Consider the following 57,671-nt stretch of genomic DNA (forward strand, 5'->3'; position numbering starts at 1 on the left):
ATAAGTGGATGATACGCTCATCTACCCAAAAGTTACATTATTTTCCGCATGGACCACTAGGGCACCTCTGAATAATTCGGTGCCCGCTCTGGATCGCCAGAGGGCTTCAGCTCACGAAGCCGGTTTGCCGCTCTAGCCAGCTACAGCAAAAAACGGCGACACAGAGCTGGAGTTTTCTGGCGCCCCCCTTCGGGCGCGGGCGGCAGGCTTCCATAACGTCGTTGGCGACGTTGAAAAGGGCTGGCCATTTCCTGCCATCACCGCCTTGTTCTGAAAGCCTGCTGCACTCGCGCAGAGTTGTGCAGAATTATTCAGAGGTGCCCTAGATGAAATCACACCAGTGTTTGATTTGCGCATCAGTAATGAGTGGCGCGGCCATGGCATAGGAAAAAGAGTTCTCAGCTGGCTGACCCATTATGTCTTTACTGAAACAGCAAAACATCGACTAGAAGCTCATACCCGTGCCGATAATATCGCCATGCAAAAGGTGCTAGAGTCAGCGGGCTGGACAAAAGAAGCTCATTACCGCCAAGTATGGCCAACCGACGACGGTAGCTTTGTTGATGCTGTTACCTATGCCGTTTTAAAGCAGGATATCCAGCCATAAGCAAGAGCTAAGCAATTACGAATAATTCGCTGCCTGCTCTAGACTTAGAGCACTGCTGCATATTTCTGCACAGCTCTGCGCGGCGTGTCAGGCTTTCAGGCCAAGGCATTTATGGCAGGGAATGGCCAACGCTTTTCAGCAGCAGCAACGACGTTATGAAAGCCTGCCGCCCATGTCATACTGGAAGCGCCAAAGCGGCGCACCGAATTATTCAGAGGTGCCTTTGCACTCCAAAGCCGGTTTGCCGGCAGTATCTGTTAAACTTCCAACTCTATACTGCCATTCTTGTCACCATACACCCACGCTGGAAAGTCGACCATGAGCCAAGAGCAACCCAATAACCCATTGCACGGGTTAACGCTTGAAAAGATTTTACTGCGTTTGCAGGAGCACTACGGCTGGGATGGCCTGCACGCAGAAGTGCAAATCAATTGCTTTCGCAAAGACCCATCCATTAAGTCTTCGCTGAAGTTTTTGCGCCGCACTCAGTGGGCCAGAGACAAGGTGGAAGCCTTGTACATCAGCACTTTCTGCTCATAACTGCACGCCTTCCTCAGCGCAACGTCTCCAGTTTTAACGCCAATGGCTGCCCCAGCCACAAAGCACCATCGGTATGGGCGTGGTAGTCATCATCGGTCACAGGATGCACCAATACACTCAAGCCCTGGCGGTTTTGCTCTAGCCATTGCACCACCTGTTCGCGGTTTTCAGCCGCAAACACCACCTCGAACATAGGCTTAGTATGTGGCCCGACTTCGCGCTCACGCAGGGTTGAGATGCGCGCACAGGGCAGCTGATCCATCGCCTGCTGATTAACCTGACGTGCCGTATCGATGGCTTCGAGATCAAAATAAACGTGGGCGTGAAAGTCTTCGCGAATCATGTCATGGCCTGAGAACTAAGAAAGCGCCAAAGTGTAACGCCCTACAACCAAGCCTGCATCTAGGGCATCTCTGAATTATTCTGCACAGCCCTGCGCGAGTGCAGCAGACTTTCAGAGGTGCCTTTCATCTGCCTTGACCTGTCTATTGCTTCATAGTTTACGCTGGGTGAATACGTTTGGGGGCACTATGTATCGCATCTCACAGCTGGCCAGCCGGGTCGGTTTATCGCGTTCAGCCTTGTTGTATTACGAGCGCCTAGGGCTGATTCAGGGCCAGCGCGGTAACAATGGCTACCGTTATTACAGTGAGCGTGATGTTCAGCACGTGCTGCTGATCCGCCAGCTACAAGCCGGCGGTCTGACGTTGAGCGAGTGCCAGCATTACATGCACAGCCAGCTGGATAGGGCCTTATTGCAGCAGCGCCTGATGCAATTGGAACAGGAAACTGCGGCCAAGCAACAGGCCCATCAGTTGCTCAGTGCTTTATTAGGGCGCAGCAGCTTGGCCTATTGGCATCACGCACTGGATCAAGTTGCCCCTGATGCGCACTTAGACTGGCTGCAAACCCAAGGTTTCAGCCGCAAAGATGCAATTCAATTGAAATGGTTATCCAAAGATATGAACACACACGATCAATACATGCACGACTTTATGCAGATTTTCTCTGGCGTTAGCCAGTGGGGGCCGGGGTCTCGCGAGGATACGCTGGCAGCGTTGGCAAACGTACCGTTTTCGCCTCAGCAGGTGGTGGATATTGGTTGCGGCCAAGGCCACTCTACCTTGCTATTAGCACAGAATACCCAAGCACAGATTATCGCCAACGATAATGATGAGTCGGCGCTGCAGCGGCTGATGCAAACCGCTGAGCAAATGGGCTTAAACGAACGGATTAAACCCCACTGTGCCGATATGCAGCAGTTGGATCTGGCAAAAGGTCAGTTTGATCTGCTTTGGGCCGAGGGCTGTGCCTACATCGTAGGAGTCGCGCAGGCGCTGCGTTGCTGGTCACCGCTATTGCGGCCTGAGGGCGTATTAGTTTTCAGTGATTTAATTTGGTTAACCGAGCAACCCAGCGATGAAGCCGCCGTGTTCTGGCAGCAAGAATATCCGGCCATGACACATTTAGGTCAGCGTTTAGAGGACATTGCCAATAGCGGTTTCAAACTGCTGCATACCTTCACTATGACAGAGCAAGCCTGGTTTAACTACAGCCAGCCACTGCAGCAGCGTTTGCATGAACTGGAGTCGGAACTAGGTGAGTCGCAAGCCTGGCAAGATATTCAAACCGAGCTGTCGATTTATCAGCACTTTTTAGGCGAGTTTGGTTATCAAATGTTTGTGGTACAAAAGCCATAATGCTGCCACAAAAAAAAGCGGCCCGAAGGCCGCTGAAACTTTTTATCATTATTACTCGCTGCTTTTTCTGGCAGCGTTTATGGGGCTATTTATTTTGAAGCCGTAAACTCTGGGTAAGCTTCCATACCGCATTCAGACAAATCCACACCTTCGTATTCGTCTTCTTCGCTGACACGCAGGCCCATTACTGCCTTGATCACCATCCACACGATCAACGAGGTGACAAATACCCAGGCAAAGATGGTCACGGCACCAATTAACTGGCCAGAGAAGCTAGCACCATCGTTGGTCAGCGGCACCACCAGCAAACCAAACAGACCCACCACACCGTGAACAGAGATGGCACCAACAGGATCATCGATCTTGATTTTATCCAGCGTCAGAATCGACATCACCACAATCAGACCGCCAACAAAACCGATGATGGTCGCCGCCATCGGCGTAGGTGTAGAAGGCTCTGCGGTAATGGCGACCAGGCCCGCCAGGGCACCGTTTAATGCCATGGTTAAATCCGCTTTGCGGAACAACACATAAGCCAGTAACAAAGCGCCAATCAGGCCACCGGCAGCCGCTGCGTTGGTGTTCAAGAAGACCATTGCCACAGAGTTGGCGTTAGCGATATCGCCCAGTTTTAATACCGAGCCGCCGTTAAAGCCGAACCAGCCCATCCATAAAATAAAGGTACCCAAAGTGGCCAACGGCAGGTTAGCACCTGGAATCGCACGCACTTCGCCTTTAGGGCCATATTTGCCTTTACGTGCGCCCAACAAGATCACACCCGCCAGTGCCGCTGCAGCACCCGCCATGTGCACGATGCCAGAGCCAGCAAAGTCAGAGAAACCTAAATCGCCGAGGTTATACAGGCCAAATACATCGTTGCCACCCCAGGTCCAGCCGCCTTCCATTGGGTAAATAAAACCGGTCAAGACCACAGCGAATGCCAAAAAGGCCCACAACTTCATGCGCTCAGCGACGGCACCAGAAACGATCGACATGGCCGTTGCAACGAACACTACTTGGAAGAAGAAATCCGATGCACCCGAGTAAATAGAACCGCCCTGGAAGCCATCTTCACGCGCTGCATAGTCAGCCAATACAGCGGCGCTATCAACGTCACCGATGCCTTGGAGGAAGTAACCGCCGCCATACATGATTTCATAACCACACACCAAGTACATGGTGCAGGCAATGGCAAACAGCGCGACGTTTTTGGTTAAAATTTCGGTGGTATTTTTAGAGCGGACCAGACCCGCTTCCAGCATGGCGAAACCAGCCGCCATCCACATAACTAACGCGCCACACACCAAAAAGTAAAAGGTGTCCATGGCGTACTGAAGTTCATAAATATTGTTTTCCATATTAAGCCCCCCGCATCAGGCTTGATATTGATTGTGACCGAACTGGGTTTAGATTGCGTCTGCGCCGGTTTCACCGGTACGGATACGAATCACTTGATCCAGAGACGTTACAAAAATCTTGCCGTCGCCAATTTTGCCGGTGTTGGCCGCTTTGGTGATGGCTTCGATGACTTTTTCGGTCAGCTCTTCAGTGACCGCCACTTCAATTTTTACTTTGGGTAGAAAATCCACCACGTATTCCGCACCACGGTACAGTTCGGTATGACCCTTTTGGCGACCAAAGCCTTTTACTTCAGTCACTGTGATGCCTTGAACACCGATCTCAGACAACGACTCGCGCACGTCATCCAATTTAAACGGCTTAACCACAGCAGTAATGAGTTTCATAGGAAAACTCCCTTGTTAAATGCTCTGTTTGTTTCATCAGCCCGTGCGGGGGCACGGGCCATTGTATGCCTTTTACATCTCGATAGGCAGGCTGTAGCTAACGACGACTTTCATATCTTCATCGACGCCGGCTTCGCCTTTATCCAGGTCGGCACCCTGATCAATCACCTTACTCAGAGTGAACGCCAGGTTATCGTTATAGGCGTAACTCAAATCCAGGTGGGTGTATTCCGAGTTGTCGTCTTCACTGTGCATTTGAAAACCTAAGGTGACGGAAAAACTGCCCATTTCACCGCCCAAGGTGGCGTAGCTGGCATTTTCATCACCGGCCAACACGTAGTAATAAGAAGCGGATACCGGGCCATAACCTGCAGACACGATGAGGTCGGACGCTTCAAAGGTATTACCACGGCCATTCACGTCATCGGCCCCCGGATAAACATAGGTCCAGGCACTGATGTCGTAGGAAAAGTCCCCCGCTTCACCGCCGTAGCCCAGGTACAGGTCGTACTCTTGGCCCAGCTCACTGTCGCCACTCGAAGCCCACACGCCGCCATACAGGCCGCCCATGCTGGCTGTGATATCACCCGATACCGCCGGCGATCCCTGACCCAGATCCTGGCCGCGCCACAAATACATGTTGGCTACAGCAGCAGATGCAGACACATCGACCTCAGCGGATGCGCTGTGTGCAGGCAGCAAAGCCGCCGACATGGCCGTAGTGAGAGCGATGGCTTGAGACAGTTTTTTCATGGTTTTCCATCCTTCAGTCATTATGAACAGCGAAACTCGTCGTTCCCGGGTGCACCGGATTATTCTTTGTCGAACTGATTGCTGAACTCATTGCAGCGCTTGTGCCAGTTTTTAAAAAATACGAACAATCAATGACTTACGCGACGCAAATGGTCTAAGCCCCAGAAATGACGGCCCAAATAAGAGCAGAGTCACTATAAGAGCACTAAATAAGTGCAGCTAAATTTGCATAGCTGCACCAAAACAGGGAGCCGTCCTGCTCAGCGCCGCAACAGCGCGCATGTTAAGATGGCGCCTTTGAAATTATGCGGAGCTCCAATGATGAAGCCTGAGTTTGTTAGTCAACGCCTGCAGGAGTTATTGCAGCAAACGCCGTTCGCCGCCCTTGGCGAAGATATGCAACAGTTACTGCAAGCACGCTTGCAAGCCATGCTGGCCAATATGAATTTGGTCACGCGGGAGGAGTTTGATGCTCAATGCGATGTGTTGGCCCGCACTCAGGCCAAGTTGGTAGAGCTGGAGCAACGTTTGGATGCGTTGCAAGCAGAAGACAGCCCGAAACAGTAACAGGCTGAGTAGCCGCGGCCCAACCGCGGCTTGCCCCAATAGCAATTATTGCGTCACCGGCACCAGGGTGATTTCTACCCGACGGTTTTGCTCTTTACCGGCTGCGGTGGCATTGCTGGCGATGGGTGAACGCTCACCAAAGCCTACGGTTTCCAGGCGCACGGATTTAATGCCACGGCTCTTCAAATAAGCCGACACTGACTGCGCGCGCTGTTCCGACAAACGCTGGTTGGTGCTTTCAGAGCCGACGCTGTCGGTATGACCCGCCACCACCACTAGGGTACGGTCGTACTCTTTGATCACCAAGGCAACAGAATTCAGCACTTCATAAAAGCTTGAAGCCACGGCCGAGCTGCCGCTCGCAAAGGTGATGTTGCCCGGCATAATCAGGTTGACGTTGTCGCCATCACGCTCAACTTTTACCCCAGTGCCCCGCAGTTGCTTGCGTAATTTGGCTTCTTGCGCATCCATGTAATAGCCAATGCCGCCACCGATGGCCGCACCGCCCGCCGCCGAGGCCAGAATGCGCTGATTGCGCTTTTTCACGTCTTTTTCATCACGGTTATCCAGATAAGCCGCCAACACGCCAACGCCGGCACCAATGCCCGCGCCGATGGCGGTTTTGGAGGTTTCTTTCTCGCCCGTGTACGGGTCGTAGGTAGCACAGCCAGTAGCCAACGCTGCGACGGATAAAGCAACCATCAGTTTTTTCATAACATCTCCACAGGGTTACATCGTGCGGGCAAATCGCGCCCTTCAAACCCTGCAGAGTAAAACAGCGTTATATGACAATGCTACTAACCAGAGCACATCTGGACATTTATATGCAAAGTCGATATCAAATGGCCAGCAAGGTCCGTGCTTGCTCGGACTGTTTCAATTCATGACCCGGCCCGGCAGCCACCACGCGGCCGCGCTCAAGAATAATAAAGTCATCGGCCAGCTGGGCAGCAAAGTCTAAATACTGCTCGACCAACACAATCGCCATATCGCCTCGATCTCGCAGCAGCTCAATCACGGCTTGAATGTCTTTAATGATCGACGGTTGAATGCCCTCGGTTGGTTCGTCCAACAACAGCAAGCGCGGCTTTAATAACAGCGCCCGGGCAATGGCCAGTTGCTGCTGCTGACCGCCGGATAAATCCCCGCCTCGACGCTTAAGCATTTGCTGCAAGACCGGAAACAGCGCAAATACTTCCGGGTCGATGCGACGCTGGGAGCGTGGCAGTGCAGAGAAGGCAGTTTGCAGGTTTTCTTCCACCGTTAGCTGGGCAAAAATATCACGCCCTTGCGGCACATAGGCAATGCCATTGCGCGCGCGCTGGGCCGCGGACTGCCCCACCAATAGTTGATCGCCCCAGCGAATTTGGCCATTTAATGGCGCTAAGTGGCCCGCCAGGGTTTTCATCAAGGTGGTTTTACCGACACCATTGCGCCCCAGTACACAAGTGACTTTGCCCACACCGGCCTGCATGGAGACATCGTACAGCGCCTGGCTGGCACCGTAGGCCACGTTTAAATGATTGACTCGTAACATTTAGCGCCCCAAATACACATCAATGACCTTGTCGTTGGCTTTGACCGACGCCAGCGACCCTTCCGCCAACACACTGCCTTCATGCAACACCGTGACGCGACACTCCAGCGCGGCAATAAAATCCATATCGTGTTCGACCACCATTAATGAATGATGCTGCGCCAGAGTTTTAAACAGCTCGGCCGTTTTCATGGTTTCTTCATCCGTCATACCGGCGGCAGGCTCATCGATTAATAGCAGCTGTGGTTGCTGGCCTAATAACATGCCAATTTCTAACCATTGCTTTTGGCCATGAGATAAATTACCTGCGAAGGTATCCAGCCGTGCCGTCATATCAATGAGCGCCAGAATGTGATCAAGTTTGTCCTGTTGCTCAGCCGTTAAACGATGCCTCAATGCTTGCCAAACAGAGCGGCCACCGCGCAAAGACATTTCTAAATTTTCAAACACCGTCAAACTTTCGATCACACTGGGTTTTTGAAACTTACGGCCAATGCCCAAATTGGCAACGGCCGCTTCGTCGTAGCGCGTCAAATCATGCTGATCGTTAAATAATACAGTGCCACAGTCGGGCTGTGTTTTGCCGGTGATAACATCCATCATGGTGGTTTTACCGGCACCGTTGGGGCCAATAATGGCGCGCATTTCACCGGGCTCAATGCACATAGACAGTGAGTTTAATGCCTTAAAACCGTCAAAACTGACGCTGACACCGTCCATATACAAAACACTGGGCTGCTCAATATGTTTGGGGGCGATGCTCATAGGCAATCCTCCTGGTGCACTAGGTCACGCTGCTGGCGATACCTGTGCCAGCGCTGTTGCAGTGGCGGCCATAGACCGATAACACCGCGCGGCAGATACAAGGTGGTCAATACAAATAAGCCGCCCAGCAAAAACAGCCACAGCTCGGCAAAGGCACCGGTAAACCAGGTTTTGGCATAATTCACCAACACTGCACCGATCACCGCGCCATACAAACTGCCACGGCCACCGACGGCGACCCAGATAATAATTTCAATGGAAAATATCGGGGCAAACTCACTGGGGTTAATAATACCGACTTGCGGTACATACAAAGCACCCGCGACACCGGCCAGCATGGCCGAAACCACAAACACAAACAGCTTGTAATGTTCGACTCGATAGCCCAGAAAGCGGGCTCGCGATTCACTGTCGCGAATGGCCACCAATACCCGCCCCAGTTTGGAGGCTGTGATCACTCGGCTGATCACATAGCCCAGCATCAAAGCCAGCGCCGAGGCAATAAACAAGCCCGCACGTGTGCCATCAGACTGTAAATCAAAGCCTAAAATATCTTTAAAGTCTGTTAGGCCATTATTACCGCCAAAACCCATATCATTGCGGAAAAAGGCCAGCATTAAGGCATAGGTCATGGCCTGGGTAATGATCGACAAATACACACCGCTCACACGTGAGCGAAACGCCAATGCACCAAACACAAATGCCAAGGTGCCTGGCACCAATAAGACCATTAGCATAGAGAATGCAAATGAATCGAAACCCAGCCAATACCAAGGTAACTCTTGCCAGTTTAAAAACACCATAAAATCAGGCAGCTCTGGGTTGCCGTACACCCCACGATCACCGACTTGGCGCATGAGATACATGCCCATGGCGTAGCCACCCAGTGCAAAAAAAGCACCGTGACCAAGGCTTAAAATTCCGCAATAGCCCCAAATTAAATCAACCGCGATCGCCAGCAAGGCATAGCATAAGTATTTACCCAGCAAGGTCATGGTGTAGGTGGATATATGCAGCACTGATTCCGCTGGAAATAGCAAATTGCAAAATGGCACCACGATGGCCAGTACAGCAATGACCAATAATAACCGTCGACCATTTTTGTCTTGTGTCAGCAGCCTAGTAATAGGGCCCATGTGCGTCGCTTGAACCGGCATACGTTAGCCCTCCACCGCTCGGCCTTTTAAGGCAAAAAGCCCGCGTGGCCGTTTTTGAATAAACAGTATGATAAATACCAGCAGTAATATTTTGGCCAGTACCGCCCCTGCAAAGGGCTCGATGACCTTATTCGCCACCCCTAGCGACATGGCTGCAACTAAGGTGCCCCATAAGTTGCCCACACCTCCAAACACCACCACCATAAAGGAGTCGATAATGTAGGCTTGGCCCAAGTTAGGCCCCACATTAGTGAGCTGGCTGAGCGCAACGCCAGCAATACCGGCAATGCCCGACCCTAACCCAAAGGTCAGTGCATCCACCCAACCGCTGCGAATGCCCATCGAGCTGGCCATTGGCCGGTTCATGGTCACAGCACGCATTTGCAAGCCAAATAAGGTGCGCTTCATTACCCACGCCAGCAGCACCAATACCAACAAGCTGAAAATAATGATGTAGAGGCGATTCCAAGTCAGCTCTAAGCCAGGATTGAGCATAAAGGTGCCGGCCATCCACTCTGGCGTCGCCACTTCACGGTTTAATGGGCCAAAGATGCTGCGCACCGCTTGCTGCAAAATCAGGCTAATACCGAAGGTGGCTAACAAGGTTTCTAATGGCCGACCGTAAAGGTGGCGAATCACACTGCGCTCAATCACGACACCGACCAAGCCGCTCACTAAAAATGCCGCCGGAATAGCGACCAGCAGGGACACCTCACTGCCCGCAGGCATCAGCTGTTGGACCAAATAGGTGGTGTAGGCGCCCAGCATAATCATTTCGCCATGGGCCATATTGATCACGCCCATCACGCCAAACGTAATGGCCAAACCAATGGCCGCTAACAGCAATACGGCTCCAAGTGATAAGCCAAAGTACAAGTCTCTGGCATAGCCGTTGAGTTGTTGCAACTGATCGATCGATGCCAGTGTTTTTTGCACCAGCTGATATTCACCAGCTTGCAACGGATTGCTGGCATCAAGACGACCTTGATGTTGAACTAACGCCACTCGAACTTGAGGATACAAAGAGCGCTGTAACGTTTTAATGGCTGCTAAGCGTTGTGATGAATCGGCACTGGTTAGCTGCTGCAGCGCTGCGACCAAACCTAACACCTCGGCAACGGCTGGTGAAGATTCCTGCGCGATAAGCGCTTGCAAGCGGGATGCGTCAATGTCCTGTGGCGATTTTAATAATTGCTCCGCCGCTAAGCGACGTTGCTGATCACTGCCCGATGACACTTCCATCAACGCCAGTTCAGAGCTGAGTGTTCTGCGAATGGCATTATTAATGCCGATTTTATCAAAATCACGCTTTTGTCGCCGGCTTTCGATAAGCAAGCTTTCATCGTAAAAAAAGGCCTGAATACGCTCGCCCGGCTTAAAGCGTTCAATCACAAACAAGCGTTGATCAGACTCTCGGCTGTAGAGCGAGTTACTGGCCAATGCCTCTAATAAAGGCTTTTTACGCTCCGCAGGAAGTTGCGCCATCTGACTGATTAAGGCACTTTTTTCATCATAAGAAGCAACGGCCAGTTGCTGCGCTAAGCGCTGCAATGTCAGATCGGCTTCGGCCAGTTGAGCCTGAGCGCTCCAACTGCAGCATGCTAGGCAGAATAATACGAAAATACGCATGGCTGATATCCATTCATTAACCCGCCAGCCAGCAATTGCTGGCTGGCAAAATAGCGGCTTATTCCGCTGCTACTGCGCTACCACACGTTTTGCTAACGATGTTGTAGTTGCCGCAGTTGATGGGGGCAGTCCAATCGGCGACGATATTTTTTGACTCAGGTAGAAAGTCTGTCCAAGCATCGCCTTTTATTTCGCCATCCGTCTGCCACACGATATCAAACTGGCCGTCGGCCTGAATCTCACCGATCAACACCGGCTTCGATAAGTGATGGTTTGCGTTCATGGTCGCCATGCCGCCAGTCAGGTTGGGTACCGTCATGCCGTACATGGCCTGGCGAACTTTATCTACGTCAGCAGAGCCTGCTTTTTCCACGGCTTTGGCCCACATAGAAAAGCCGATGTAAGTGGCTTCCATTGGGTCATTGGTGACTCGGCTGTCGTCGCCCGTATAGGCATGCCATTGGTCGATAAAGTCGTAATTGATATCGGCATCGGCGCTTTGAAAGTAGTTCCAGGCTGCTAAGTGGCCCACCAAAGGTGAGGTATCAAAGCCGGATAATTCTTCTTCACCGACAGAAAACGCGACCACAGGAATATCCTCGGCACTGATGCCCTGGTTCGCTAGCTCTTTATAAAAAGGCACATTCGCATCGCCATTGACGGTAGAAACCACTGCAGTTTTTTTACCGGCGCTGCCAAAGCCTTTGATATCCGACACAATGGTCTGCCAGTCACTGTGACCAAAGGGGGTGTAGTTGACCATAATATCGGCGGCGTCTACGCCCTTGGATTTTAAATAACTTTCCAGAATTTTATTGGTGGTACGTGGGTATACATAGTCGGTTCCGGCCAATACCCAGCGCTTAACGCCCACTTCCTTCATTAAATAATCAACCGCCGGAATGGCCTGCTGATTAGGCGCCGCACCTGTGTAAAAGACATTGCGCGATGACTCCTCACCCTCATACTGCACCGGATAAAACAGTAAACCGTTCAGCTCTTCGATTACCGGCAATACGGATTTACGCGATACGGATGTCCAGCAGCCAAAAATGACGTCCACACCCTCTTTAGCCAACAGCTCACGCGTTTTTTCGGCGAACAGCGGCCAGTTAGAAGCGGGGTCGACGACCACCGGCTCCAGTTTTTTGCCTAACAACCCGCCTTTTTTATTTTGCTCTGCCACCATCATTAACACGGTATCTTTTAATGTGGTTTCAGAAATGGCCATGGTGCCCGACAGTGAATGCAGTACGCCGACCTTAATGGTGTCTTCGGCGTTGGCCAGGCTGATGCCGGCGGCCAGGGTAGTCACAGCGAAGAGTTTGCTAGCACGGGTGAGAACAGCTTTTTTCATCGGACTTTCCTCATTGGTTGTCATGTATACAAGGTTGAGTGCAACCCATATACCAACTAACCTCCGCCGGCATAAAAACCCGATATTTCAAATAATTAGCCAGATAAATTGCGAGAAAAATCAGCCAAATAAAAAACACCATGCACTGTCACAGCAACATCAACAGCAGCTTTGCTAGCAAACAGTGCATAAATGGTTAATCACAACAAAGGGACTGCCGCGCGACTGCGACCACCGCCTGGCGTAGCTCGGCCAAAGCCGGACTTTCGGTTTGCCAATAATGCCAATACAGCGGCACATCCATTTGATAGCCAGGCACTAAGTCACACAGGCTGCCGTCGTTTAATTGCTCGCGCACTTGCAACTCAGGCATCATGCCGTAACCCAGCCCAGCCAGCGCTAAATTAACGAACCCCTGTGACGATGGGCACACGTGATCGTATTGCGGCTCACCCATGCCTTGCGCCTGCAAGAAGCGATGCTGCAAGCGATCGTCGGCGCTAAAAATCAGACAAGGAATTTCATCCAATGCACCGCGTTTTAGCCAGTCGGAATAGCGTTGCTTAAACGCTGGACTGCACAAGGCGCGGTAGCGAATATGACCCAATGGCTGTGCCAGCCCGCCATTAACCGGCTGCTCACTGGCACAAATACAGGCCATTACCTCACCGTTTTTCATGCGTTTAAGGCCAACGTCCTGATCTTCGACGACAAAATCAAAGTCCATGCGCTGGCTTACCTCAGCACTGGCCAGCGCCCCCGCCAACCAGGTATCGATGGAATCTGCATTAACGGCCAGCCGCACCCTCAGCCGAACATGGGCATCGGCCTCTGCGTCCAGGGCCTGCTCCAACTGTTGCACCTGTTGCAGATGGTTAGCCAGGCGCTGGCCCAGGTCGGTGGGTCTGGGCGGACTGGTGCGCAACAGCACTGGCTGGCCCAGTTTAAATTCCAACTGGCGAATGCGCTGACTGACCGCAGACTGGCTGATGTTAAGGCGCTTGGCGGCGCGCTCGAAGCCACGCGCTTCAATCACGGCGACCAGAGCCTGCAGTGCGGGGTAATCTAGCATCAGTTTTACTTATATATGATTAGATTTATGAGTTGGACTGATAATAGCCGTAACCGTATCTTGGCGCGACTTCGTTGCCCAAACATAAGCTCTGAGCCAATGCTCTATTGCAGACTGGCGCTGCCAGCAGGAACACCCAATGACCGACACCTTGTCGACCATTCTCACCGGCTATGCCGTTACCATCAGCTTGATTGTCGCCGTCGGCGCACAGAATACCTGGGTATTAAATAAGGCCCTGCGTAACCAGCACCCGTGGACGGTGGCGGCGGTCTGCATTGCCATCGACATCAGCCTGGTATCCCTGGGGGTATTTGGGTTGGATTACATTCAGCAAATCATTCCCGGCTTAGTGCCGGTATTGACCTGGCTGGGTATTGCGCTGCTGATTTATTTAGCCTTGCAGGCGTTCTTCCGCGCTTGGCAGGGGGATGGCGACGGCTTAGTTGCCGCGGGGGCTGAGCCACTGGGCAGTGCCTGGCGCACGGCGGGTCAGGCGTTGGCCATTTCGCTGATTAACCCGCATGTGTATTTGGATACCGTGGTATTGATTGGCAGTGTCGGCGCGCAGCAAAGTGCGCCTGCGTTATTTATGCTCGGTGCCGGCAGCGCCTCGGCAACTTGGTTTATCTTATTGGTAGCCGGCGCCAAAAAATTGCGTACTTGCTTAACCTCTGCGCGCCATTGGCGGGTGATGGATACGGTCACGGGCTGTATTTTGTTATTGGTGGCGATGAGTTTATTACCCTAATTGAATCTGCGAGGCGCTTTTTAGGGCGCCTGAATATTTATGTTATAGCGACTCTTAGCCAGCTGAATACGGTGCAAGGTTATTTTACGCACCGTGTTCTTGCTCACTTCAATATGATGTTTCAGTTCAGCGACAGCTGCCTCTGCTTTCGCCTGGCGCAATAGTTCAATAATGCCGCTGTGCTCATCATAAGTCGCTTCTATGCGCCCCTCTTTGGTAAAGTCGAGGCGGCGAATAATGCGCAAACGCTCACACACATCTTTATGAATCGCCGCCATTTCCTGATTGCCCGCCAGCTCGACCAACTCAAAATGAAAACCTTCATCCAAGCCGGCCATCGTTGAGCTGTCACTTAAACGCTCTGCTGGCTCGCAGCACCAGATACTGGTCAGATTGGCTAATAGAGCATCGCGCTCTTGATAGGCACATATGCGCCTAACGGCTTCAGACTCGAGTAAAATGCGCACGTCGTACAGGTCTTCAAAATAGCGAAAATCAAATGGCCGCACCTGCCAGCCGCTGCGAAAGTGAACCTGCACATAGCCGTCACGCTCCAGTCGATACAGGGCTTCACGCACGGGTGTACGCGATGCCTGCATGCGAGCGGCGATTTCGCTTTCACTAAAGCGATCGCCGGGCAATAACTGAAAGTCGAAAATGTCCTGCTTTAATTGCAAATAAATACGCTCGGCTAGGTTTTTTGGCCGTGCTGGTTTTTTACTTTCGGCTTTTTCATTTGCAGGCATTTCTTTATTTGGGCTTTGTTCTTCTACGGCATTCATACCAGCACCTCCTGCTCGGCTGGCTCAATGCTAAGTACCGCATCCCCTGGTTGCACCGCCATACCTTCTTCACAACACAAGGTAGCAATGGTGCCATCCATCGGCGCCAAGATTGGAAACTCCATTTTCATGGCTTCGACAATCAATAGAACATCGCCGGCTTTTACTCGCTGACCTGGTTGCACCTCCAGCTTCCAGATATTGCCAGCAATATCGCTGTGCACCGCTTCGCCATCTAGCTCTACGGAAGCAATGCCCTGCGCTTGCTCTTTCACCGCACTAAAGGCATCACCGCTGTTCCAGTGCTCTACTTCTTTGGCAAAGGCGGCTTGTTGCTGTTGCTTAAAGGCACGGATGCTGTCGTCGTTGTTTTCTAGAAACTTCTGATATTCAGCCAGGCTAAAGTCTTCTTCGGTAATACGAACATTCAGTCGCCCTTCTCTAAAGGCTTCACGCTGCTGGGTGAGCTCTTCTTCGCTGACTTCGTAGTAGCGCACCTGATCAAAAAATTTGAGCAGCCAGGGTTCACCAGCGGCAAACTGTGAGTTTTTCAGATATTTATTCCAAATCGGTAAGGTACGCCCCACCAGCTGATAGCCGCCTGGGCTGTCCATGCCATAAATGCACATATAAACACCGCCAATGCCCACCGTACCTTCGGCGGTAAAGGTGCGAGCTGGATTGTATTTTGACGTTAATAAGCGATGGCGCGGGTCGACCGGCACGGCACAGGGCGCCCCTAAATACACATCGCCTAGGCCCAGCACCATATAGCTGGCGTCATAAATAATGCGCTTCACGTCATCACGGCTATCCAAGCCATTAATACGCTGAATAAAGTCGACATTATTAGGCAGCCAGGGCGCTTTTTCCTGCACCGATTGCTGATACTTGGCCACGGCATCTAAGGTGGCGCTGTCTTCAAACGCCATCGGCAAATGCACCACCCGAGTTTTAAGACTCATATTGCGGCTATCGGGCAAACTGGCTTCGGTGTCCAGCAAGGCCTGCATTAAATCCTGCTGATGAATGACCCGGCTATCATAACGAATTTGCAATGAGCGCACGCCCGGCGCCATTTCTTCGAGGCCAGCAATCCCACGCTGCTTCAGTGCCTGCATTAATGCATGGATACGAAAGCGAAAGCTTAAATCCAGCGCCACAGGGCCGTATTCAATCAATATGTATTTATCACCGGCTTGGCGATACACAGCTTCTGGCCTGCCCTCGCTGGCCGGTAATTGCGCCAAAATGGTGGCCGACGCGGTATCGCCAGGCTCTAAACTTGGCTGTCCGAACCTGGATTGTGGCTGGCCGAACTTGGCTTGCTCATTGGCTAGCTCACTAAATGGCCGTAAGGTTTCAATCGCCTGATCAATGCTCTGCTCTTGTGCCAAGGCCTGCTCAAAGGTCATGGGCACAAAGCGAATGCGATCGCCGGGTTTTACCTGGCCCACCTTCCATAACTCGCTTTGCACTATGGTCACTGGGCAAACAAAACCACCGAGGCTAGGGCCATCGTGGGTCAAAATCACCGGCATATCGCCCGTAAAATTAATCGAGCCAATGGCGTATTCACAATCGTGAATATTGGATGGATGCAGGCCCGCCTCGCCACCATCCTGGCGAGCAAATTCAGGCTTAGGACCATTGAGACGAATGCCTAAGCGATTGGAGTTGTAGTGAACTTCCCAGTCGGTGGTTAAGAACTGCTGTATGGAGTCTGAAGTGAAAAAGTCCGGCGCCCCATGGGGGCCGTACATCACACCGATTTCCCATACTGCTCCGCCTTCCTCGCTGTGTGGATAACTGGGAATCAATTCGGCAGGCGCAGCTTGAGCTGGATATCGCGGCGCTGGAGTCGTGCAAGCCGCAATGCTGGCATCGGAAATGGCGAGCATATCGCTGGCGCGCAAGGTACGACCACCGTGGCCGCCAAACTGGCCCAACGCAAAGGTAGAACGGCTGCCCAAATATTGCGGCACATCCAAGCCGCCACGCACCGCTAAATATTGCCGACAGCCCTTTTCAACCTTGCCCAGTTGTAATGTCTGCCCGGCTGTTACCGCAATCGGCTGCCACAGTGGCACCGGCGAGCCGTCTAAAAGCGCCTGGCTACTGGCACCTGTGAGCGCAATCACGGCATCGCTATGAAACATCAGTTCAGGGCCAATTAACGTGGTTTCCAACGCCGCCGCACTGGCATGGTTGCCAACCATGCGATTGGCCAAACGAAAGGCATAATCGTCCATCGGTCCTGATGGTGGCACGCCGATGTCCCAATAGCCTTTGCGCCCAGGGTAGTCTTGCACACTGGTATAAGTGCCGGGTTTCAACACTTCGATATGACGCGGCTGATACCCAAACGACTCCAGCGCGCGCGTGCTTACCTCGGCTGCCTGAAACTGCGGCCAGGCGATAATCTGGCGTAAATAATCCAAGTTGGTGGCAATGCCCGCCAGCGAGGTGTGATCCAACGCGGTTTGCAGCTTAGCCATGGCATCGATACGATCCTCGCCATGCACAATCAGCTTGGCCAGCATAGGGTCGTACAAGGCGCTCACTTCCGTGCCACTGCTAACCCAGGTGTCGACGCGTACATGGGTGTCTTGCGGAAACTGAACATGCGTTAGTACACCGGGGGCCGGCTGAAAGTTTTTCAGTGGATCTTCGGCATAGATGCGCACCTCAATGGCCGCGCCTTGTATGCGAGGGGCAGACGCGGTGGCGCTAGAAAAGCCCGCCATTTGTTCCGGAGTCGTGCCGCTCGCCAGCTCGATCATCCATTGCACCAGATCGATGCCCGTGACCATTTCCGTCACTGGATGCTCAACCTGCAAACGGCTATTCACCTCTAGAAAGTAAAACTCGTCGCGCTGTTGGTCATAGATAAACTCCACCGTACCGGCATTGCGATAATTAACCGAGCGGCCCAAATCGATGGCGGCCTGATGCAGTGCTTGGCGCGTCGCTTCAGGTAAATTAGGCGCTGGCGTTTCTTCCACCACTTTTTGATTGCGCCGCTGCAGCGAGCAGTCCCGCTCACCCAGGGCCACCACCTGACCCTGTCCGTCGCCAAAAATCTGCACTTCGATATGGCGGGCACGGGCGACAAAACGTTCGATAAATACGCCGCCATCACGAAAGTAGTTTTCGCCCAAACGCCGAGTCGTATCGAAGGCGTCACGCAGGGCTTGCTCATCGTCGCAGCGCGTCAGGCCAATGCCACCGCCGCCGGCGGTCGACTTCAGCATAATGGGATAGCCAATCTGCTGTGCCGCTGCTAACGCCTGTTCGAGATTATCCAGCAGGCCTGTGCCGGGCGTAAGCGGCACACCCGCTTGCTGACACAACTCTCGCGAAGTGTGCTTTAAACCGAAGTCACGCATTTGCTGCGGTGTTGGCCCCACAAAGACCAGCCCCTGGGCTTCGCATTGCTCGGCAAAGTCGGCGTTTTCACTCAAAAAGCCGTAACCCGGAATAATGGCCTGGGCACCGCAATCGAGTGCCAGCTGCAAGATGCGCTCGCCCTGCAAATAGGTATCGGCAACACTGCCTTCGCCCAGGCTATAGGACTCATCGGCGCAACTAACATGAGCGCTGTTGCGGTCGGCCTCGGCATAAATGGCGACGGATGCTATGCCCATGCGTTTGAGTGTGCGGGCGATGCGCACGGCAATTTCACCGCGGTTGGCAATTAAGACTTTGTTAAACATGGCTATCTCCTTGTCTGGGCGGTGAAATCAACGTTGTTTGGTCGACAGTTGCGCTATGTATGCTCTCCAGCCACCAAAGTGGCTGATGTCGGTGGCGCTGGGCACAGCGGCAGGCTCGCAGATAAAGCCTTTAACTAAACGGCCATCGGCCAGCTCTAACGTGCCTATGCCTAGTGGCTGGGGGATTTCGGCAACAAAACTGCCAAACGCCGCCAGATTGAGGCGCCACAGCTCAACCATGATGCTGTGGCCGGCCTCACCTTCTGCTGCGCGCACCAGGCCAGGCTTAGGCGGTGTGGTGTTGGCTAAGGCGTATAAACGGTAATGACTGGCGGTGTGGGTTTGCTCCAGTAGCTGAGCGTGGCGACTGGTGAGCTGATGATTCAGCGGCATGCCGGTTAAATGCGCACCGACCACGGCCAACACCACAGTTTGCTCTGGCCGCACATCCAGCAAAGCAGGCGCAGAAGGCAGGGCCAGCTCGGCTTGCCAGTGCTGAGCAAACTGCAGCAATGCCGACTCGCTAAAGGCCGGTGCAATCAATGTAATGCCAAAGGGCAAACCGTCAGCGCGCAAGTGAGCCGGCACTGCCAGCGCAGATAAATCGGCCAAATTCACAAAGTTGGTAAAGGTGCCTAAGCGGCTGTTGATCTCTATCGGCTCGCTAGTCACCTGAGCTTGGGTTGGCAAGCATGGTGTGGTCGGCACCCACAAGGCATCAACCTGTTCGAATACTTGTTGAATCTGCCGACTCAGGGCCTGGCGCTGATATTCGGCGTTAAAGGCATGCACGGCCGAAGCCTGATCGCCTTCGCCAATAATGGCGGCCACCACCGGATCTAAATCGGCCTTGCTGTTAGAGCGAATAAACTCACCAACCGCGGCAAAGCGCTCGGCCACCCAAGGGCCCTGATACAGCAGTTCAGCCAGCTGCAGCATGGGGCTGAAATCGATGGTCTTTAGACGGTAGCCAAGGCGTTTGGCTTGCTCGCACGCCTGTTCAAACGCCTGCTGCTGATAGTCATCGCCAAACCAGTCGATTTGCTGTGGCACTGCTAGGGTTTTAACCTGTTTTTTATCGGTCGCGGCCAAGGGGCGAGCATAACTGTCTTCGCCGTCGTACTGAGCTAACACCTGGTAGACGCTATTGGCATCCTGGCTGTTCAGGGCAAATACCGAAATACAATCAAGACTGCGACAAGCTGGCACCACTCCACGTGTGCTGATCACACCGCGACTGGGCTTTAATCCCAGTAAATGATTAAAACCTGCCGGCACCCGGCCAGAACCTGCGGTATCCGTACCCAAAGAAAACGCCACCTGACCTCGTGCTAATGCCACCGCCGAGCCGGAGCTGGAACCGCCGCTGATGTAATCAGAGTTAAAGGGGTTGGCTACCGCACCGTAAGGCGAACGCATGCCCACTAAGCCAGTGGCAAACTGATCAAGATTGGTTTTTCCCAGCACAATGGCACCGGCTTGCTTCAACAGCGCCACGGCGTGGGCATCCTGCGCGGGCAGGTAAGCAAAGCTTGGGCAAGCTGCCGTGGTGTTAAAACCCACGACATCAATATTGTCTTTAATGGTGCAGGGCACTCCGTATAGAGGCAGCAGGCTGATATCACCCAACTGCTGCAAACGCTCTTCTAATTGCTCCAGCTGTTGTTGTAACTGGGCCTCACTGGCCAGACTGATCCAGCTGCTGCCATCGATACGCTGACCATTCGCAAATTCACTTTGCTCAATACTGGCGCGCAGTGCTGCCAATAATTCCGCCGGGCTTTGGCCCTGACGATAAGCCTGCAGCCAGTCGTTGATCGACCATCCCAATGGGGTTTGAAAATCCGTTGTCATCGTTGTCGCTCTCGTCACATCCGCTGTGTGCGGAATTGAATTCAACCTTGTATACAAGTGACAGAGCGATGAGCGTGCCAACCCAGTTTTGGCTAACGACAAATAGCGCTACAGGCCTTGTTATGACTGGGCTGAAAAGTCTTCAATAATTGACTGCTTGGCCAAGAGCGATGAGAGATGCGCACTGAAAATGCACAGTAAAATACGGAAATGAGATAAGACGGTGCGAAAGAAATGCTGCCAGCAGCTTGAAATAAAAGAGCGAAACAGCTGGAAAGCAAAGTTCGATGAAAGAGAAAAACCGGTGCCATTCAGGCACCGGCAATCAATAATTATTGAGCTACACGAGTGTGCACACGGGTACTCAACTGAGTTGGGTAGCCGCTGCTACCAACCGAATCACTATGGCCGGTGTAAAGCACATCACCGTCCACATGGAAGATGGAGCCACTTTTTAGCCCAGTTGTTACCAGCGTGTGCACCATTTCCAAAGCGGCGCAGTTGGTAATGTCGACCTTTTTACCAATTTCCCAGTCTGCACCACAGGTGTTGTTTTGGTTCATGGCAGTAATCCACTCGGCATCTTGCGGTGCCATTTCAGACGTTACATTACTGGCACGGGTTTTAATCACGGTTTGACCCGAAGATAAGATTTGCGTGCCTTCAAACGAATGAGTGCCGCTAAAGGTCATTACCACTTCTAGGTTGGTACAAGAGGAATCCTTGTAGCTTTCAATCACATAGCTGTAATTGCCGCCATCAAAGGTCAAAGAGCCGGTGTTGCCTGTACCGCCATCCACCACATCACAGTCGTACACCCAAGTACCTTGCAATGGCTCCAAGCCGGTAGCACTTGTGGTATCGCCACCGTCGTTATTGCCATCCGCCGGTGTTTCATCACCGCCGTTGTTGCTGTCGCCACTGTTGTCCACAGGTGGAGTCGACTCGTCGTCTGAAGAGCTAGAGGAGCTATCGCCGCCACAGGCAACGAGTAAGGAAGAAGACAATACCAGTGCCAGCAGGCTGAGTTTGTTTATTTGCATAAAGGCCATCCTTAGATTGGTTATAAAACAGGAGCGCTAACTTAACCCATTGACTGGCAAACTCAACCGCAGCACTTCGTTAACCCCAACCCCGTCGCAGACTGATTGTGCACGACTCGATATATTCACAATACGAATAGAACAAGATAGACAACATTCATTTCTATTATTTTCTCAACCACCCTAGGCTGAATGCATTGATGTCATCTCCGGAGCAACCATGGACTTTCAGCATTCCGCCCAAGCACAAGACTACATCCAGCGCCTAGGGGCCTTTATTCGCGATGAAATCGAACCGGTAGAAGAAGACTACCTGCGTGAACTGCACAGCCTGGAGAATAAATGGGTAGTGCTGCCCATCATCGACGAGTTAAAAGCCAAGGCCAAAGCTGCAGGCTTGTGGAATTTGTTTTTCCCCAACGAGGAGCATGGCGTTGGTTTAAGCAACCTGGAATATGCGCCTTTAGCCGAGCTGACGGGCCGCTCTTTTATTGCTCCGGAGGTGTTTAACTGCAACGCCCCAGATACCGGCAATATGGAAGTGCTGGAAAAATATGGCACCGCTGAACAGCAGGAGCAGTGGCTAAAACCACTGATGGCCGGTGAAATACGCTCTGCCTTTTGCATGACGGAGCCAGGGGTCGCGTCTTCCGATGCCACCAACATGGAAGCTACAGCCACCATCGAAGGCGATGAAGTGGTTCTAAATGGGCGCAAGTGGTGGAGCACAGGGATTGGCCACCCCAACTGCAAAGTCGGTATCTTTATGGGCCTAACCAACCCTGAAGCACCGCGCCACCAACAACATTCGATGGTGCTGTTCCCGATGGATGCCGAAGGCGTCACCATCGAACGCATGTTACCCGTATTTGGCCATTACGATGAACCCTACGGCCATGGCGAAATCAGCTTCGATAATGTTCGCGTACCTATTACCAATATGATCGCAGGCCCAGGCCGCGGTTTTGAAATTGCCCAAGGACGTTTAGGGCCTGGCCGTATTCATCATTGCATGCGTTTGATTGGCATGGCTGAAAAGGCCTTGGAGTTGATGTGCATTCGTGCCTCCCAGCGCACCGCCTTCCGCAAGCCGTTGGTGAATCTCGGTGGCAATCGCGACATTATTGCCAACGCGCGCATGAACATCGAGCAAGCGCGCTTACTGGTATTAAAGGCCGCCTGGATGATCGATAAAGTCGGCGCCGCAGGTGCAATGAGTGAAATATCACAAATTAAAGTCATCGCGCCCAATATGGCTCAGCAAATAATTGATGCTGCCATGCAAATTCACGGTGGTGGTGGTTTATCTGATGATTTCCCGTTAACAGGCATGTTTGCTGCAGCACGTGCTCTGCGCTTGGCCGACGGCCCAGATGAAGTGCATCGTGGCCTCATCGCTAAGATCGAACTGCTGAAATATAAGAAGTACATGCAGGACTGATAGCACGGAAAAGGAAATCAATAATGATGACTCTGCGATCAAAGGGGAAAGCATGAAAACGGTTTTAATCACCGGCGCTGCCAGTGGCCTCGGCAGAGCACTGGCCCTGCGCTTCGCCCGCGAAGGCGCTGATATTTGCATCGCCGATATTAATGCTGAAGGTAGCCAAGAAACGCTCAATTTGGTGCGGCAGGCCGGTGGCCAAGGCTGGGTACATGAACTGGATGTGCGCTCAGAAATACAGTGGCTGCAACTGCAAGACGCCGTGCAGCAACGCTGGGGACGTATCGATGTCGTCATTAATAATGCCGGCGTCGCCACCGGGGACCGCATTGATGCCGGCGAGTGGGCCTGGTGGGAATGGGTGATTGATATCAATATTAAAGGCGTCGCCCTGGGCTGTCGTACCTTTACCCCGATGATGAAAAAAGCCGAAACAGGGCATTTTATTAATGTCGCCTCGCTAGCAGGTTTGATGAAAGCCCCCTCAATGGCGTCTTACAACGCCACCAAAGCGGCGGTAGTCGCGATTTCGGAGACCATGCATTTTGAACTTATGCCTTATGGCATAGGTGTTACCGCTTTATGCCCCGGATTTTTCCGTACCAATTTGGACCACAGCATGAAAACCTCTGATCCGGACATGCTGAAGTTTGTCGACAAAGTATTCGAAGCATCGGCTCTCAACGCCGATGATATCGCTGAAGCGGCGTATCAGGCGATGTTAAAAAACCAGATGATCTGCAACCCTCACTCGGTAGGGCGTCGTGCTTATTTTGTTAAAAAATACCTGCCGTTTTTGTATCGTCGCGGTGTATTAAAAATGGCGTATGGTCTTAAAAAACGTGAACAGCAAAGACAGTCAGCAGCTCAAGTACAGCAACAAGAGAGCGCCTCATGAGTCACCAGTTTATCGACCAGGCTAAAGCGCTGCGCGATAGCGATGCCTTTGATCTTCAGGCCGTTCACAATTGGCTGCTGGCCCAAGGCATTGAGGTTGGACAAACACTGCCGCAAATCCGGCAGTTCTCTGGCGGTGCGTCTAACCTGACCTATCATCTGCTCTACCCAGAGACCCTTGTTCACCACGATTTAATTTTGCGCAGACCGCCTGCCGGCCATAAAGCCGCCAGTGCCCATGACATGAAACGCGAATTTACTGTTATGCAGCGGCTGCAGCCGGTTTACCCCTATGTCCCTAAAATGATCGCATTTTGTGATGATCACACTGTCATTGGCAGTGATTTTTACCTGATGGAGCGTCTTCAGGGCATTATTCCGCGTGGCAATATGCCCAAAGGTATGCAACTGAGCGAGAAGCAAGCGCGCAGCCTGTGCTATTCCGTCATCGACAAATTAATCGACCTGCATCAGGTCAACTACCGAGCTGCCGGGCTTCAAGATTTGGGCAAAGGCCAGGGCTATGTGAAGCGTCAGGTTGATGGTTGGAGCCAGCGCTTTGTTAAATCCAAAACTTGGAATGTGCCCGGATTTAAACCTGTTATGGCCTGGCTGCAGCAGCATCAGCCCAACGATGTTAAAACCTGCATTATTCATAACGACTATCGTATGGATAACCTGGTGCTGAACCCAGATGACCCAGGAGAAATCATCGGTGTACTCGACTGGGAAATGGCCACGCTGGGCGACCCGTTGATGGATTTGGGTGGTGCCTTAGCCTATTGGGTACAAGCCGATGACGATCGAGTGATGCGAATGATTCGCCGCCAGCCCAGTCATTTACCTGGCATGCTGACACGTCAGCAAATTGTCGATTATTACTGTGAAAAAATGGGCTTAGACAGCCGCTTATGGCCCTTTTACGAAGTATTTGGTTTGTTCCGCTTGGCGGTCATTGTGCAGCAAATTTATTACCGCTATCACCATAAGCAAACCGATAACCCAGCGTTTAAACACTTTTGGCTGTTTGTTCACTACATTCATTGGCGCTGCCAGCGCATTATTAAACGCTCTGGGTTGTAACTCATGGCCAGTATTTATTTAGTACGCCATGGCCAGGCCGGTTTTGGCAAGCTCAATTACGATCAACTGTCCGATATCGGCAGTGAACAAGGTGAGCTCGTGGGCAAAGCCCTAACCCTGCGCGGCATTGAGGCGGATATTGTGGTGCATGGAGCCATGCAACGCCATCGTCAAACCCTACAGGCCGCTCAGCGCCACTGGCATAGCCATGGCCCTGTGCATGAATGGGCAGGCTTTAATGAGTTTGATTCCGACGATGTCATTGCCTGCGCTTTTCCTCAATTTCGCCATAAGGCACACTTGGGTGCCTGGTTGCTCACCCAAAAAAATAAATACCGTGCTTTTCAAGAGCTGTTTTCTGAGGCGGTAGTGCGTTGGACCAGCGGCGAGCACGATGGCGACTATCAAGAATCTTGGCCTGCATTTTGTCAGCGCGTTATTGCTGCTACTGAGCAGTTAATGCAGCAATATGCCGGTAAAAACATGGTCGTATTTACCTCCGGCGGTCCCATTACCGCGCTGGCACAGTATTGTTTAAGGCTCGACAACAAGGCTGCGTTTGAACTCAACTGGACACTGCTCAATGGCGGCATTAGCCAATTGCTTTATAGCCGCAGTGGTCGAGTGAACTTGGCGGCATTTAATGAGCAACATCATCTGGCCCTGGCCGGGCCCAAATATCTAACGTACCGTTAACGCGACAATAAGGGAGCTTAGCTATGAACCCACAACAACTATTCGATTTATCCAGTCGCATTGCCCTGGTCACAGGCGCCAGCCGCGGCATTGGCGAGAGCATTGCCAAACTGTTAGCGGCCTCTGGCGCGCACGTTATCGTTTCCAGCCGTAAACTGGATGGCTGTCAGCGCGTTGCCGATGAGATTAAGGAAGCGGGTGGCAGCGCCGAAGCGCTGGCCTGCCATATTGGTGAAATGGAGCAAATCGATGCTTGCTTTAATGCCATCGAAGCCAAGCATGGCAAGCTCGATATTCTGGTTAACAATGCCGCCGCCAATCCGTATTTTGGCCACATTCTCGATACCGATTTAGGCGCCTTTCAAAAAACCGTCGACGTCAATATTCGCGGCTACTTCTTTATGTCTAGCGCTGGCGCCAAGTTAATGAAAAAAGGCGACGGCGGCTCCATTATTAACGTTGCCTCGGTTAATGGCGTGGTGCCAGGTGACATGCAGGGTATTTATTCCATTACCAAATCGGCGGTGATTGCCATGACCAAGGCCTTTGCCAAAGAATGCGCGCAGCAAAATATTCGTGTGAATGCCTTGTTGCCAGGCCTGACCGACACCAAATTCGCTAGCACCTTAACCAGCAACGATGCCATTTTAAAAATGGCACTGATGCACATTCCAATGAAGCGCGTGGCCATGCCCGAAGAAATGGCTGGTACCGTATTGTATTTAGCGTCAAATGCGTCTAGCTATACCACAGGTTCTGCCATTAATGTTGATGGTGGTTATTTGCTAGTTTAACCATCGCTTATTATTCACACCTGGGTCAAAAGAACGACAACTGCATCTTCTTTGACCCATAAAAGAGTGAAATCCCGGCTGTTTTTAAAGGCTGTGCTAGCCGTTTATAACGGCATACTTTTTGAAATAGAACTCTTCGCTAAGGCTTTTGGGCCTGGTGGATTCCTTTTCAAAACAGTTCGGGAGAACATTATGTCGAACGCACACAGAAGAAATAGTATTGGACAAAGCGCTTTGAGTCAGCGCGTGCTCAGCAATGCTAGAGCGAACGGTTCGGTCTATCCGGGCGACACTGTGCAAAACATTCACCACTACAACAGTGTTCAAGACCGCAACAATGGCTTTACCAGTAGTAATAATCAGAACTCACAAATCATCACGGTGCAAAGCCCACGGGGATCTACTTACCAAGTTCATACCCATCAGCAAGGCAACTTCCATAGTCGAACCGAATAAGACTAAGGAAGCTCTGAATTATTCTGCAAAGTTTTACGCGAGTGCAGCAGCCTTTCAGAACAAGACGCCGATGGCAGGAAATGGTCAGCCCTTTTCGATATTGACAACGACGTTATGAAAGCCTGCCGCCCGCGTCCGATGGGTGAACCAGAGAGCTCCAGCTCCGTCGCGGTCCAGAGCGGGTACAAAGTTAATCAAAGGTGCCCTAGGGCTGCATTGATCCACACTTCCGTTTTTCGCACGTCCGTTTATAGTCGCCTTACTTGTGCACGGAATTGCGGATACTTATGAAAGCGTTTATTTCACTTTTAGCCATTGTCATTGTGGCTTTACTGGCGGCGTGGTTTATGCCTTCACCCATCGATGCCATCGCGGTCAGCCCCAGCCAGCCCATTCCACTGGAAGGTCGCTGGCAGGCCAATGATGCCTTGCAAACAACGCAAGTCACGCAGTTGCCACCCGGCAAGCGTGGCGGTGAGGACATCGCCAAAGACAAGTTAGGTTGTCTTTATACCGGCACAGAAGACGGCAGTATTTTACGCAAGTGCCCCTACGCCAGCTGGGAGCAACTGGTGAACACCGGCGGGCGTCCTCTGGGCCTGGCCTTTGATGACAAACAAAACCTGATCATTGCCGATGCCGTCAAAGGCCTTTTGCGCATGACACCTAAGTTTGAGCTTGAGGTGTTGGCCCATCAATATCAGGGGCAGCCGTTGGGTGTGGTAGACGATGTCGATATCGGCGCCGATGGCACCCTGTATTTCTCTGACGCCTCCAGTCGCTACCCACTGAGCAAACTGACGTTGGATATTTTGGATGGCCGTCCTTCTGGGCGCTTGTTTGCTTTTGATCCGACCAGCCAACAGCTAACACTGCTGGCCGATGAGTTGGCGTTTGCCAATGGCGTGGCCGTCGATGCCGAGCAAGATTTTGTTTTAGTGAATGAAACCTTTCGCTACCGCATCAGCAAGGTTTGGCTGAAGGGCGCCAAAGCCGGACAACGTGAAGTCTTGGTCGATCGGCTGCCAGGCTTGCCCGATGGCATTGCACGGGCAGAAAACGGCACCTACTGGCTGTCGCTTTATGGCCTGCGCCCCGAGCTGGTCGATCGCATTCATCCCAAGCCTTGGCTCAAAAATCAGTTAGCCAAATTACCCACCGCACTGGCACCGCTGCCGGCCCCTTACGGTTTAATTGTGCAAATTAACGCCGACGGCGAGGTGCTGCAAACTCTGCATGACCAAGCCGCCGTGGCCATCGGCGGCATTACCTCGGTTCAGCCGGAGAAAGACGGCTTGTACCTGGGTACCTTGCATATGAACCGCATTGGCAAATTGGCGTTTTAACCGCTGCCTTTAATCGTCCAGCTGGCGCTGCAGACCTTGCTGCTTGGCGTGTGCTGAAGGCACGGAGGTAGACTCAATGCGGCCGCCAGCGACAATGCGCACCAGGAAGTTCAGCCCTGAGACATCGGCATCGGTCACCTCGATGATTTGCTCAGCTCCCAATGCTGGATAGGCACCGCACGTTTCTGCCGGCGTGCACACAAAGCCATCCACGTCTAAATCCGTGCCGGCACTGATGCGATATTCGCCTGGCGTCACGTTGCTAAAACTAAAGCTGCCATCTGCCGCAACGGCTTCACTGTCGATGGTGGTATTGCCACTGCGATCCAGCAATAGCACATAATGCTGGGTCAGTTCACCGTCCACCGTTTGGCTGCCCACCAATAAGAAGACAGGTACCGTTAAGGCATTGCCTTCCGTGGGTGTAATCATGATTTCACTGTTGTAAAAGCCATCGGCTAAGCCGCTGATATCTGCCGTTACTTGATAGTCGCCCAAGCCATTGGCATCGGTAGCGGCTGGGCTAATGCTGAGCCAGTCCGATGTTTCAGCAACCGTTACCGTAGGGGAGCCGCCGCCAACATTGGCGATGGTTAACGTGCTGCTCACGCTGGCAGAAAACTGCAGCTCATCCGGCGTCGCACTGAGCTGAACCGGTAGTTCAGGCGCTTCGCCGCCATTGGCAAGCGCTGCTGCCGCTCGCACCGCTTTGCTGGCGTCGATTAAGCCGTAGCCAAAACTGTTGTCGCGGCCGCTGATGCCAATGTCTTGGGTTAGTTCACCGGCCATCAGCAGCTGGTCAAACTGATCCGGCGTCAGCGCGGAGTTCACACTTTTCATCAATGCAGCGACCGCGGCCACATGCGGCGCCGCCATGGAGGTGCCCTGCTCAAACATGTAGCTGGCACGACGGCTGCCGGTTTGATCGTCAACAAAGGTGCTGTAAACGCCATCTGGGTTGCCGTCGCGGTTTAAGTCTCGACGTGCATCGCCGCCGGGGGCGGCGACATCAATGGTACTGCCAAAGTTAGAGTAGTAAGCCAAATTGTCGTTAAAGGTGGTGGCACTTACTGACACCACGCCTTCGTACGCCGCTGGATAACTCGGCAAGCTGGTCGATTCATTGCCAGCCGCCGCCACAATAATGACCCCAGCTTGGCGTACGCGCTGAAAGGCCGCTTCCTCTGCCGCCGAGTAGCTGCCACCGCCGAGGGACATATTGATCACATCGGCCCGGCGGGCCGGCACAGTGCCGCTGTCATTGTCCAAACCCGCCGCCCAATAGGCCGCTTGAATAATATCGTAGGTGGTACCACCGCCTTCACCCAGCACCCGCATCGGCATGACCTTGGCGCCCCAGCTGGCACCGGCAACACCGTCGCCGTTGTCATTCAAGGCGGCGACCGTGCCGGCCACATGGGTGCCATGCCAAGAGCTTTGCCCGCGCGTGGCGCTGTCGCCAGGGTCATCAGGGTTGCTATCAATGCCATCGCCGTCACGGGAGATGTCCACCAAACTGATGAAGTCGTAGCCAGGCACTAACTGCCCGGAAAACTCAGGGTGCTGCAGAAAAACCCCAGTATCCAACACCGCCACAATCGGTGCTGGGCTGGCGTTCTCGGCCAAGGCTAAATCCCAGGCCTGCGGTAAGTTGATGGCCGGATAATGCCATTGCCAGTTGTAGCCAGGATCATCGGGCACTTTGAACGCCTGGCGAATGTAGTTGGGCGAGGCGTATTCCACCTCGCCACTGAGGCGCAGCTTTTTAATCTCCATCAAGGTACGGCGCTGGCGCTCAAACTGACTCTCTGTTCGCGCTATCGCGCGCGCTTGTGGGTTCGATGGTTTGGCCCAGTCAAACACCAGCCGCTGCGGCCTAGGCGCTTTGGCGGAGGCTGTGCGTGCGGTCGATGAGGTCTGCTTGTAACGCACCACAGCTTCACCACTGATAAAGTCATCGCTGACCGTCTGCTTTGAGGACGAAGCAGTTCCCGGCGGCAATAGCCTCAGCACATACTTGGACTGGCCTTCATAGGCGTAGATGTTGATAAAGTATTCGCCAGTGGTGGGGACCTGCAATTGCTCGTACTCGCCGGTGGCGTTCGATGTGAGTACCGGCTCACTTTCATCGGTCAACTGCATTAGCAAATCCAGATCGTTGTTAAACACCGACACCACACCGCCGGTAAAGGAATCCACCACCTGCAGTTGCACGATCTGACCTTGCTGCAGGCGTACGCGGTAGTAGTCATTGCGATCGGCACTCAAAGCAAAACGTGCCTGGGATGGCGACTGCCCTGACGCCTGCGCCGAAGCAAAGCCTTGCACGGTGGCGACATTCGGTAAGGACTGAGCGCTGGTTGTACTGTTGTTGTCTTGGTAATCGGCAAGCACATCGTTCACGTCGGAATCGACCAACAAGGACGCTGCCGGCTCTAACTTGCCACTGAGAGTAAACTCGGTGGCGACAGGCTCAGGTTCGGGCTCTGGCTCAGGTTGCGGATCAGGCTGCGTCGGAGGCTGTGGGCTCGGCTCTCGCTCCGAGCTGCCTCCGCCACCACCGCCACACGCGGTGAGCGAAGCCATCAAGATCAATAACGCCAGATGCGCTGGCCAAGCTGAATTCGTCATGTCGCTATCCCTAACTGCTATGCCGTCAGTATCGCATTAGCGCCTGAGTTTTGCAGGCGACGACCTTTGTCAGTTGTGTCAGGGTGCAGTAGTCTGACAAAGTGATTTCAGCAAGGGATGGCGTATGTCACTGGCTCAAGTTTTTACCCGCGCCCAATGTGGCGTCGATGCGCCCCTGGTGCGAGTGGAAGTGCATTTGTCCTCCGGCTTACCGTCTCTTTCTCTGGTGGGCTTACCGGAAACCGCGGTGAAAGAAAGCAAAGACCGAGTTCGCAGCGCCCTGCTCAACAGCGGCTTTGATTTTCCCGCCAAGCGCATCACCATCAATTTGGCCCCCGCCGAGTTGCCCAAAGAAGGCGGCCGCTACGACCTGGCCATCGCTTTGGGCATTCTGGCCGCCTCGGCCCAAGTGCCCGCCAGCGCCTTAGATCAGCATGAGTTTATTGGCGAGCTGGCGCTCAGCGGCCAGTTACAGCCGGTTCAGGGCACTCTGCCAGTCGCCTTGATGGCCACCCAGCAACAACATCGCTTGGTCGTGCCGAGCGCCAATGCCTGCGAAGCCGCCTTGTGCCCTAATGTCGATGTCATCAGTGCCTCCAGCCTCGCCGACGTCACCGCCTATTTGCACGGCCAGCAAACGTTACCCCAAGCCAGCCCTGCAGCCGCCGACTCAGCACCCGACTTGGAAGTTGCAGACCTAGCCGATGTGCGCGGTCAGCAGCAAGCCAAGCGCGCGTTAGAAGTTGCCGCGGCAGGCCAACACAATTTGCTGTTTATCGGCCCGCCGGGCACAGGTAAAACCATGCTCGCAACCCGCCTGCCCGGGATTTTACCGCCCATGAGCGAAAGTGAGGCGCTGCAATCGGCCTCGGTGCAGTCCTTGTGTGGTCAAAGCGACTGGCTCCAACACTGGCGTCAGCGACCTTTTCGGGCGCCACATCACACAGCTTCAGGCGTCGCCTTAGTGGGGGGCGGCATGAACCCAAAGCCCGGCGAAATCTCCCTCGCTCACGGCGGCGTGCTGTTTCTCGATGAACTGCCCGAATACAGCCGCAAAGTGTTGGATGTGTTGCGTGAACCATTAGAAAGCGGCCGCATTGTGATCAGCCGTGCGCGCCAAAGCATTGAGTACCCAGCGCGCTTTCAATTACTGGCGGCGATGAATCCTTGTCCGTGCGGCTATTTTGGTGACCCGAACGGCCGCTGTCGCTGCACCCATGAGCAAGTGCAGCGCTATCAAAATCAAGCCTCAGGACCACTGCTGGATCGCATCGATTTGCACGTCGCCGTGCCGCCGGTTGCGCTTAGCCAACTGCAGGCGCAACCCAGCGGTGAAAGCAGTGCCGTGGTGCGCCAACGCGTGGTTGCCGCACGTGAGCGCCAGCAACAGCGCCAAGGCTGCACCAATGGTCAGCTCAGCAGCCGTCAAACCGAGCAGGTTTGCCAACTCAACAGCAGCGATCATGATTGGTTCAGCCACACGGTCGAGCAGTTGCAGCTGTCGGCTCGTGCCTATCACCGCTTGTTGAAAATCGCCCGCACCTTGGCTGACCTAGCAGGCAGCGACGCCATTCAGCGCGCACACCTGGCGGAAGCCATCGGCTATCGCGCCCTTGATCGTTACCTTCACTGACCGGAGCCCAGCATGTCACGTCAAACGCTGATCTTTTTTATCGTTGTCGTGTTGTTGATAGCGGCACTGGTGATTTACCACCTCAATACCGACAGCCCCTACAACTCCGAGGTGTTTTTCGGTAAAGAGCTGACCCATGAGACAGGCACGCAAGCCAGATCATCGTCAGCTGACAGCTGAGTCGCGGCGCTGGCGATGGTAGACTACGGCGCTTGCCTGAACACAGTCAGTGGTTGTCTCCGTGGTTGATTTGTCCCAGTTAAATCCGCGCCAGCGTGAAGCGGCGAAATACATTGATGGCCCCTTGTTGGTACTGGCCGGTGCCGGCTCGGGTAAAACCTCAGTGATTACCCGCAAAATCGCCTACCTGATCGGCAGCTGCGGCATCAAAGCACATCACATTGCCGCCGTGACCTTTACCAACAAGGCCGCGCGCGAGATGAAAGAGCGGGTGAACTCACTGGTGGGCAAAGGCGGTGCCAAAGGCCTGACGGTGTCCACCTTCCATAACTTGGGCCTCAACATCATTCGCCAGGAGCTGAAAACCGCCGGCTACAAGGCGGGGTTTTCCATTCTCGACCAGGATGACTGTAAGAACATCATTCGCGATGTCATGCATCGCGAGCACGGTGACGACGGCGACATGATCGAACTGGTGCAAAACAGCATCAGCAATCTCAAAAATGACCTGGTCACTCCAGAGCACGCGCTGCAAATCGCACAAAGCCCGCAAGAAATGATGATTGCGCAAACCTATTCGGTGTATCAGCGCATGCTCAAAGCCTACAACGCCGTCGATTTTGACGACCTTATCATGGTGCCCACCTTGCTGTTTCGCGATCACAGCGAAGTGCTGGCACGCTGGCAAAAGAAGATTCGCTACCTGCTGGTGGACGAATACCAAGACACCAATACCAGCCAGTACGAGCTGGTGAAGCTTTTGGTGGGCCATCGCAGTGGGCTGACTGTCGTAGGCGATGATGACCAATCGATTTACGCCTGGCGCGGCGCACGCCCTGAGAACCTGGCGCTGTTAAAAAAGGACTTCCCGACGCTGAAGCTGGTCAAGCTGGAGCAAAACTACCGCTCCACCGGGTTGATTTTGCACGCTGCCAACCATGTGATCGATAACAACCCGCACGAGTTTGAGAAAAAGCTCTGGTCTGATAAAGGCTATGGCGACCCGATCCGCATTCTTAAATGCCGCAATGACGAAGCCGAGGCTGAGCGCGTGGTCACCGAGATCATCGAGCGGCGTATGCGCTACGGCTGCAGCTACCGTGACTTTGCCGTGCTGTATCGCGGCAACCACCAGTCGCGAGTGCTGGAAATGAAGATGCAGGCTTTTCAGGTGCCGTACAAACTTAGTGGCGGCCAGTCGTTTTTTGGCCGCAACGAAATCAAAGACATCATGGGCTATTTGCGCTTGCTGATTAATCCCAGCGACGACGCCGCATTTTTGCGCATCATCAATACGCCGCGGCGCGAAATTGGCCCCACCACCATTGAAAAGCTCAGCGAATATGCCGCCATGCGCGGCACCAGCTTGATGTCTGCCACCACCGAAATGGGGCTGGAGCAGGTGTTGATGCCCAAGGCCACCGATCGTCTGCGGCGCTTTGGTCATTGGCTCGAAACCGTAACACGCAACGCCTACACCGATGACCCAGTGGCGGCCATCAAAGAGCTGATCAACGACATCGATTACGAAGGCTGGCTGCTGCAAAACTCCGGCACCCCGCACCAGGCCGAGCGACGCATGAAAAACGTTTGGTTCCTAGTCGACTCCGTCAGCAGAATGATTGAAAAAGCCGATGAGCTGGGCGATGAATGCACCATCGAAGACGCCGTTGGCAAACTGGTGCTGCGCGACATGCTGGAGCAACAGGAGCAAGAGGATGAAAACGACCAGGTGCAATTGCTCACCTTGCACGCCTCCAAGGGGTTGGAATATCCACACGTTTACATCATCGGCATGGAAGAAGAACTGATGCCGCACCGCAACAGCATTGAGGCCAATACCATCGAAGAAGAACGCCGGCTGATGTATGTGGGCATCACACGCGCTAAACGCACCCTCACCCTCACCTACGCCGCCAAGCGTCGCCAGTATGGTGAAACCGCTGCCACTACCCACTCGCGCTTTTTAGATGAACTGCCTCACAACGACGTGGAGTGGGAAGGCAAAAGCGAAACCTCGGTAGAAGAGCAAAAAGAGCGCGGTCAGCAAACATTGAACAGCCTGAAAGACATGCTGGCCGACTTTTAAGGCAGCACGGCATTATTTGGTGCCCTCCTTGGATTGGGAGCCAACCTCATCTATCGCCACACTCACCCGCCAGACTTTTTTACCTTCGCACTTGCATTAAGTGAGGGGCATCTATACTGCCAACATCCCCCCAGCAAATGCGAGAAACTCACCATGATACGACTGATTGCCTTGGCAGTAACCGCCATAGTCAGCCTGCCCTTGCAGGCTCAAACCCTCACATTTTGCGGCGATAGCGCCGGCTGGCCACCTTATACCTATGAAGAAAACGGCGTCGTCAAAGGCTACGATGTGGATGTACTTAAAGCCATACTCGAGCCCCAAGGCATTACCGTTGACGTGCAAATGCTACCGTGGAAGCGCTGCTTGCAAGATACCGACAACGGTAAAATACACGCTGCTTTAAGCGCCTCCGCAAACGATGAGCGTCGCAAAAAGTATCGCCTAACCGAGTACTATTACACCGTACAGCCCAGTTATATTTATGTAAAAGAACGCTTTCCCGGTGGCGTTCAGCTAACCGCATCAGAGGCGCTCAAACAGCATAAAATTTGTGGTTTACGTGGCTACAACTACGATGGCTTTGGATTGTCGTCTGAAAAAGTCGACAGAGACACCAACAATTTCAAGCAATTATTTCAAAAAACCAAAGCCGGTCGCTGTGATTTAATTCTAGCGCGCTATGAAATTCTGGTGGGCTTTGCTTTGATGGGTGAAAACTATCTCACCGACGAATGGGGCTATAACGCCATTCCCGGCATAGAAGGCGATAAATTCTATATGCTAGTCAGCCGCAATATTCCCGATAGCGAAGCGGTAGAGAAAAAGCTGAGCGACGGCATTAAACAGTTGCGCTCGGAAGGTAAATTGGAAGCGCTATTAAAGCCTTACTTGAACTAAATTGGACGAAGGGCACTGCATAGGCAGTGCCCACTACAGGTTTTAGAACTTGTAGTTTACGCCAGCGTTCATACTGGAAACGTCAATAACGTCAACTTCACCGAAAACGGTGTAGTTCGCTTCGACAGACAGCTGCTGATTCAGTTTAAACTCACCACCGATACCATAGAGAATATTCATTTCGCTATCATCATAGTAGTCTGAGTCGAGTGACAGATAGTTCAAGCCCAACTTAGCGTGAATAGAAGCTTGTTCATTAAAACTGAATCCCAGTTTACCAGCACCCAACATAGAATAACCAGTGAGTTCGTTACTGGTGCCATCGAACTCAGAGCTTCCCAGGTAAATAAAGCCGGCTTCAGCTGAAAGATTGATTTGCTCTGGCAGGCCAGCATTCGTTAGGCCTTTAAATGGCACACCTACAACACCGCCAAAACCGATGGAGTTATCCAGATCCCAAATGCCAATATCGTAGTCAACGATGTGCATGCTCGCGCCAACATACTTGTTATCCAGATCCAGTTGCATGGCTGAAGCGTTCACGCTGGCCAGCAAAGCGGCCGCTAATACTGTTTTTTTCACTGTTCCCTTCCTTAAATTGGAATACGATTGACTTCACCTCGCGCCATCGCAGGGAACAGCTAACACTGACACCCGTCCCTGGATTAGCGCCGAGCGCATGGTAACGATGCGACACTCGCATTGCAATTTGCTCAATGAGACTTGCGTCAATAATTCACAAAGCCAAACTCACGGCAGCCAAGCGCTCTTTGTCTTACCTGACAAAACACCGACTATAAAACGCTATTCCACCGTCACACTTTTCGCCAAGTTACGCGGCTGGTCGACGTCGGTGCCTTTAATCACTGCCACGTGGTAGCTCAGCAACTGCAATGGAATGGTGTACACAATCGGCGCAATGCGATTGTCACAGTGCACCACGGGCAAGACCATGACATTGCCTTCGGTATTCAGGCCCGCCGCTTCGTCAGCAAAGATAAACAACTCGCCACCGCGGGCGCGCACTTCTTCAATGTTGGATTTCAGCTTTTCCACCAGCTCATTATTCGGCGCCACCACGACGATGGGCATTTCGGCGTCGATCAGCGCCAGCGGGCCATGCTTGAGCTCGCCCGCGGCGTAGGCTTCGGCATGAATGTAGGAGATTTCTTTGAGCTTTAACGCCCCTTCCATCGCGATTGGGTATTGGCTGCCACGGCCTAAAAACAGCGCGTGGTGTTTTTCAGCAAAGCGCTGTGCTAGGGCTTCGATGTCGCTGTTCATTGCCAATGATTTTTCTATCAACGCCGGCAAATGCGCTAACGCTGCAGCGATGTCTTTTTCTTGCTCAGTGCTCAGCTGGCGACCACGGCCAAGTGCTACGGTAAGCAGCATCAAGGCCACCAATTGCGTGGTAAAGGCCTTAGTCGAAGCCACGCCAATTTCTGCCCCGGCACGGGTCATCAGCGCCATATCGGATTCGCGCACCAGCGACGAGCCCGGCACATTGCAGATCGCCAAGGTTTGCTGATAGCCAATGTCTTTGGCCAAACGCAATGCCGCCAAGGTGTCTGCGGTTTCACCGCTTTGGGAAATCGTTACCAGTAAGGAGGATGGGCGCACCACCGAGCGGCGATAGCGAAACTCCGAGGCAATTTCGACGTTGCACGGTACCCCGGCCAGGCTTTCTATCCAGTAACGCGCCGTCATCGCCGCATGATAGGAGGTGCCACAAGCGATGATTTGCACCTGCTCCACCTGGCTAAGGTCGCCCAGCGCTTCGAGGTTGAGCTGACCGTTTTCCAACCGCCCTTCCAAAGTGTTGGCAATGGCTTGGGGCTGTTCGTAAATCTCTTTCAGCATGTAATGGCGGAATTGGCCCTTATCACCGGCATCATGCTCCACCGTCGATTCCACCAGCGGTCGCTCGACCACTTGGTCTTGGCTGTCGAAAACTTGGTAACTGCGACGTTCGATCAAAGCGACGTCGCCCTCTTCCAAAAACGCAAAGCGCTGGGTGACGGGCAGCAACGCCAGTTGATCCGAAGCAATAAAGTGCTCACCAATGCCTGCACCAATCACCAAGGGGCTGCCGGAGCGCGCCACTACCAGCTGTTCAGGCGACTGCTCGTCCATCACCACCATGCCGTAGGCACCGGTGAGTTGTTTGCGTGTTGCCATCACCGCTTGCAACAAGGCATGGCCTTGCTGGCGAAAACTGGCAATCAAGTGGGCGATGACTTCGGTATCGGTTTGCGACTGAAACTCAAACCCCTGCTGCTGCAGCTGTTGGCGCAACTCGCTGTGGTTTTCGATAATGCCGTTATGCACCACCATGATCGGGCCCGATTGGTGCGGGTGGGCATTGGCTTCCGATGGCTGGCCGTGGGTCGCCCAGCGGGTATGGGCAATACCGGTGCCGCCTTGAATCGGTGTTTGTGCCAAGGCTTCGGCCAAGGCTTCGACTTTGCCCAAGCGGCGCAAACGCTGCACCTGGCCTTGGGATGCTTGCACCGCCAAACCGGCGGAGTCATAACCGCGGTATTCCAAGCGCTGCAGGCCGGTTAAAAGAATATCTGCTACGTCACGTTGCGCGACTGCGCCTACGATGCCACACATACGGTCACCCTTGTGCTGGCGCCACGGTTTCGACCCGTACGCCGTGAGATTCAATGGATTGCTGTTGCTCGGCGGTCAAACCGTTGTCGGTAATCAGCAAGTCAACCTGCTGCCAAGCCAGCTCAAGATTAGGAATGCGACGGCCGATTTTGTCAGATTCAGCCAGCACCACCACTTCACGCGCTGCCTTAGCCATGGCCCGGCTCAGCGACATCAGTTCATTAAAGGTGGTGGTACCGCGCTGCAGATCGATGCCATCACAGCCAATAAATAGATGGTCAAAGTCGTAACTGGCCAACACCTGCTCCGCCACTTGGCCTTGAAACGATTCCGACTGCGCATCCCAAGTGCCGCCGGTCATTAGCAGCGTCGGCTCATTGTCTAACGCCAATAACTGCCGGGCGACGGCGAGGGAATTGCTCATCACCACCAAGCCACGCTTGTGCTCCAGATGTGGAATCAGTGCGGCCGTGGTGGAGCCATAATCAATAATCAAGCGTTGATGGTCGCGAATGCGGCGGGCGGCCGCCGCTGCAATCGCTACCTTTCGATTCGAAACCTTGGATGCTTCGCTCTTGGCCAAATCTCCGGGAATGGGAACGGCGCCACCGTAACGCCGTAACAGCAGTCCGCTGCTTTCTAACGCCTTTAAATCCTTACGAATCGTCACTTCAGAGGTGTTTAACCAAGCCGCTAAGGCGTCCACCTGAACTTCACCGCTTTGCTGCAGTGTCGTAAGAATGCGCTGTCGGCGCTGTAGTGTTTGTCCGCGAGCCATATTTGGTTTCGAATCAAAATAAAAACGAAACCATAAAGAAAGATTCTAGCCAGTACAAGTTCAGTGAGCGGCCTAGCCATCGTCTCCTATCTGCACCTGATTGCGACCGTTCTCTTTGGCTTTGTAAAGCGCCTTATCAGCACGGTCGAACACACTCTCGGGCTCTTCCATGGCACCAAACTCAGCAATGCCAAACGACATGGTGATGGGCACCGGCTGCTTCTTAAAATGAAACGGCGCTTTTTCTATCGCCTGGCGCAGCTTTTCAGTGGCGACCATGGCCTCGCTGGCGTTGGTCTCTGGCATCAAAATGACAAACTCTTCACCGCCGTAGCGGGCGATAAAGTCGACGTCGCGCAGGTATTTGCGCATGGCTCGCGCCAGTAACTGCAATACCTTGTCCCCCGCTAAGTGACCGTAGTTATCATTGATGGACTTGAAGTGATCGACGTCCGCAATCGCCAGGGTCAGCGCACCGCCGTAGCGCGTGCGCCGCTTTAATTCTTGGTCTAGCCGCAAGGCGTAGGCCTCGCGGTTTGGCAGGCCGGTCAAGCCATCGTGAGTGGCGCGGCGTTTTTGCTCTTCGATGACTTTGCGTGCCGCCGAGGCTTCTTTCTCCATTTCATCGAGCCGGTTTTGCAGCATTTCTAACTTGGCAGCTAAGCGTTGCTCGCGCTCGCTCTCGTCCTCTTGATACTTTTCCATCGCGCGCACGATCAACGTTAAATGCTCACGCACACTGGAACCCAGCTCACCAAGGTCGCGAGAACCGGTGACCACCGAGCGAATATCGGCAATTTGATCACGCACTAAGCCGTCTAGGTCTTGGCGGGCGCGCTCACGCTCAGCCTGCCCTGTGTGAGCGTCGGTCACCAGCAGCTGAATGGCGCGCAGGCGCTCATCTAGGTTGGATAAGAAGCGCTCAAACTCCTGTTGGCCACTGCCCAAACAATCAATCAGTAGCTCTGCAGTATCCTCTAGCAGCGGCACCAGCTCGTACCAGTTAAGGCCTTTGCTCAACCGAGCTTGCAGGTCATTGGCGGAGGTATTTAGCCGCTCGGGGATCACCAGCTGAGACAGCAAACTCAACAGCGTTTGCGATACTTCTTCGGCAATATGAGAAAAGCCCGGCTCTCCCTCTTGGTGCTGAGCAACATCGGTTGCCTGATCTAGCTGAATGGGCGCAGCGGACAGCACACTCTGGGAGGCCTCTTGTTGCTCCTCCTGCCCTTCTTGCGAGCGAGGCGCAAACCAGCGCTGCCACCATTTGGTTTTACTTTCTTCTTGGCCCTCCAGGGTCGCAAGCTCGCCGAGGATTTGCACCCAAGCTTGTAGCTGGTTGATGTAACCTGACCAGTTTTGCAACTCAGATTGTGCCTGCTTACGCACTTCTTTGATGCGTCGCAATAGCGGCTTGGGAAGTGGGCAATCGGCCAGCTTCTTAGCAACATCGGACAGCTCGCCCAGTAAAACTTCGGCCTGAGCCGCGTTTTGATCTTCAAAACGCCGTACCGCACGCTCAAGGTCAGACATGGTTTTTTCCATGCCGTGAGCGCCCGGCTTGAGCGCCTCGCGCAAATGCCCTAGAGCGGCATCAACGCTGGACTCCTGCCCTTCAGCCAATAAAGACACCATGACCAATGCACGCCGCAGCTGGTCTTGGTTTTCTTCGCTGCTGTGCTTGAGCTGCTCGTGGCTTTCCACCAGATCAAGATATTTGTCTCGCCAGCGACGGGCGGAATCTCCCGCTTCTGCAGCCATAGCCTTCCCCTTGGGTGTTTAATGCCAGCCTCATTATAGGTAAGTCTGAACTTGATGATGTGATGAGTGTTCTTCTAAACAACTCAGTCTCTGCTCAAGTGCAACAAGCATTTAGAAATAAGAAATGGCCACGCCAAAGCTGTTGTAAAGGCCTGACGCCTACGCAGGTCGAACTACCCAGAGCTTGCCAAGGAGATTTCAGCCGCAACGGGCAAATGATCAGAAAGCGGGTGCTGGAGGGTCGCCAAACGCTCCAGTACCAGTTGCTCGCTGACAAATATATGGTCTAAGCCGCGCAATGGCCGCCAGCTGGGGTAGGTAGGCAAAGCCTGGGTCAATGGCTGCAGGCGCAGCTGTTTGAGCGGGCTGTGTTGCAATAAAACGTCCGCTTCCTGATTTAAATCGCCCATGATGATCAAGTGTTTTGCGTCCGCGACTTGGCGCACTAGAAAATCCAGCTGCGCAAACTGCGTTCGCTTGCCCAGCGCCAAATGCGTTACCGCCACGGTCACCTGCTGGTTATGCAACGGCAACTGCGCAATCATCAGCCCACGGCCGGGCAGCGCTCCGGGCAAAGCATGGCGATTGAGTTGCTGCACAGGCAAACGACTGAGCAAGCCATTGCTGTGCTGCGCTAATGCCCCTAGATTGCGATTTACTTGCTGATACCAATGAGGGAAGTCGGCTAACCGTGCTAAGTGCTCGACCTGATTGATGCGTCGACTGCGCCAGCTACCGGCATCGGCCTCTTGCAAAGCGACCACATCAAAGGGCTGAATCAACTCGACGATGTCGACCAGAGCTTGCTGCCGCTGTGCACTGGGTAATAAGTGCTGCCAGCTTTTAAGCAGATAGTCATGGTAACCGCGGGTGCGAATGCCGACCTGCATATTGAAGGTCAGCAGTCGCAAGGAATGCTCGCTGGCGGACGCTGCCGCCAGGAAGTCCTGCAGTGAGCGATACACTGCAGGGCAGGAGTTAGAGCGCACTGCGCTCCTGATCAATCAAATGATCGACCACTTCCAACATCGCTTTCTGGCTGCCGGCTTGCTGTGCCGTAACAATATATTTGCCCTGCACGATTAATGCTGGCACACCGCTAATTTTGAACGCGCGAATGCGCTGATCGGCGTTTTTCATACGGCTTTTCACCGTAAAGGAGTCATACGCTTTGTCGAAGTCTTCAGCGCTGACACCGGCTTTTTCAACCAAGAAGTCGCGCTGATCGTCTTTGTCCAACAGACGCTTACCGCCCACATTGATGGCATTAAAGATGTCTTCATGCACTTGATCCAGAACGCCCAACACATCCGCGACATGATACAACTGCGCATGCACCACCCACTGACGACCGAACATGGCCGGAACACCGGTAAACTGCACGTCGTCGGCTAGTTGCTTCTTCCAGGGCGACAAGACGCTCTCTAAGTGGAAGCAATGAGGGCAGCCATACCAGAAGGCTTCTTCCACATGGATTTTACCGTTTTGCTGCACCGGCACGGGTTCGTCCAATACCGTATAGTGCTTGCCTGCTTCATAGTCTGCTGCCTGAGCAGACATTGCTACTGTTGCCAGGGTCGCCAGCAACCATACTTTAATTCGAGATAACATCCCTAAACTCCAGCCTTAATTGATCAAGTAAAGACAGAGCGCATTGTTGCACAAAGGTTCCACAGCGCCCACAGAGGTGGCGCAAAGAAACGCAAGTACACCTTTGAGACATAAAAAAAGCGACCGAAGTCGCTTTTTTAACTGGTGCGCTTAGCGCAGACCCTGAATGTACGATGAAACCGCTTCGATTTCTTTATCGTGCATGCGCTCTGCGATCATACGCATCATCGCCGCTTGGTCGTTGTTGCGCTCACCTGAGCTGAAGTTATGCAGCTGCAGGGCCGTGTACTGATCGTGCTGACCGGCCAGACGCGGGAAGCCAGCCAGCTCCATGCCGCTACCATCCGGCAAGTGACATGCCTGACAAGCAGGAATGCCTTTTTCTTCAATACCAGCACGGAAAATACGCTCACCTAAATCAACCAACTCTTCTTTTGCACCGCCACTGGTAGGCGTTTGCTCAGCGAAGTAGGCGGCCAGATCAGCAATATTTTCGTCCGTCAGGTTCGTCACAAACGGCTGCATGGTCGGGACCGGACGAACACCGTCACGAATTTCGGTGATCTGCTTGATTAGGTAGCGCTCACCCTGGCCAGCGATTTTAGGGAAGGCTGGCGAGGGGCTGTTGCCGTCAGCACCATGGCAAGCGGCACAGGTAGCAGACAACGCTTTCCCGGCTTCAGCATCACCAGCGTGAGCCACGGACACCAGTCCGGCAGAAACTATCAGGCTAATCAACAGGTTTTTCATCGTCAGATCCAGGTTGTAAGTGAATTCTTCTGTTATTTCGGCGCAGCCATGTAGTTGATCAGCTGCTGATACTGCTCAGGCGTACAGTCCATGCACAAACCGCGCGGTGGCATGGCGCCTTTGCCGTTGGTGACGCTGGCTACAAGCGTGTCCATGCCTAGCGCCAAGCGTGGCTCCCAAGCAGCCGGATCAAAGGATTTTGGAGCACCGGCAACACCAGCAGCATGACATGCAGCACACGCCTGCTTGTACTTGGCATCCACATCAAAGGCCTGCACATTGGCGCTTAGGGCGGCAGCTGACAGGGCCGCTATCACAGTTAATTTTTTCATCATTGTGAGTCTCTCTCTGCTCAATTTTCGGAGTTGAAAATAGCGTCGCCTCGAACTCAGCGCTCTGTGATAGACTAGGAGCGTCATCCAAAGGCCCGCCATTATAAACATTAACTACCACACGGTCATTACGTTTACCCCATGTCAAAGCCGGATTCATTGACTTATACCAACACCCACTTCGAAATGAGCGCAGCCCGTCTGAGCCAATGCCCTATGGACATTCAACGCGAGGTGGCGTTCGCTGGCCGTTCTAATGCGGGTAAGTCTAGCGCCTTGAACTGTTTGACCGGCAATAAAAAACTGGCGCGCACCAGTAAAACGCCCGGCCGCACTCAGTTGATTAACTTTTTTCGCATTGCCGACACCCCGCTGGCGCTGGTCGACCTGCCAGGCTATGGCTACGCCAAGGTGCCCGTCGCCAAGAAAAACGAATGGCAAAAGGAGCTGGGCTTTTATCTGGATAAGCGCGAGTCGCTGGTCGGTCTGGTGCTGCTGATGGACATCCGTCATCCACTGAAAGAGTTTGACGTCGCCATGCTGGATTGGGCCACCGGCGCCAATATGCCGGTGCATGTCCTACTGACCAAGGCCGATAAGCTCAAGCGCGGCCCGGCACAAGCAGCCCTATTGCAAGTAAAAAAGGCGCTAAAGAGCTATAACACGCCAATGACGGCGCAGACCTTTTCTTCGCAATCCGGCGATGGCCTGAAACTGCTGCAGCAAACCCTGAATGGCTGGCTGCTGGCGGACGACGAAGGCGAAGACGACGACTTCATTCCCCCGCTGCCGGACCATCTACTGGATTGATCGTTTTTCAAACAAAGTCAGCTAACGATCCTGCGACATTCTGATTTTCTATCATTTGCGGCCACGCTTCTGGCCGCATTGTCTATATTGGAAATATGCCCATCGGGCATGTTGAAAAGCCGTTTTTTATTCTCTCTTGGTTCCATGAAGTAGTTGTACCTTCGGTCTTCCCCAATGACCCGAAGTTGACCCGGTCGCTCCCCCAATGGCGCCCGGGTCTTTTTTTATCCACACCGAAATGCAGCCCTATCAGTGCGCTTGCTGCCAGTTATCGCCAATGCCTGCTTCCACCAGCAGCGGTACTTTCAGCTCAGCGGCATCTTGCATTTGCTGCTTCAATGCTTCAGCCAAAGCCTCAGCCTGCTCGGCTTTGACTTCCAGTATCAATTCATCGTGCACCTGCATGATCAGGCGGGCATCAAAACCTGAGTCCGGCAGCCACTGGTGCACCGCCACCATGGCACGTTTGATGATGTCGGCAGCACTGCCCTGCATAGGGGCATTAATGGCGGTGCGCTCAGCGTGTTGGCGACGACCGACATTGCGCGAGCGAATGTCTGGCAAATACAAACGGCGGCCAAAGATGGTTTCAACATAACCCTGCTCTTTGGCCTGCTCGCGGGTGTTGTCCATGTAGTGGCGCACCCCCGGATAGCGTTCAAAGTACAAATCAACATACTGCTGTGCTTCGCTGCGACTGATACCTAGCTGACGCGCCAGGCCAAAGGCCGACATGCCATAAATCAGGCCAAAGTTAATGGCTTTGGCGCTGCGACGTTGGTTATCGCTGACCTCAGCTTCCGTTACTTCAAATACCTCGGCAGCGGTGGCACGGTGCACATCGCGTCCTTCGGCAAAGGCATTGAGCAGGCCGTCGTCGCCCGATAAATGCGCCATGATGCGCAGTTCAATCTGGCTGTAATCCGCTGCGACCAACTTGTAACCCTGTGGCGCAACAAAGGCTTCGCGAATGCGGCGGCCTTCATCCGAGCGAATGGGAATGTTCTGTAGATTCGGATCACTCGACGATAACCGCCCAGTAGCCGTCACCGCTTGATGATAAGAGGTGTGCACACGATTGCTGTCGGCAAAGGTCATGCTGGGCAATTTGTCGGTGTAAGTGCTTTTGAGCTTGGCCAGCCCGCGGTGCTCCATAATCAAGCGCGGTAGCTCATATTCCTCTGCCAGCTGCGCCAGCACTTCTTCTGCCGTTGATGGCGCGCCTTTGGGCGTCTTCTTAACCACGGGCAGCTTTTGCTTTTCAAACAAAATAGTGCCGAGCTGTTTGGGCGAGCTGAGGTTAAACACTTCACCCGCTTCGTTGTGCGCTTGCTGCTCCAGCTGCGCTAAGCGCTGCTCAATGGTTTGGCTTTGCTGATGCAGTAAGTCCGGGTCAATCAAGGCGCCGGTTTCTTCCATTTCACACAACACCGGCATGACCGGCATTTCGATGTCGGTAAAGACGCTTTTTAACGCCGGCTGTTGCTCTAACTTGGCCCACAGTAACTGGTGCAGGCGCAGGGTAATGTCGGCGTCTTCGGCGGCATAGGGGCCGGCTTGCTCGATGTCGATTTGATTGAAGGTTTTTTGCTTAGCGCCTTTGCCCGCAATGTCTTCAAAGCTGGTGCACTTATGGCCTAAGTATTTGAGCGCCAGGCTGTCCATATCATGACGGGTCGCGACGGAGTCCAGCACGTAGGATTCCAGCTGGGTATCAAACGCCACACCGCGCAACTGAATGCCGTGGTTGGCCAATACGTGCATATCGTATTTCATATGCTGACCGACTTTTTTCAGCTGCGGGTCTTCCAACAGCGGCTTGATCTGTGCCAACACGGCATCACAGTCGAGCTGCTCGGGAGCGCCTTCGTAATCGTGCGCCAGCGGTACATAAGCCGCTTTGCCGGGCTCAACGGCAAACGACACCCCCACAATGCGGGCCTGCTTGTAATTGAGAGAGGTGGTTTCGGTATCGAAGGCAAACAGCTCGCTGGCCTTGAGGCGCTCCAGCCAAGCATCCAGCTCGGTTTGAGCAAAGATAATGTCGTACTGGGTTTCAATAGCAATGGGGGTGGCTTCTTCTTCGCCAGCATCCGTTACGCTTTGTTGAGCGCTCAGCTCAGCTATCCAGGCTTTAAACTCCAATTGCTTGAACCAGTCCAACAGCGCTGCTTCGTCCTGTGGCTGGCTATGCAATTCAGTCAGGCCATGCTGCAGCTCGACATCGCACTTAATGGTGGCCAGCTCTTTCGATAAAAACGCCTGTTCTTTGTGCTCTTCGAGTTTCGGCGCCAGGGTTTTGGCACCGCGAAAATCGAGGGTTTTCACGTCATCTAGGCGCTCATAGACCGACTCCAAACTGCCTAGGCCAGCAATGAGGCCAACCGCCGTTTTTTCGCCGACTTTAGGCACGCCCGGAATGTTATCGACCTTATCGCCCATCAAAGCCAGGTAGTCGACGATGTGCTCCGGTGGAATGCCAAACTTTTCCTTCACCCCATCCACGTCCATAAAGGTGTCGGTCATGGTGTTGATCAGTGAAACGTGCGCATTCACCAGTTGCGCCATGTCTTTATCGCCAGTGGAGATAATCACATCTTGCTGATGCTCTAACGCTTGGCTAGCCAGAGTGCCAATGACGTCGTCGGCTTCGACCCCGTCTTCAATCAACAGCGGCAAGCCCATGGCGCGAATAATTTGGTGAATCGGCTCAATTTGCTCGCGCAGCTCTTCCGGCATGGGTGGCCGGTGCGCCTTGTACTCCGGGTAAATGTCATTGCGAAAGGTTTTGCCCTTGGCATCGAACACCACCACCAGCTGTGAACCTGGGTAGTCCTTTTGCAGGCGCTTGATCATGCTGATAACGCCCTTGACCGCATTGGTATGCAGACCGGAGGAGTTGGTGAGCAGAGGGATGGCATGAAAGGCCCGGAACAAATAGGAAGAGCCATCAACAAGAATCACTGGGTGCGACATGGAAGCGTTAGTCCTTGCGGCGAAAACTGGGGTTAAGCGGCGTTACGTCGTACAATGCATTGGTACCACGACCACGAACATGAGGCGCAGTCTACCATGAAGCATTTTCTCCGTCTGATTACCCTGGCTGCGCTGCTGCCACTGACTGCCAGCGCCGCACCGGGCGATGAAACCGTAGTGATTCGCAACGATGGCGACAAAACATTCTACGAATATCGCGTCAATGGCAAGATCACCGAGATCAAGGTCGTGCCCGAAGTCGGCAAGCCCTATTACCTGGTGCCCGACCAAAATGCTGATGGCGACTTTGTGCGCCGCGACCACCCTGAAATTCAGGCCCCCAAGTGGGTGATCTTTCGCTGGTAAGCCAGCAACGCCTTTGTTTAGCCGCAATTAAGAGCAGTTATGTCGGTTTATACCAGCTTAAGCCAAGCAGATATCGAAGCCCTGCTGGCTCAGTTCGACCTGGGTTCCTTGGTGTCTTTTAAAGGCATCGAAGCCGGAATTGAAAACACCAACTACTTTGTCACCGCCAGCCAGCAAGCCTGTGTGCTCACCATTTTTGAGCATCACGACAACGATGAAGTGGCAGACTTTATTCGCTTTGCCGTGCACTTGGGTGAAAAGGGCTTACTGGTGCCCGCCCCCATTGCCGACCGCCAAGGTCAGTGGCTGCACCAGCTGCATGGCAAACCAGCCATTTTGTGCCCATTACTGCACGGCCATCATATTACTCAGCCCAATGCTCAGCACTGCCACGCCATCGGCGCCACCTTGGCGCAGTTGCATTTGGCCGCCGCCGACCTAGAGGTTGAGCGCCCAGACCCACGCGGTTTCGACTGGTGGCAAGCCAACCATGCCAGCTTGGGTCAACACTTATCTGAGGCAGAGCAGCAACTGCTGGCCGATGAAGTGGCGTACCAACAGCAACAACAACCGCTGTGGCAATCCCTGCCGCATGGCTGGATTCACGGCGATATGTTTCACGACAATGCCTTGTTTGTCGACACCGATCAGGGCCCGCAAGTGGGCGCCATTTTGGATCTGTATAACGGCTGTCAGAACGCTTGGTTGTACGACCTCGCCATTGTGGCCAACGATTGGTGCAGCGATGTGCGCGGTCAATGGTATGACGGCCTGGTAGAAGCCCTGCATGCCGGCTATCAGTCGGTACGTCCGTTTACCGCTGAAGAGCATCAAGCCTGGCCTTTGGTGCTGCGCGGCTCGGCGTTGCGCTTTTGGCTCAGCCGCTTGCTGACGCAACAGCATCAGCAACAGCAGCAAGGTGAGCTGGCGTTGCAAAAAGACCCAGCGGAGCTGCGCGATAAGTTACTGCAACGCCGTCAGCTCAGCGCCTGAACGCCAATCAGGTAAGCCTCCAGCTCCAATTGCGTCCAGATGCCCTGGGCGCAATACCACAGCGCGGCGATAAACTGCAGCTGCGCCAAGGCAAACTGCCAAGCATCGTCATCACTGGCGCCGTAGGCCTGCAGCAAGCATTGCACCTGATCATCGGTTAAATTGGCATCCTGCACCAAGGCGGCCAAATCCCAGTAGGGATGACCCAACCCGGCATATTCCCAATCTAATAAACGCCAGCCGTCCGAGGTTTTCAGCCAGTTGCCCAAGGTCGGGTCCATATGGCAAATGCAGCGCTCGGGCGATGGCCAGCCTTGCAGCTGACGGCGCAAATCGGCCACCAGTTCACGCAATCGAGGGCTCGGCGTGCGCTGAGAGCAAATGCGGCGCCAATACAAATCCCCTTTGGCGATGATATCGACCTCAGGAATGCCACTAACGCTCAGCTGGTGCACGCGTTTGAGCAAGCTCGCCATTTGCTGCAAGACACTGTCGTCGAGCTGCTCCGGCTGCAGCAGCCAACCGCGCACATAATCGCGAATCCAATACTGGTCATCACGGCTGCGAAAACGCACCGGTGGCACCAAGCCCTCCACTGCCGCGACCTGGTGAATGCGATATTCCACCTCGCGATTGATGCCCAGTTGCTCGCTGTTGCCCGCCTCCATGCGCAGCACATAGCGGCTGGGCGGAATATCGAGCAACAGGCATTGGTTGGTCAGGCCGCCAGGGAGTGCTTCGGCGGCCTTGGGTGGCTGGCCAAAGCCCCACTGCGGCCACTGCTGCAATAGAGCCAGCATCAGGCGGCCACCATCTCAGCTTGCTGGTGAAAGTCGCGCCGCCACATAAACCAGCCGATCACAGCTAACACCAGATACACCGCCATTAACACGGCGGTTAAATACAGCTCTCGATCCAAGTACAGGACAATGGCGCAGCTGTTAAATACCTGCCAGTAGAGCCAGTTCTCCAGCACCTTGCGCGCCACCATAAAGGTAGTGATAACGCTGCCCCAGGTAGTGAATGAATCCAGGTAAGGCAGCGCTGCGTTGGTGTTGCGCTCCAGCAAAAAACCACTGACCAGCGTCAATGCCAGCACCAAGGCGATGACTCCCAAGTGCCGTGGCCAGGCCCAACTCACCACTGGGCGGGTTTCACGATTGGCGGTGGCACCGCTGCGCCATACCCACCAGCCGTAAATCGCCATCGCTAGGTAATACACGTTCAGCGCCGATTCCATCACGAGGCTGACGTCCCAAAACAACCAACTAAAAATGGCCGTGCTGCCGAAGGCGGCGTACCAGCACCAGTTGCTTTGGCGCATGGCCAGCACCAAATAGGCAATGCCCAACGCCACGGCGACCACTTCCCAGGGGCTCATCACTGCTGCGCCATTGAGCACACCTTGCCAAATCGATTCCATCTTCCTTTCCTTAGCCGTGGGGCTTGGTGGCCGGGTCGAGATTGGCGCCGATAAACTTGCACACGAAGATCGACTTACCGAACTCTTGCCAGCTGCGCAGCATCTCTGCTTTCAGCGTATCCATCACCAACTCATGCTCACCAAAGACCTGGGTGCTCATGGTATTCGTCACCAGCGTCAGGCCATCAATGGCATTAAGGCGGTCGATAAACGCTTTAATGGCGGGAATATAATCATCCGCCAGCGGGTATTTGCTGATTTCTACCGAGATTTGCATCGCGCTCTCCTAAAAGCTGTATTTGGCTTCCGCCATGACCAAGCGTGGCTGACCCAGTTGCACATAGCGGCTGCTGGCATAGCCATCACGCGGATCATTGCCAAAGCCGCCAAAGCCACGGGTTTCTACCTCCGCGTCAGTTAAATTGCGCCCGGCCAACGCCAGCTCCAATTGTTGCCACTGATAGCTCAAGCGCGCATGCCACAACACATAAGATTTGGAGCGTTCATCGTGGCTATCAGAAAAGTAAAACGCGTCTTTGGCTTCGCTTTCCAGCAGCAACGACCAGGCAGGCGCAAAGCGATACGTCATGGCCGCAGCCGCACTGTATTCGGGTGCATGCGATTGACTGCGGCCGTCTTTACTGAACTCACCGCCCTCCGTCTGGTAGGTATAGTCAACAAATTCGGTATCCAAGTAGCCTGCGCTCAACGCCAGATCGAGCTGCTCATGGGCACGCCAATTGGCCTCTAGCTCCACCCCTTGGTTGCGGCCCTCAGCGGCATTGGCCAGGTAATCCTGAAAGGTCAGTGAGTTGTCTTCATTTTGAATGGCGTAGGAGCTTTTCACCTGTTGGTCGCGGCGCTGAATATAAAACGCCGCCACCCGCGTGGTTAGGCGGTCATTCAGCAGGCTCGATTTCAACCCCAGCTCAGTGGTGAAGTTGATCTCAGTGTTAAAGGTACGATTGTCTTCGCTGATGTCCGGATCGGTATTGACGCCACCGGCCTTATAACCACGTGCCAGTGAGGCGTAGCCCATATGCTGTGGCGACAGCAGTACATCGAGTGTGAGCTTGCCACCCCACAGGGTTTCGCTGTCATCGGCGGCAACCTCATCACTGTCGCTAAAATCGTTGCGCCAGCGCTCCGCACGCGCGCCCCAGGTGAGGCTGACCAGCGGGCTAAACGCCGCGCTGGCTTCAGCATAAATAGAAGCCGAGCGCACCGCCAGATCACTGTCGTAGGGGCCATCGTTGTAGGTGTAATTGCGCGTCAGGGTTTCATCGCGCTGCATCAAATAAAGGCCGACGACCCAGCCCGTGCTGTTGGCAAACAAGCGGCCATCGGCGCCAGATAGCAGGCGCAAATCAGCGCTTAAACGCTCATAATCGCGCAAATATTCATCAAACGAGCTGTAACCATCCGGGTGAATGCCCTCATACGCCCAATCTTCGTCGTAACTGTATTCGCTGTCGCTGCTGCTGCCACTGAGCAGGGTTTCCAGACGCACGGCCGAGTTCAACTGGCGTTCGTAGGCCAGTGCCAGCGCCTGTGTTTGCTGAGCATCGGTGCCGGGCTCATCGGCCAAGCTGGTGCGGTCGTTGTCGTAATTAAAAGCGTCATAGCCGTTGTCAATGTCGGCATAGAGGTAAGTCAGCCGTGCTTCACTGGCGGCATCTGGTTGCATCGCTAACTTCAAGCGCAGCAGTTTTTCGCTCAGGTTCTGGGTATCGTCGCGGTCGAGAAACTCATTGTCGACGTAGCCGTCAGAGACGAAGGTGCGTGCACTCAAACGTCCTTGGGCGTTGTCGCTCAGGCTGCCACCCACAGCCCCTTCCAGCGAGCGGCTGGCGTAGTTACCGGCGTGGGCTTTTAAATAGCCCGAGCGCTCCTTGCTGGCAGCCGTGCTGGTGATGTTGATCATGCCTGCTAAGGCATTGGCACCAAAGCGCGTGCCCTGCGGGCCACGCAGGACTTCGACTTGCTCAACATCGAGCAAGCTCGCCACCGCTCCCAAGCCGGTCATGTCGATGCCGTCGATCATCAGGCCCACAGACGGGTTCACTGGGTCGACAAACTGACTGCGCTCGCCAATGCCGCGAATCTGCAAGAAGCGTCCGCGTGATGCACCCGCGGCAAAGTTCACATTGGGTGCCAGCGCCAATACCGACTCCAAGTGTTGCGCCGAGCGCTGCTCGACTTGCTGGCCAGAGACCACAGTGACGGCTTCGGGCAGGGCTTGAACATCGTTTTGGCGAAAATCGGCACTGACTTTGACGGGCTCAAATGTGACCTCATCGGCCTGTGCCAGAGCGGGTGCCAAGCAAGGCGTCAGAGCCACCATCAGAGCGAGGGGCTTGCGTGCAAACATGGTTGGATTCCTTATTCTGCCTGCCAAGCAGGCGACTTAACAAAGAAATCCGGTTGAGCGTAGGCCAGACAGAACAGCTGGCGAAGACGGTGAAGCGGCGCTTCGGCGAACCGATAACCCGCGGCCCATTCCTACGCCGGTATTAACCGGATCAGGTTCCAGGGTTTGCCGCTTAAAGCAGCATCTCAGGCCGTAGCCACCCCTTGGGACGGCGCCCATTGTACGTGCTGTACAAGGTCGGTTGGAAGGGTTCAGTGTTCACTGCGACGCGCAATGGCGGCTTTGGGCGGCTGCAGCACCAAAGCGCCCAACAAATCATCCACCAGCTGGCGGTTGAGCTGCTCCCCTGGTTGGTGCTCGCGGGCCACCAACTCGGTGAGCTCATGAAGGTGTTGTTGATGGTCGCCGCGCTGTTCATCGGCCACCAGCTCATCCGCCAGATAGGTTTGCTCACGCCGCTGCCATTGATAGTCATCCAATACCTGCAAACGCTGCAGTTGGCCTTGCTGGTAATCCGCCTCGACCATGCGCTCACTGCGTTGGGACAGGGTCACGTAGCGATAGCTCTGGCTGCCGAAATCTGGCGCATCGAGCCCAGGCGCAGCCTCATAAAAACTGGCATCGAGCTGGTATAACTGGGTCTGACGCAGCTGCAACTGTGAGCCTTGCTGCTTCACCTCGGTGTGCTGTTGCAGCTGCAGTTGGGTGGCGACCTTTTCATGGCGCTTGCTGGGGTCTGGGTTCGGGCGCTCAACGGGCGATTGATAGTGCAGCGAAAAATCCGCTACGCCGGTCATCAAACTTTGTGCAGCACCTGTCATCGCTACGATGCCACGATCCAGCGAACCACCTGCGGCTGCAGGCTGTTGCAGTAGCTCAAACGCCTGCGCCACCATGTTACGCACGCCATCTTTGACCTTGCCATCGCTTAAGCCAGAGTCAATCAGCTGCAAATACTGCTGCAGGCTGGCGGCTGACTGCTCAGCGTTAAGCGCGCTGCCCCAGCCGGCCGTGGCAACGGTTAAATCCAGCTGGTGGCCATTCCAGTCAAGTTTGAGCTGGCGCTGCTGCTCATCTTGCTGGAACTCAAGCTCCAGTTTTTGGCCGCTGTCGTTACTGAACTGAATACGCAACGACGCCAGCTGTGACCCTTGCGTCAGGCCCAATTTGCTCAAGTCAAAGTTGCCTTGCTCTAACTCGCTGGCCAAACCGTCGATGCGCTGCATCAGCTCGGCTAACTGCTGCTCTGCGTCGCTTAACGGCGCTGAAATGTGGCTATCAAAAGACGTGCGCTCGGCCTTCATGCCCTGCTTTTGACCATTCACGCTGGCTTCCACCACACCGCTCTCCTGCCGCCACTGCAGCGACACTTGGCGCCCGGAGCGCAGTGTCAGGTTGATGTCCAGCGCTTGCTCCTCGGTGCGCAGCAGCCATTTAGGTTGCTCGATTGGGCCATCCATATCGGGCAACAAGGAAGCGTATTGATAGCGGCTAATATCACTGTGCCCTCGGCCACTGCCCGTCGCCGCCTGGCTCCAAGCATCGCTCAGTTTGGGCATGCGGCTGAGGTCTGAGCGCAGTGCGACGCCATCCTTGTCACGTTGCTGCCACTGCACATACAGCCTTGGTGACTCCAGCAATGGCGGTGCAGGTTCTGATTCTGCCTTCGAGGACTCTAACTGAACCCGCGGCGCTGTCTGGGGCTGTTCGATGGGCGCCGACGTGAGCGGACGAGCGAATGCGAATGGTGTGCTGACAAGTTTCATCCTTGTGTCCTTTTCCATAGCAGCCGTAGCAACCACAACGGAGCGTTGCCGCTAACACTGACACTCTTGTTAACGGCCGGCCCAAGCCAAACTTCAATCGCACAATTCCTGACACACTGCTGTATTGATTTTGGCGTAAAAAACACAATATTGGCGCTATAGCACAACAACTGTGATAACCGGAGGACGCGCAGATGCTGCGTATTATTCTATTTCTGGCAACTAACCTGGCGGTCATCGCCGTTGCCAGCGTAACTCTGTCTTTGCTGGGCGTGGGCAGCTACTTGGAGCAATCCGGTGGCGGCTTGAACCTCACCAACTTGATGATCTTCTGCTTGGTGTTCGGCATGGCCGGCTCCTTCGTGTCATTGCTGATCTCCAAGTGGATGGCAAAGAAGTCGATGGGCGTGCAAATCATCGACCAACCACAAAATGCTGGCGAACAGTGGCTGGTGAGTAGCGTGAAAGAGCTGGCGGACAAGGCCGGTATTGGCATGCCGGAAGTGGGCATTTTCCATTCCGATGCGCCTAACGCCTTCGCCACGGGTTGGAATAAAAACGATGCCTTAGTGGCCGTTTCTACCGGTTTGCTGCAGCGCATGGACAAAGAGCAAGTCAAAGCCGTGCTGGGCCATGAAATCGGCCACGTCGCCAACGGTGATATGGTCACTCTGGCACTGATTCAGGGCGTGGTGAACGCCTTTGTTATGTTTTTTGCCCGCATCATCGGCAACTTTGTTGACCGAGTAGTGTTTAAAAACGAAGACGGCCCTGGCATCGCGTTTTTTGTCACCACCCTCATTGCCGAGGTGATTTTAGGCATTCTGGCCTCGACCATTGTTGCCTGGTTTAGCCGCCGCCGTGAGTACCGTGCCGACCAGGCTGGTGCCGAGTTGGTCAGCCCAGCTGCCATGATGAGTGCTTTGGCAGCGCTGCAGCAAAGCTACGATCAGCCATCCGACTTGAGCGGTGAGCTGGTGGCCTTTGGCATTCGCGGTGAGGGCAAACTGGCCGCCCTGATGGCCAGCCACCCGCCACTGGATCAGCGCATTAACGCCTTGCGCCAGCGCTACGCAGCCTAACCTAATTGAAAAGCCGCATCCGCGGCTTTTTTTATGCCTGGTCGTAGCCCTCGGCCAAGTGCTTATCTTTTAAGCGCACATAGTTGCCAGCACCGTAAGTGAAGAAACTGCGCTCTTTGTCGGTGATCGGGCGGGCCTTTTTTGCTGGGCTGCCAACATATAAATGGCCGCTTTCCAGCACCTTGCCCGGTGTGACCACTGCGCCGGCGGCCACGATGACCTCATCTTCCACCACAGCGCCATCCATAATCATGGATTTCATGCCGATCAATACTCGGTTGCCAACGCGACAGCCATGCAGCATGGCTTGGTGGCCGATGGTCACGTCATCGCCAATTTCCAATGGGTAGCCACCCGGGTTGTAGTCGCTGGCATGGGTAATGTGCAACACCGCGCCATCTTGCACACTGGTACGGGCGCCGATGCGAATATGGTGCATGTCGCCACGCACCACGGCTAACGGCCAAACTGAGCTGTCATCACCGATGCTGACATCGCCGATTACCACCGCCGTACGGTCCACAAACACACGTTCGCCAAGCTCAGGTGCCGTGCCTTGATAACTGCGAATATCTGCCATCACTGTTGTCTCTTGATTTGAATTTCCGCTATTTGACCCAATAACGGTAACGATGCCAAATTTTAGGAACGCCTCATGAGTAACCCGTTACTGCAGTCGCACACACTGCCTCCGTTCTCGGCCATTCGCCCAGAGCACATTCAGCCCGCCATTGAACAACTGTTAGAAAAAAACCGTCAGCGCATTGATGCCCTGCTCTCCAGTCAGCCTGACGCCAGTTGGGACAACCTGCTCGCCCCATTAGAGCAATGGGAAGACGAGCTGGCCCAAGCTTGGTCACCCGTGGGCCACTTAAATGGCACCATGAACTCAGATGAGCTGCGCGATGCTTACAACGCTTGCTTGCCTTTGCTCAGCCAGTACAGCACCGAAATGGGCCAAAACCGTGCCCTGTTTGATGCCTATAAAGCGGTGCGCGATTCGGCCGATTTCGAGCAATTAAGCCAAGCTAAGCAAACCGCCATTGAGCACGCGTTGCGCGACTTTCGCTTGGCGGGTGTCGACTTAGACGACGACAACAAGCGTCGCTTTGGTGAAATCAAACAGCGCTTGTCTGAGCTGACCAGCAAGTTTGGTGAAAACGTGCTCGATGCCACCCAAGCTTGGAACAAACACATCAGCGACGAAGCCCAACTGGCCGGCCTGCCCGACAGTGCCAAAGGCTTGCTGGCACAATTAGCCCAGCAGCAAGACCAAGATGGCTGGCTCATCACCTTAGACGCGCCGGCCTATTTGCCGATCATGAGCTACGCCGATGACCGCCAACTGCGTGAAGAGGTGTACACCGCCTTTATCACCCGCGCCTCTGAGTTGGGCCCCAATGGCGGTGAGTTCGACAACAGCGCCATCATGGACGAAATCCTTGAATTGCGCTTTGAGCTGGCGCAGTTGCTGGGCTTTGACAGCTATGCCGAATACTCCGTCGCCACCAAGATGGCCGCCAGCGCCGATGAAGTCATGACCTTCCTTAACGACCTGGCCACCCGCAGTAAGCCACAGGCGGAAAAAGAGTTTGCCGAGCTGCAGCAGTTTGCCGCCGCTGAGTTAGGTCTGACCGAGTTGCAGCCGTGGGACGTGACCTACGCGGCCGAAAAACTGCGCCAACAGCGCTACGCCATTTCCCAAGAAGACATTCGCCCTTATTTGCCCATCGACCGCGTGCTGAGCGGCATGTTTGAGGTGGTATCTCGCCTGTTTGGCGTGACCTTCGAAGAGCAAAGCGAGTTCGATAACTACCACCCGGATGTGCGCTTCTTCCACGTATTAAAAGACGGCCAGCAAGTGGCGGCTTTTTACCTCGACCTGTATGCCCGTGCGAAAAAACGCGGCGGTGCTTGGATGGACGATTGCCGCATTCGCCGCCAAACCGCCAATGGCTTGCAGCTGCCGGTGGCCTATCTGGTGTGCAACTTCAGCCCCGCCGTCGGCGATACGCCCGCTTTGCTGACCCACGACGAGCTGACCACCTTGTTCCACGAATTTGGCCACGGCTTGCACCACATGCTGACCCAAATCGACGTGGCGGCAGTCAGTGGCATTAACGGCGTTGCTTGGGATGCCGTCGAGCTGCCCAGCCAGTTCCTGGAGAACTGGTGCTATGAGCCGGAAGCGCTGGCGTTTATCAGCGGCCATTATGAAACCGGTGAGCCGCTGCCGCAGGCGCTGCTCGATAAGCTACTGGCCGCTAAGAACTTCCAAAGCGCCATGATGATGATGCGCCAGCTGGAAT

52 protein-coding genes and 1 riboswitch (1 of these 53 running past the window's edge) are annotated in these 57,671 nt (G+C 54.0%); of the genes, 21 read left to right on the forward strand and 31 right to left on the reverse strand.

Annotated features, from left to right (window positions below):
• The first annotated feature begins 340 nt into the window (after positions 1-340).
• Together IE090_RS11120 and IE090_RS11125 are read left to right on the forward strand one after the other, a co-directional pair.
• The gene (locus IE090_RS11120) at positions 341-607 is read left to right on the forward strand and encodes a GNAT family N-acetyltransferase (RefSeq protein WP_189388466.1); all 267 of its coding nucleotides are present in this window, start codon (positions 341-343) and stop codon (positions 605-607) included.
• 318 nt (positions 608-925) lie between these two features.
• Positions 926-1,147, forward strand: a complete 222-nt coding sequence (locus tag IE090_RS11125; RefSeq protein WP_094059306.1) for a VF530 family protein — start codon at positions 926-928, stop codon at positions 1,145-1,147.
• A 13-nt stretch (positions 1,148-1,160) separates the two neighbouring features.
• Here IE090_RS11125 and IE090_RS11130 read toward each other — a convergent pair whose 3' ends face one another.
• Complete coding sequence (locus tag IE090_RS11130) at positions 1,161-1,490, reverse strand: DOPA 4,5-dioxygenase family protein (RefSeq protein WP_189388467.1); 330 nt, start codon at positions 1,488-1,490, stop codon at positions 1,161-1,163.
• A gap of 187 nt (positions 1,491-1,677) precedes the next feature.
• On the opposite strand from IE090_RS11130, the gene IE090_RS11135 reads away from it, so the two are divergent.
• Positions 1,678-2,847 carry a MerR family transcriptional regulator gene (locus tag IE090_RS11135; protein WP_189388468.1) on the forward strand — a complete coding sequence of 390 codons (1,170 nt, stop codon included), beginning with the start codon at positions 1,678-1,680 and terminating at the stop codon, positions 2,845-2,847.
• Between the two features lie 89 nt (positions 2,848-2,936).
• On the opposite strand, the gene amtB is transcribed toward IE090_RS11135, so the two are convergent.
• The 3 genes from amtB to IE090_RS11150 all read right to left on the reverse strand — a co-directional run bounded on the left by amtB (position 2,937) and on the right by IE090_RS11150 (position 5,345).
• Positions 2,937-4,205 (reverse strand): ammonium transporter AmtB, encoded by a 1,269-nt coding sequence (amtB, locus tag IE090_RS11140; RefSeq protein WP_189388469.1) that lies wholly within the window; start codon positions 4,203-4,205, stop codon positions 2,937-2,939.
• A 48-nt stretch (positions 4,206-4,253) separates the two neighbouring features.
• Positions 4,254-4,592 carry a P-II family nitrogen regulator gene (gene glnK, locus IE090_RS11145; RefSeq protein ID WP_189388470.1) on the reverse strand — a complete coding sequence of 113 codons (339 nt, stop codon included), beginning with the start codon at positions 4,590-4,592 and terminating at the stop codon, positions 4,254-4,256.
• A gap of 72 nt (positions 4,593-4,664) precedes the next feature.
• Positions 4,665-5,345, reverse strand: coding sequence for a TorF family putative porin (locus IE090_RS11150; protein ID WP_189388471.1), 681 nt, complete (start codon positions 5,343-5,345; stop codon positions 4,665-4,667).
• Between the two features lie 318 nt (positions 5,346-5,663).
• Here IE090_RS11150 and IE090_RS11155 point away from each other — a divergent pair, with 318 nt between their 5' ends.
• Positions 5,664-5,912 (forward strand): accessory factor UbiK family protein, encoded by a 249-nt coding sequence (locus IE090_RS11155; protein WP_189388472.1) that lies wholly within the window; start codon positions 5,664-5,666, stop codon positions 5,910-5,912.
• Positions 5,913-5,957: 45 nt separating this feature from the next.
• On the opposite strand, the gene IE090_RS11160 is transcribed toward IE090_RS11155, so the two are convergent.
• The 7 genes from IE090_RS11160 to IE090_RS11190 form a co-directional block, all read right to left on the reverse strand.
• The gene (locus IE090_RS11160) at positions 5,958-6,626 is read right to left on the reverse strand and encodes a YiaD family glycine zipper/OmpA-like lipoprotein (protein WP_189388473.1); all 669 of its coding nucleotides are present in this window, start codon (positions 6,624-6,626) and stop codon (positions 5,958-5,960) included.
• Positions 6,627-6,750: 124 nt separating this feature from the next.
• On the reverse strand, positions 6,751-7,449 hold the full coding sequence (gene urtE, locus IE090_RS11165; RefSeq protein ID WP_189388474.1) for an urea ABC transporter ATP-binding subunit UrtE: 699 nt from the start codon (positions 7,447-7,449) through the stop codon (positions 6,751-6,753).
• Positions 7,450-8,214: an urea ABC transporter ATP-binding protein UrtD gene (gene urtD, locus IE090_RS11170; RefSeq protein ID WP_189388475.1), complete on the reverse strand. Its 765-nt coding sequence runs from the start codon at positions 8,212-8,214 to the stop codon at positions 7,450-7,452.
• Complete coding sequence (gene urtC / locus IE090_RS11175; RefSeq protein ID WP_229815714.1) at positions 8,211-9,371, reverse strand: urea ABC transporter permease subunit UrtC; 1,161 nt, start codon at positions 9,369-9,371, stop codon at positions 8,211-8,213. The genes urtD and urtC overlap by 4 nt, the downstream gene beginning before the upstream one ends.
• Before the next feature lie 3 nt (positions 9,372-9,374).
• Positions 9,375-11,000, reverse strand: a complete 1,626-nt coding sequence (urtB, locus tag IE090_RS11180) for an urea ABC transporter permease subunit UrtB (protein ID WP_189388476.1) — start codon at positions 10,998-11,000, stop codon at positions 9,375-9,377.
• A 58-nt stretch (positions 11,001-11,058) separates the two neighbouring features.
• Positions 11,059-12,357 (reverse strand): urea ABC transporter substrate-binding protein, encoded by a 1,299-nt coding sequence (gene urtA / locus IE090_RS11185; RefSeq protein ID WP_189388477.1) that lies wholly within the window; start codon positions 12,355-12,357, stop codon positions 11,059-11,061.
• Positions 12,358-12,553: 196 nt separating this feature from the next.
• Positions 12,554-13,429, reverse strand: coding sequence for a LysR family transcriptional regulator ArgP (locus IE090_RS11190; protein WP_189388478.1), 876 nt, complete (start codon positions 13,427-13,429; stop codon positions 12,554-12,556).
• A gap of 139 nt (positions 13,430-13,568) precedes the next feature.
• Here IE090_RS11190 and IE090_RS11195 point away from each other — a divergent pair, with 139 nt between their 5' ends.
• Complete coding sequence (locus IE090_RS11195) at positions 13,569-14,180, forward strand: LysE/ArgO family amino acid transporter (RefSeq protein WP_189388479.1); 612 nt, start codon at positions 13,569-13,571, stop codon at positions 14,178-14,180.
• Between the two features lie 20 nt (positions 14,181-14,200).
• On the opposite strand, the gene IE090_RS11200 is transcribed toward IE090_RS11195, so the two are convergent.
• The 4 genes from IE090_RS11200 to IE090_RS11215 all read right to left on the reverse strand — a co-directional run bounded on the left by IE090_RS11200 (position 14,201) and on the right by IE090_RS11215 (position 21,575).
• Positions 14,201-14,962: a GntR family transcriptional regulator gene (locus IE090_RS11200; protein ID WP_268247121.1), complete on the reverse strand. Its 762-nt coding sequence runs from the start codon at positions 14,960-14,962 to the stop codon at positions 14,201-14,203.
• Positions 14,959-18,678: an urea carboxylase gene (uca, locus tag IE090_RS11205; protein ID WP_189388480.1), complete on the reverse strand. Its 3,720-nt coding sequence runs from the start codon at positions 18,676-18,678 to the stop codon at positions 14,959-14,961. The genes IE090_RS11200 and uca overlap by 4 nt, the downstream gene beginning before the upstream one ends.
• 27 nt (positions 18,679-18,705) lie before the next feature.
• A complete protein-coding gene (gene atzF, locus IE090_RS11210; RefSeq protein WP_189388481.1) occupies positions 18,706-20,532 on the reverse strand; it encodes an allophanate hydrolase in 1,827 nt (608 codons plus the stop codon).
• A gap of 332 nt (positions 20,533-20,864) precedes the next feature.
• A complete protein-coding gene (locus tag IE090_RS11215; protein WP_189388482.1) occupies positions 20,865-21,575 on the reverse strand; it encodes a hypothetical protein in 711 nt (236 codons plus the stop codon).
• A 220-nt stretch (positions 21,576-21,795) separates the two neighbouring features.
• Here IE090_RS11215 and IE090_RS11220 point away from each other — a divergent pair, with 220 nt between their 5' ends.
• The 7 genes from IE090_RS11220 to IE090_RS11250 all read left to right on the forward strand — a co-directional run bounded on the left by IE090_RS11220 (position 21,796) and on the right by IE090_RS11250 (position 28,291).
• The gene (locus IE090_RS11220) at positions 21,796-23,016 is read left to right on the forward strand and encodes an acyl-CoA dehydrogenase family protein (protein ID WP_189388483.1); all 1,221 of its coding nucleotides are present in this window, start codon (positions 21,796-21,798) and stop codon (positions 23,014-23,016) included.
• Between the two features lie 52 nt (positions 23,017-23,068).
• Positions 23,069-23,917: an SDR family oxidoreductase gene (locus IE090_RS11225; protein WP_189388484.1), complete on the forward strand. Its 849-nt coding sequence runs from the start codon at positions 23,069-23,071 to the stop codon at positions 23,915-23,917.
• Positions 23,914-24,999: a phosphotransferase family protein gene (locus IE090_RS11230; protein WP_189388485.1), complete on the forward strand. Its 1,086-nt coding sequence runs from the start codon at positions 23,914-23,916 to the stop codon at positions 24,997-24,999. Before IE090_RS11225 ends, IE090_RS11230 begins: the two co-directional genes overlap by 4 nt.
• A 3-nt stretch (positions 25,000-25,002) precedes the next feature.
• Complete coding sequence (locus tag IE090_RS11235; RefSeq protein ID WP_189388486.1) at positions 25,003-25,695, forward strand: histidine phosphatase family protein; 693 nt, start codon at positions 25,003-25,005, stop codon at positions 25,693-25,695.
• 23 nt (positions 25,696-25,718) lie between these two features.
• Entirely contained in the window at positions 25,719-26,489 is a 771-nt protein-coding gene (locus IE090_RS11240) for an SDR family oxidoreductase (protein WP_189388487.1), read from the forward strand.
• A 192-nt stretch (positions 26,490-26,681) separates the two neighbouring features.
• Positions 26,682-26,945 carry a hypothetical protein gene (locus tag IE090_RS11245; protein ID WP_189388488.1) on the forward strand — a complete coding sequence of 88 codons (264 nt, stop codon included), beginning with the start codon at positions 26,682-26,684 and terminating at the stop codon, positions 26,943-26,945.
• Positions 26,946-27,232: 287 nt separating this feature from the next.
• Positions 27,233-28,291 carry an SMP-30/gluconolactonase/LRE family protein gene (locus tag IE090_RS11250; protein ID WP_189388489.1) on the forward strand — a complete coding sequence of 353 codons (1,059 nt, stop codon included), beginning with the start codon at positions 27,233-27,235 and terminating at the stop codon, positions 28,289-28,291.
• A gap of 9 nt (positions 28,292-28,300) precedes the next feature.
• Here the strand turns inward: IE090_RS11250 and IE090_RS11255 are convergent, their stop codons facing one another.
• Complete coding sequence (locus IE090_RS11255; RefSeq protein ID WP_189388490.1) at positions 28,301-30,922, reverse strand: S8 family serine peptidase; 2,622 nt, start codon at positions 30,920-30,922, stop codon at positions 28,301-28,303.
• Between the two features lie 124 nt (positions 30,923-31,046).
• On the opposite strand from IE090_RS11255, the gene IE090_RS11260 reads away from it, so the two are divergent.
• The 4 genes from IE090_RS11260 (at position 31,047) to IE090_RS11275 (ending at position 35,724) form a co-directional block, all read left to right on the forward strand.
• A complete protein-coding gene (locus IE090_RS11260; protein ID WP_189388491.1) occupies positions 31,047-32,555 on the forward strand; it encodes a YifB family Mg chelatase-like AAA ATPase in 1,509 nt (502 codons plus the stop codon).
• Positions 32,556-32,567: 12 nt separating this feature from the next.
• Positions 32,568-32,735 carry a hypothetical protein gene (locus IE090_RS11265; RefSeq protein ID WP_189388492.1) on the forward strand — a complete coding sequence of 56 codons (168 nt, stop codon included), beginning with the start codon at positions 32,568-32,570 and terminating at the stop codon, positions 32,733-32,735.
• A gap of 70 nt (positions 32,736-32,805) precedes the next feature.
• The gene (gene rep, locus IE090_RS11270) at positions 32,806-34,824 is read left to right on the forward strand and encodes a DNA helicase Rep (protein WP_189388611.1); all 2,019 of its coding nucleotides are present in this window, start codon (positions 32,806-32,808) and stop codon (positions 34,822-34,824) included.
• 153 nt (positions 34,825-34,977) lie between these two features.
• Entirely contained in the window at positions 34,978-35,724 is a 747-nt protein-coding gene (locus tag IE090_RS11275) for a substrate-binding periplasmic protein (protein ID WP_189388493.1), read from the forward strand.
• 42 nt (positions 35,725-35,766) lie between these two features.
• Here IE090_RS11275 and IE090_RS11280 read toward each other — a convergent pair whose 3' ends face one another.
• The 8 genes from IE090_RS11280 to IE090_RS11315 form a co-directional block, all read right to left on the reverse strand.
• Positions 35,767-36,306 carry an outer membrane beta-barrel protein gene (locus IE090_RS11280; protein WP_189388494.1) on the reverse strand — a complete coding sequence of 180 codons (540 nt, stop codon included), beginning with the start codon at positions 36,304-36,306 and terminating at the stop codon, positions 35,767-35,769.
• 222 nt (positions 36,307-36,528) lie between these two features.
• Complete coding sequence (gene glmS, locus IE090_RS11285; RefSeq protein WP_189388495.1) at positions 36,529-38,343, reverse strand: glutamine--fructose-6-phosphate transaminase (isomerizing); 1,815 nt, start codon at positions 38,341-38,343, stop codon at positions 36,529-36,531.
• Positions 38,344-38,347: 4 nt separating this feature from the next.
• Complete coding sequence (locus tag IE090_RS11290) at positions 38,348-39,121, reverse strand: DeoR/GlpR family DNA-binding transcription regulator (protein WP_189388496.1); 774 nt, start codon at positions 39,119-39,121, stop codon at positions 38,348-38,350.
• 72 nt (positions 39,122-39,193) lie between these two features.
• Entirely contained in the window at positions 39,194-40,882 is a 1,689-nt protein-coding gene (locus IE090_RS11295; protein ID WP_189388497.1) for a GGDEF domain-containing protein, read from the reverse strand.
• Between the two features lie 173 nt (positions 40,883-41,055).
• The gene (locus tag IE090_RS11300) at positions 41,056-41,871 is read right to left on the reverse strand and encodes an endonuclease/exonuclease/phosphatase family protein (RefSeq protein WP_229815722.1); all 816 of its coding nucleotides are present in this window, start codon (positions 41,869-41,871) and stop codon (positions 41,056-41,058) included.
• Positions 41,861-42,493 (reverse strand): thiol:disulfide interchange protein DsbA/DsbL, encoded by a 633-nt coding sequence (locus IE090_RS11305; protein WP_189388498.1) that lies wholly within the window; start codon positions 42,491-42,493, stop codon positions 41,861-41,863. The genes IE090_RS11300 and IE090_RS11305 overlap by 11 nt, the downstream gene beginning before the upstream one ends.
• Positions 42,494-42,643: 150 nt before the next feature.
• Complete coding sequence (locus tag IE090_RS11310; RefSeq protein ID WP_189388499.1) at positions 42,644-43,243, reverse strand: c-type cytochrome; 600 nt, start codon at positions 43,241-43,243, stop codon at positions 42,644-42,646.
• 32 nt (positions 43,244-43,275) lie between these two features.
• Positions 43,276-43,578 carry a c-type cytochrome gene (locus IE090_RS11315; RefSeq protein WP_373296418.1) on the reverse strand — a complete coding sequence of 101 codons (303 nt, stop codon included), beginning with the start codon at positions 43,576-43,578 and terminating at the stop codon, positions 43,276-43,278.
• A 138-nt stretch (positions 43,579-43,716) separates the two neighbouring features.
• Between IE090_RS11315 and yihA the strand changes: the two genes are divergently transcribed.
• Positions 43,717-44,385 carry a ribosome biogenesis GTP-binding protein YihA/YsxC gene (yihA, locus tag IE090_RS11320; protein WP_189388500.1) on the forward strand — a complete coding sequence of 223 codons (669 nt, stop codon included), beginning with the start codon at positions 43,717-43,719 and terminating at the stop codon, positions 44,383-44,385.
• A gap of 249 nt (positions 44,386-44,634) precedes the next feature.
• Here yihA and polA read toward each other — a convergent pair whose 3' ends face one another.
• The gene (gene polA, locus IE090_RS11325) at positions 44,635-47,361 is read right to left on the reverse strand and encodes a DNA polymerase I (protein WP_189388501.1); all 2,727 of its coding nucleotides are present in this window, start codon (positions 47,359-47,361) and stop codon (positions 44,635-44,637) included.
• Positions 47,362-47,457: 96 nt separating this feature from the next.
• On the opposite strand from polA, the gene IE090_RS11330 reads away from it, so the two are divergent.
• Positions 47,458-47,727 carry a DUF2782 domain-containing protein gene (locus IE090_RS11330; RefSeq protein ID WP_189388502.1) on the forward strand — a complete coding sequence of 90 codons (270 nt, stop codon included), beginning with the start codon at positions 47,458-47,460 and terminating at the stop codon, positions 47,725-47,727.
• 39 nt (positions 47,728-47,766) lie between these two features.
• Complete coding sequence (locus IE090_RS11335) at positions 47,767-48,720, forward strand: homoserine kinase (protein WP_189388503.1); 954 nt, start codon at positions 47,767-47,769, stop codon at positions 48,718-48,720.
• Here IE090_RS11335 and IE090_RS11340 read toward each other — a convergent pair.
• The 5 genes from IE090_RS11340 to IE090_RS11360 all read right to left on the reverse strand — a co-directional run bounded on the left by IE090_RS11340 (position 48,705) and on the right by IE090_RS11360 (position 54,280).
• Positions 48,705-49,520, reverse strand: coding sequence for a phosphotransferase (locus IE090_RS11340; protein WP_189388504.1), 816 nt, complete (start codon positions 49,518-49,520; stop codon positions 48,705-48,707). The genes IE090_RS11335 and IE090_RS11340 overlap by 16 nt on opposite strands.
• Positions 49,520-50,143 (reverse strand): nicotinamide riboside transporter PnuC, encoded by a 624-nt coding sequence (pnuC, locus tag IE090_RS11345; RefSeq protein WP_189388505.1) that lies wholly within the window; start codon positions 50,141-50,143, stop codon positions 49,520-49,522. The genes IE090_RS11340 and pnuC overlap by 1 nt, the downstream gene beginning before the upstream one ends.
• A gap of 10 nt (positions 50,144-50,153) precedes the next feature.
• On the reverse strand, positions 50,154-50,420 hold the full coding sequence (locus IE090_RS11350; protein ID WP_189388506.1) for a YkoF family thiamine/hydroxymethylpyrimidine-binding protein: 267 nt from the start codon (positions 50,418-50,420) through the stop codon (positions 50,154-50,156).
• 9 nt (positions 50,421-50,429) lie between these two features.
• Positions 50,430-52,514, reverse strand: a complete 2,085-nt coding sequence (locus tag IE090_RS11355) for a TonB-dependent receptor (RefSeq protein ID WP_189388507.1) — start codon at positions 52,512-52,514, stop codon at positions 50,430-50,432.
• A gap of 111 nt (positions 52,515-52,625) precedes the next feature.
• A riboswitch (TPP riboswitch) is annotated at positions 52,626-52,728 on the reverse strand.
• Between the two features lie 37 nt (positions 52,729-52,765).
• Positions 52,766-54,280 carry a hypothetical protein gene (locus tag IE090_RS11360; protein WP_189388508.1) on the reverse strand — a complete coding sequence of 505 codons (1,515 nt, stop codon included), beginning with the start codon at positions 54,278-54,280 and terminating at the stop codon, positions 52,766-52,768.
• A 194-nt stretch (positions 54,281-54,474) separates the two neighbouring features.
• Between IE090_RS11360 and htpX the strand changes: the two genes are divergently transcribed.
• Positions 54,475-55,362, forward strand: a complete 888-nt coding sequence (gene htpX, locus IE090_RS11365) for a protease HtpX (protein ID WP_189388509.1) — start codon at positions 54,475-54,477, stop codon at positions 55,360-55,362.
• Between the two features lie 31 nt (positions 55,363-55,393).
• On the opposite strand, the gene IE090_RS11370 is transcribed toward htpX, so the two are convergent.
• Entirely contained in the window at positions 55,394-55,942 is a 549-nt protein-coding gene (locus tag IE090_RS11370; RefSeq protein ID WP_189388510.1) for a gamma carbonic anhydrase family protein, read from the reverse strand.
• 75 nt (positions 55,943-56,017) lie between these two features.
• Between IE090_RS11370 and prlC the strand changes: the two genes are divergently transcribed.
• On the forward strand, positions 56,018-57,671 hold the 5' portion of the coding sequence (prlC, locus tag IE090_RS11375; RefSeq protein WP_189388511.1) for an oligopeptidase A. The gene runs 395 nt beyond the window's last position; the window shows 1,654 of its 2,049 coding nt (coding positions 1-1,654); it begins with the start codon at positions 56,018-56,020; its stop codon lies beyond the right edge, outside the window.

Source organism: Bacterioplanes sanyensis, from assembly GCF_014652515.1.
GTDB lineage: Bacteria > Pseudomonadota > Gammaproteobacteria > Pseudomonadales > Oceanobacteraceae > Bacterioplanes > Bacterioplanes sanyensis.

Excerpts from the sequence above, each read along its gene's own strand:
- IE090_RS11125 (WP_094059306.1), top strand. The coding sequence starts at position 926 with ATGAGCCAAGAGCAACCCAATAACCCATTGCACGGGTTAACGCTTGAA.
- IE090_RS11130 (WP_189388467.1), bottom strand. The coding sequence starts at position 1,490 with ATGATTCGCGAAGACTTTCACGCCCACGTTTATTTTGATCTCGAAGCC.
- IE090_RS11135 (WP_189388468.1), top strand. The coding sequence starts at position 1,678 with ATGTATCGCATCTCACAGCTGGCCAGCCGGGTCGGTTTATCGCGTTCA.
- amtB (WP_189388469.1), bottom strand. The coding sequence starts at position 4,205 with ATGGAAAACAATATTTATGAACTTCAGTACGCCATGGACACCTTTTAC.
- glnK (WP_189388470.1), bottom strand. The coding sequence starts at position 4,592 with ATGAAACTCATTACTGCTGTGGTTAAGCCGTTTAAATTGGATGACGTG.
- IE090_RS11150 (WP_189388471.1), bottom strand. The coding sequence starts at position 5,345 with ATGAAAAAACTGTCTCAAGCCATCGCTCTCACTACGGCCATGTCGGCG.
- IE090_RS11155 (WP_189388472.1), top strand. The coding sequence starts at position 5,664 with ATGATGAAGCCTGAGTTTGTTAGTCAACGCCTGCAGGAGTTATTGCAG.
- IE090_RS11160 (WP_189388473.1), bottom strand. The coding sequence starts at position 6,626 with ATGAAAAAACTGATGGTTGCTTTATCCGTCGCAGCGTTGGCTACTGGC.
- urtE (WP_189388474.1), bottom strand. The coding sequence starts at position 7,449 with ATGTTACGAGTCAATCATTTAAACGTGGCCTACGGTGCCAGCCAGGCG.
- urtD (WP_189388475.1), bottom strand. The coding sequence starts at position 8,214 with ATGAGCATCGCCCCCAAACATATTGAGCAGCCCAGTGTTTTGTATATG.
- urtC (WP_229815714.1), bottom strand. The coding sequence starts at position 9,371 with ATGCCGGTTCAAGCGACGCACATGGGCCCTATTACTAGGCTGCTGACA.
- urtB (WP_189388476.1), bottom strand. The coding sequence starts at position 11,000 with ATGCGTATTTTCGTATTATTCTGCCTAGCATGCTGCAGTTGGAGCGCT.
- urtA (WP_189388477.1), bottom strand. The coding sequence starts at position 12,357 with ATGAAAAAAGCTGTTCTCACCCGTGCTAGCAAACTCTTCGCTGTGACT.
- IE090_RS11190 (WP_189388478.1), bottom strand. The coding sequence starts at position 13,429 with ATGCTAGATTACCCCGCACTGCAGGCTCTGGTCGCCGTGATTGAAGCG.
- IE090_RS11195 (WP_189388479.1), top strand. The coding sequence starts at position 13,569 with ATGACCGACACCTTGTCGACCATTCTCACCGGCTATGCCGTTACCATC.
- IE090_RS11200 (WP_268247121.1), bottom strand. The coding sequence starts at position 14,962 with ATGAATGCCGTAGAAGAACAAAGCCCAAATAAAGAAATGCCTGCAAAT.
- uca (WP_189388480.1), bottom strand. The coding sequence starts at position 18,678 with ATGTTTAACAAAGTCTTAATTGCCAACCGCGGTGAAATTGCCGTGCGC.
- atzF (WP_189388481.1), bottom strand. The coding sequence starts at position 20,532 with ATGACAACGGATTTTCAAACCCCATTGGGATGGTCGATCAACGACTGG.
- IE090_RS11215 (WP_189388482.1), bottom strand. The coding sequence starts at position 21,575 with ATGCAAATAAACAAACTCAGCCTGCTGGCACTGGTATTGTCTTCTTCC.
- IE090_RS11220 (WP_189388483.1), top strand. The coding sequence starts at position 21,796 with ATGGACTTTCAGCATTCCGCCCAAGCACAAGACTACATCCAGCGCCTA.
- IE090_RS11225 (WP_189388484.1), top strand. The coding sequence starts at position 23,069 with ATGAAAACGGTTTTAATCACCGGCGCTGCCAGTGGCCTCGGCAGAGCA.
- IE090_RS11230 (WP_189388485.1), top strand. The coding sequence starts at position 23,914 with ATGAGTCACCAGTTTATCGACCAGGCTAAAGCGCTGCGCGATAGCGAT.
- IE090_RS11235 (WP_189388486.1), top strand. The coding sequence starts at position 25,003 with ATGGCCAGTATTTATTTAGTACGCCATGGCCAGGCCGGTTTTGGCAAG.
- IE090_RS11240 (WP_189388487.1), top strand. The coding sequence starts at position 25,719 with ATGAACCCACAACAACTATTCGATTTATCCAGTCGCATTGCCCTGGTC.
- IE090_RS11245 (WP_189388488.1), top strand. The coding sequence starts at position 26,682 with ATGTCGAACGCACACAGAAGAAATAGTATTGGACAAAGCGCTTTGAGT.
- IE090_RS11250 (WP_189388489.1), top strand. The coding sequence starts at position 27,233 with ATGAAAGCGTTTATTTCACTTTTAGCCATTGTCATTGTGGCTTTACTG.
- IE090_RS11255 (WP_189388490.1), bottom strand. The coding sequence starts at position 30,922 with ATGACGAATTCAGCTTGGCCAGCGCATCTGGCGTTATTGATCTTGATG.
- IE090_RS11260 (WP_189388491.1), top strand. The coding sequence starts at position 31,047 with ATGTCACTGGCTCAAGTTTTTACCCGCGCCCAATGTGGCGTCGATGCG.
- IE090_RS11265 (WP_189388492.1), top strand. The coding sequence starts at position 32,568 with ATGTCACGTCAAACGCTGATCTTTTTTATCGTTGTCGTGTTGTTGATA.
- IE090_RS11275 (WP_189388493.1), top strand. The coding sequence starts at position 34,978 with ATGATACGACTGATTGCCTTGGCAGTAACCGCCATAGTCAGCCTGCCC.
- glmS (WP_189388495.1), bottom strand. The coding sequence starts at position 38,343 with ATGTGTGGCATCGTAGGCGCAGTCGCGCAACGTGACGTAGCAGATATT.
- IE090_RS11290 (WP_189388496.1), bottom strand. The coding sequence starts at position 39,121 with ATGGCTCGCGGACAAACACTACAGCGCCGACAGCGCATTCTTACGACA.
- IE090_RS11295 (WP_189388497.1), bottom strand. The coding sequence starts at position 40,882 with ATGGCTGCAGAAGCGGGAGATTCCGCCCGTCGCTGGCGAGACAAATAT.
- IE090_RS11305 (WP_189388498.1), bottom strand. The coding sequence starts at position 42,493 with ATGTTATCTCGAATTAAAGTATGGTTGCTGGCGACCCTGGCAACAGTA.
- IE090_RS11310 (WP_189388499.1), bottom strand. The coding sequence starts at position 43,243 with ATGAAAAACCTGTTGATTAGCCTGATAGTTTCTGCCGGACTGGTGTCC.
- IE090_RS11315 (WP_373296418.1), bottom strand. The coding sequence starts at position 43,578 with ATGATGAAAAAATTAACTGTGATAGCGGCCCTGTCAGCTGCCGCCCTA.
- yihA (WP_189388500.1), top strand. The coding sequence starts at position 43,717 with ATGTCAAAGCCGGATTCATTGACTTATACCAACACCCACTTCGAAATG.
- polA (WP_189388501.1), bottom strand. The coding sequence starts at position 47,361 with ATGTCGCACCCAGTGATTCTTGTTGATGGCTCTTCCTATTTGTTCCGG.
- IE090_RS11330 (WP_189388502.1), top strand. The coding sequence starts at position 47,458 with ATGAAGCATTTTCTCCGTCTGATTACCCTGGCTGCGCTGCTGCCACTG.
- IE090_RS11335 (WP_189388503.1), top strand. The coding sequence starts at position 47,767 with ATGTCGGTTTATACCAGCTTAAGCCAAGCAGATATCGAAGCCCTGCTG.
- IE090_RS11340 (WP_189388504.1), bottom strand. The coding sequence starts at position 49,520 with ATGCTGGCTCTATTGCAGCAGTGGCCGCAGTGGGGCTTTGGCCAGCCA.
- pnuC (WP_189388505.1), bottom strand. The coding sequence starts at position 50,143 with ATGGAATCGATTTGGCAAGGTGTGCTCAATGGCGCAGCAGTGATGAGC.
- IE090_RS11350 (WP_189388506.1), bottom strand. The coding sequence starts at position 50,420 with ATGCAAATCTCGGTAGAAATCAGCAAATACCCGCTGGCGGATGATTAT.
- IE090_RS11355 (WP_189388507.1), bottom strand. The coding sequence starts at position 52,514 with ATGTTTGCACGCAAGCCCCTCGCTCTGATGGTGGCTCTGACGCCTTGC.
- IE090_RS11360 (WP_189388508.1), bottom strand. The coding sequence starts at position 54,280 with ATGAAACTTGTCAGCACACCATTCGCATTCGCTCGTCCGCTCACGTCG.
- htpX (WP_189388509.1), top strand. The coding sequence starts at position 54,475 with ATGCTGCGTATTATTCTATTTCTGGCAACTAACCTGGCGGTCATCGCC.
- IE090_RS11370 (WP_189388510.1), bottom strand. The coding sequence starts at position 55,942 with ATGGCAGATATTCGCAGTTATCAAGGCACGGCACCTGAGCTTGGCGAA.